Annotated in this window: 58 protein-coding genes (2 of these 58 only partly in view); 35 read left to right on the top strand and 23 right to left on the bottom strand. The window is 63.9% G+C overall.

Going from position 1 to position 55707, the window contains the following annotated elements; genetic code table 11:
* Nucleotides 1-911 carry the 5' portion of a deoxyribose-phosphate aldolase gene (gene deoC, locus ACR0BA_RS11805; protein ID WP_170439170.1) on the bottom strand. 88 nt of this gene lie to the left of the window's left edge, so 911 of the gene's 999 nt are visible here — the first part of the coding sequence; it begins with the start codon at nt 909-911; its stop codon lies off the left edge, out of view.
* Nucleotides 912-1108: 197 nt separating this feature from the next.
* On the opposite strand from deoC, the gene ACR0BA_RS11800 reads away from it, so the two are divergent.
* The 6 genes from ACR0BA_RS11800 (at nt 1109) to ACR0BA_RS11775 (ending at nt 8438) form a co-directional block, all read left to right on the top strand.
* A complete protein-coding gene (locus tag ACR0BA_RS11800) occupies nt 1109-2062 on the top strand; it encodes a metal ABC transporter solute-binding protein, Zn/Mn family (RefSeq protein WP_480728081.1) in 954 nt (317 codons plus the stop codon).
* 2 nt (nt 2063-2064) lie between these two features.
* Entirely contained in the window at nt 2065-2868 is an 804-nt protein-coding gene (locus tag ACR0BA_RS11795) for a metal ABC transporter ATP-binding protein (RefSeq protein ID WP_311201678.1), read from the top strand.
* Between the two features lie 3 nt (nt 2869-2871).
* Nucleotides 2872-4077 (top strand): metal ABC transporter permease, encoded by a 1206-nt coding sequence (locus ACR0BA_RS11790; RefSeq protein WP_480728079.1) that lies wholly within the window; start codon nt 2872-2874, stop codon nt 4075-4077.
* Entirely contained in the window at nt 4074-5003 is a 930-nt protein-coding gene (locus ACR0BA_RS11785; RefSeq protein ID WP_480728077.1) for a metal ABC transporter permease, read from the top strand. The genes ACR0BA_RS11790 and ACR0BA_RS11785 overlap by 4 nt, the downstream gene beginning before the upstream one ends.
* Nucleotides 5004-5285: 282 nt before the next feature.
* On the top strand, nt 5286-7142 hold the full coding sequence (gene mutL / locus ACR0BA_RS11780) for a DNA mismatch repair endonuclease MutL (RefSeq protein WP_480728075.1): 1857 nt from the start codon (nt 5286-5288) through the stop codon (nt 7140-7142).
* 57 nt (nt 7143-7199) lie between these two features.
* Entirely contained in the window at nt 7200-8438 is a 1239-nt protein-coding gene (locus tag ACR0BA_RS11775; protein ID WP_480728074.1) for a DNA recombination protein RmuC, read from the top strand.
* Between the two features lie 3 nt (nt 8439-8441).
* Here ACR0BA_RS11775 and ACR0BA_RS11770 read toward each other — a convergent pair whose 3' ends face one another.
* Genes ACR0BA_RS11770 through ACR0BA_RS11760 form a run of 3 tightly spaced genes read right to left on the bottom strand, consistent with a single transcriptional unit; the run spans nt 8442 to nt 10220 of the window.
* Nucleotides 8442-8846, bottom strand: coding sequence for a hypothetical protein (locus tag ACR0BA_RS11770; protein ID WP_480728072.1), 405 nt, complete (start codon nt 8844-8846; stop codon nt 8442-8444).
* A gap of 56 nt (nt 8847-8902) precedes the next feature.
* Entirely contained in the window at nt 8903-9553 is a 651-nt protein-coding gene (locus tag ACR0BA_RS11765; protein WP_260063665.1) for a ChrR family anti-sigma-E factor, read from the bottom strand.
* A 10-nt stretch (nt 9554-9563) separates the two neighbouring features.
* Nucleotides 9564-10220 carry a sigma-70 family RNA polymerase sigma factor gene (locus tag ACR0BA_RS11760; protein ID WP_174825133.1) on the bottom strand — a complete coding sequence of 219 codons (657 nt, stop codon included), beginning with the start codon at nt 10218-10220 and terminating at the stop codon, nt 9564-9566.
* Nucleotides 10221-10370: 150 nt separating this feature from the next.
* Between ACR0BA_RS11760 and ACR0BA_RS11755 the strand changes: the two genes are divergently transcribed.
* From ACR0BA_RS11755 to ACR0BA_RS11735, 5 genes are all read left to right on the top strand, one after another.
* Nucleotides 10371-11141, top strand: coding sequence for a DUF1365 domain-containing protein (locus ACR0BA_RS11755; protein WP_480728069.1), 771 nt, complete (start codon nt 10371-10373; stop codon nt 11139-11141).
* A gap of 87 nt (nt 11142-11228) precedes the next feature.
* A complete protein-coding gene (locus ACR0BA_RS11750; protein ID WP_093964170.1) occupies nt 11229-11546 on the top strand; it encodes a DUF3775 domain-containing protein in 318 nt (105 codons plus the stop codon).
* 91 nt (nt 11547-11637) lie between these two features.
* A complete protein-coding gene (locus ACR0BA_RS11745) occupies nt 11638-12711 on the top strand; it encodes a hypothetical protein (protein ID WP_480728068.1) in 1074 nt (357 codons plus the stop codon).
* Between the two features lie 121 nt (nt 12712-12832).
* A complete protein-coding gene (locus tag ACR0BA_RS11740; RefSeq protein ID WP_480728066.1) occupies nt 12833-13060 on the top strand; it encodes a DUF1127 domain-containing protein in 228 nt (75 codons plus the stop codon).
* A 50-nt stretch (nt 13061-13110) separates the two neighbouring features.
* On the top strand, nt 13111-13314 hold the full coding sequence (locus ACR0BA_RS11735; protein ID WP_093964173.1) for a DUF1127 domain-containing protein: 204 nt from the start codon (nt 13111-13113) through the stop codon (nt 13312-13314).
* An 81-nt stretch (nt 13315-13395) separates the two neighbouring features.
* Here the strand turns inward: ACR0BA_RS11735 and ACR0BA_RS11730 are convergent, their stop codons facing one another.
* From ACR0BA_RS11730 to ACR0BA_RS11715, 4 genes are read right to left on the bottom strand one after another with little or no spacing between them, the layout of a single operon-like run.
* Nucleotides 13396-14538, bottom strand: coding sequence for a saccharopine dehydrogenase family protein (locus ACR0BA_RS11730; protein ID WP_480728064.1), 1143 nt, complete (start codon nt 14536-14538; stop codon nt 13396-13398).
* Nucleotides 14539-14541: 3 nt separating this feature from the next.
* Nucleotides 14542-15597, bottom strand: a complete 1056-nt coding sequence (locus ACR0BA_RS11725; protein ID WP_480728062.1) for a saccharopine dehydrogenase — start codon at nt 15595-15597, stop codon at nt 14542-14544.
* Between the two features lie 14 nt (nt 15598-15611).
* Entirely contained in the window at nt 15612-16226 is a 615-nt protein-coding gene (locus ACR0BA_RS11720; protein ID WP_480728061.1) for a glutathione S-transferase family protein, read from the bottom strand.
* An 18-nt stretch (nt 16227-16244) separates the two neighbouring features.
* Entirely contained in the window at nt 16245-16895 is a 651-nt protein-coding gene (locus ACR0BA_RS11715) for a histidine phosphatase family protein (protein ID WP_170342072.1), read from the bottom strand.
* A 158-nt stretch (nt 16896-17053) separates the two neighbouring features.
* Here ACR0BA_RS11715 and ACR0BA_RS11710 point away from each other — a divergent pair, with 158 nt between their 5' ends.
* The 4 genes from ACR0BA_RS11710 (at nt 17054) to gcvP (ending at nt 23060) form a co-directional block, all read left to right on the top strand.
* Nucleotides 17054-18235 carry a hydantoinase/carbamoylase family amidase gene (locus ACR0BA_RS11710; RefSeq protein ID WP_480728059.1) on the top strand — a complete coding sequence of 394 codons (1182 nt, stop codon included), beginning with the start codon at nt 17054-17056 and terminating at the stop codon, nt 18233-18235.
* 316 nt (nt 18236-18551) lie between these two features.
* The gene (gcvT, locus tag ACR0BA_RS11705; RefSeq protein ID WP_480728057.1) at nt 18552-19646 is read left to right on the top strand and encodes a glycine cleavage system aminomethyltransferase GcvT; all 1095 of its coding nucleotides are present in this window, start codon (nt 18552-18554) and stop codon (nt 19644-19646) included.
* A gap of 18 nt (nt 19647-19664) precedes the next feature.
* Nucleotides 19665-20030, top strand: coding sequence for a glycine cleavage system protein GcvH (gene gcvH / locus ACR0BA_RS11700; RefSeq protein WP_093964179.1), 366 nt, complete (start codon nt 19665-19667; stop codon nt 20028-20030).
* Nucleotides 20031-20204: 174 nt separating this feature from the next.
* A complete protein-coding gene (gene gcvP / locus ACR0BA_RS11695) occupies nt 20205-23060 on the top strand; it encodes an aminomethyl-transferring glycine dehydrogenase (RefSeq protein ID WP_480728055.1) in 2856 nt (951 codons plus the stop codon).
* Nucleotides 23061-23099: 39 nt separating this feature from the next.
* Here the strand turns inward: gcvP and ACR0BA_RS11690 are convergent, their stop codons facing one another.
* Nucleotides 23100-24341: a cytochrome-c peroxidase gene (locus tag ACR0BA_RS11690; RefSeq protein WP_480728242.1), complete on the bottom strand. Its 1242-nt coding sequence runs from the start codon at nt 24339-24341 to the stop codon at nt 23100-23102.
* A gap of 45 nt (nt 24342-24386) precedes the next feature.
* Between ACR0BA_RS11690 and ACR0BA_RS11685 the strand changes: the two genes are divergently transcribed.
* Nucleotides 24387-24857, top strand: coding sequence for a tetratricopeptide repeat protein (locus tag ACR0BA_RS11685; RefSeq protein WP_170444186.1), 471 nt, complete (start codon nt 24387-24389; stop codon nt 24855-24857).
* Nucleotides 24858-24897: 40 nt separating this feature from the next.
* Here the strand turns inward: ACR0BA_RS11685 and ACR0BA_RS11680 are convergent, their stop codons facing one another.
* From ACR0BA_RS11680 to ACR0BA_RS11655, 6 genes are read right to left on the bottom strand one after another with little or no spacing between them, the layout of a single operon-like run.
* Nucleotides 24898-25959 (bottom strand): TRAP transporter substrate-binding protein, encoded by a 1062-nt coding sequence (locus ACR0BA_RS11680; protein WP_170341179.1) that lies wholly within the window; start codon nt 25957-25959, stop codon nt 24898-24900.
* A gap of 25 nt (nt 25960-25984) precedes the next feature.
* Complete coding sequence (locus tag ACR0BA_RS11675; RefSeq protein WP_093964183.1) at nt 25985-27274, bottom strand: TRAP transporter large permease; 1290 nt, start codon at nt 27272-27274, stop codon at nt 25985-25987.
* Complete coding sequence (locus ACR0BA_RS11670) at nt 27275-27862, bottom strand: TRAP transporter small permease (protein WP_480728053.1); 588 nt, start codon at nt 27860-27862, stop codon at nt 27275-27277.
* Between the two features lie 52 nt (nt 27863-27914).
* Nucleotides 27915-28433: a flavin reductase family protein gene (locus ACR0BA_RS11665; RefSeq protein WP_005980319.1), complete on the bottom strand. Its 519-nt coding sequence runs from the start codon at nt 28431-28433 to the stop codon at nt 27915-27917.
* Nucleotides 28430-29320 (bottom strand): aldo/keto reductase, encoded by an 891-nt coding sequence (locus tag ACR0BA_RS11660; RefSeq protein WP_480728052.1) that lies wholly within the window; start codon nt 29318-29320, stop codon nt 28430-28432. Before ACR0BA_RS11660 ends, ACR0BA_RS11665 begins: the two co-directional genes overlap by 4 nt.
* A complete protein-coding gene (locus ACR0BA_RS11655) occupies nt 29320-30474 on the bottom strand; it encodes an LLM class flavin-dependent oxidoreductase (protein WP_093964187.1) in 1155 nt (384 codons plus the stop codon). Before ACR0BA_RS11655 ends, ACR0BA_RS11660 begins: the two co-directional genes overlap by 1 nt.
* Before the next feature lie 104 nt (nt 30475-30578).
* Here ACR0BA_RS11655 and ACR0BA_RS11650 point away from each other — a divergent pair, with 104 nt between their 5' ends.
* From ACR0BA_RS11650 to ACR0BA_RS11630, 5 genes are all read left to right on the top strand, one after another.
* On the top strand, nt 30579-31289 hold the full coding sequence (locus ACR0BA_RS11650; protein ID WP_480728051.1) for a GntR family transcriptional regulator: 711 nt from the start codon (nt 30579-30581) through the stop codon (nt 31287-31289).
* Between the two features lie 13 nt (nt 31290-31302).
* A complete protein-coding gene (locus ACR0BA_RS11645; RefSeq protein ID WP_480728050.1) occupies nt 31303-32403 on the top strand; it encodes a Gfo/Idh/MocA family protein in 1101 nt (366 codons plus the stop codon).
* Between the two features lie 182 nt (nt 32404-32585).
* Nucleotides 32586-33740, top strand: coding sequence for a phosphoserine transaminase (locus tag ACR0BA_RS11640; RefSeq protein WP_480728049.1), 1155 nt, complete (start codon nt 32586-32588; stop codon nt 33738-33740).
* Between the two features lie 68 nt (nt 33741-33808).
* Nucleotides 33809-35404, top strand: a complete 1596-nt coding sequence (gene serA / locus ACR0BA_RS11635) for a phosphoglycerate dehydrogenase (protein WP_480728048.1) — start codon at nt 33809-33811, stop codon at nt 35402-35404.
* Nucleotides 35405-35511: 107 nt separating this feature from the next.
* The gene (locus ACR0BA_RS11630) at nt 35512-36240 is read left to right on the top strand and encodes a metallophosphoesterase family protein (RefSeq protein ID WP_480728047.1); all 729 of its coding nucleotides are present in this window, start codon (nt 35512-35514) and stop codon (nt 36238-36240) included.
* On the opposite strand, the gene ACR0BA_RS11625 is transcribed toward ACR0BA_RS11630, so the two are convergent.
* From ACR0BA_RS11625 to ACR0BA_RS11615, 3 genes are all read right to left on the bottom strand, one after another.
* A complete protein-coding gene (locus ACR0BA_RS11625; RefSeq protein ID WP_480728046.1) occupies nt 36241-37758 on the bottom strand; it encodes a malonate--CoA ligase in 1518 nt (505 codons plus the stop codon). It abuts the gene before it with no gap.
* Between the two features lie 77 nt (nt 37759-37835).
* A complete protein-coding gene (locus tag ACR0BA_RS11620; RefSeq protein ID WP_480728044.1) occupies nt 37836-38540 on the bottom strand; it encodes a GntR family transcriptional regulator in 705 nt (234 codons plus the stop codon).
* Between the two features lie 28 nt (nt 38541-38568).
* A complete protein-coding gene (locus tag ACR0BA_RS11615) occupies nt 38569-39930 on the bottom strand; it encodes a formimidoylglutamate deiminase (RefSeq protein WP_480728042.1) in 1362 nt (453 codons plus the stop codon).
* Nucleotides 39931-40011: 81 nt separating this feature from the next.
* Here ACR0BA_RS11615 and hutI point away from each other — a divergent pair, with 81 nt between their 5' ends.
* The 8 genes from hutI (at nt 40012) to ACR0BA_RS11575 (ending at nt 47342) form a co-directional block, all read left to right on the top strand.
* Nucleotides 40012-41220 carry an imidazolonepropionase gene (gene hutI, locus ACR0BA_RS11610; RefSeq protein ID WP_480728040.1) on the top strand — a complete coding sequence of 403 codons (1209 nt, stop codon included), beginning with the start codon at nt 40012-40014 and terminating at the stop codon, nt 41218-41220.
* A complete protein-coding gene (gene hutH / locus ACR0BA_RS11605; RefSeq protein ID WP_480728038.1) occupies nt 41217-42755 on the top strand; it encodes a histidine ammonia-lyase in 1539 nt (512 codons plus the stop codon). Before hutI ends, hutH begins: the two co-directional genes overlap by 4 nt.
* Nucleotides 42752-43567 carry an N-formylglutamate deformylase gene (gene hutG / locus ACR0BA_RS11600; protein WP_480728036.1) on the top strand — a complete coding sequence of 272 codons (816 nt, stop codon included), beginning with the start codon at nt 42752-42754 and terminating at the stop codon, nt 43565-43567. The genes hutH and hutG overlap by 4 nt, the downstream gene beginning before the upstream one ends.
* A complete protein-coding gene (gene hutU / locus ACR0BA_RS11595) occupies nt 43564-45246 on the top strand; it encodes a urocanate hydratase (RefSeq protein WP_480728034.1) in 1683 nt (560 codons plus the stop codon). The genes hutG and hutU overlap by 4 nt, the downstream gene beginning before the upstream one ends.
* Nucleotides 45247-45318: 72 nt before the next feature.
* The gene (gene serB, locus ACR0BA_RS11590; protein ID WP_480728032.1) at nt 45319-46197 is read left to right on the top strand and encodes a phosphoserine phosphatase SerB; all 879 of its coding nucleotides are present in this window, start codon (nt 45319-45321) and stop codon (nt 46195-46197) included.
* A gap of 50 nt (nt 46198-46247) precedes the next feature.
* Nucleotides 46248-46577 carry an ArsR/SmtB family transcription factor gene (locus ACR0BA_RS11585; RefSeq protein ID WP_480728031.1) on the top strand — a complete coding sequence of 110 codons (330 nt, stop codon included), beginning with the start codon at nt 46248-46250 and terminating at the stop codon, nt 46575-46577.
* Nucleotides 46565-47002 carry an SRPBCC family protein gene (locus tag ACR0BA_RS11580; RefSeq protein ID WP_170433916.1) on the top strand — a complete coding sequence of 146 codons (438 nt, stop codon included), beginning with the start codon at nt 46565-46567 and terminating at the stop codon, nt 47000-47002. Before ACR0BA_RS11585 ends, ACR0BA_RS11580 begins: the two co-directional genes overlap by 13 nt.
* A 19-nt stretch (nt 47003-47021) precedes the next feature.
* Nucleotides 47022-47342 (top strand): YciI family protein, encoded by a 321-nt coding sequence (locus ACR0BA_RS11575; protein WP_170419976.1) that lies wholly within the window; start codon nt 47022-47024, stop codon nt 47340-47342.
* A 3-nt stretch (nt 47343-47345) separates the two neighbouring features.
* Here ACR0BA_RS11575 and ACR0BA_RS11570 read toward each other — a convergent pair whose 3' ends face one another.
* Nucleotides 47346-48344, bottom strand: coding sequence for an asparaginase (locus ACR0BA_RS11570; protein ID WP_170510131.1), 999 nt, complete (start codon nt 48342-48344; stop codon nt 47346-47348).
* 179 nt (nt 48345-48523) lie between these two features.
* Here ACR0BA_RS11570 and ACR0BA_RS11565 point away from each other — a divergent pair, with 179 nt between their 5' ends.
* The 5 genes from ACR0BA_RS11565 (at nt 48524) to ACR0BA_RS11545 (ending at nt 51965) form a co-directional block, all read left to right on the top strand.
* A complete protein-coding gene (locus ACR0BA_RS11565) occupies nt 48524-49057 on the top strand; it encodes an invasion associated locus B family protein (protein ID WP_170342134.1) in 534 nt (177 codons plus the stop codon).
* Between the two features lie 161 nt (nt 49058-49218).
* Nucleotides 49219-49386 (top strand): hypothetical protein, encoded by a 168-nt coding sequence (locus tag ACR0BA_RS11560; RefSeq protein ID WP_170342136.1) that lies wholly within the window; start codon nt 49219-49221, stop codon nt 49384-49386.
* An 87-nt stretch (nt 49387-49473) separates the two neighbouring features.
* The gene (locus tag ACR0BA_RS11555) at nt 49474-49851 is read left to right on the top strand and encodes a lysozyme inhibitor LprI family protein (RefSeq protein ID WP_480728029.1); all 378 of its coding nucleotides are present in this window, start codon (nt 49474-49476) and stop codon (nt 49849-49851) included.
* An 89-nt stretch (nt 49852-49940) separates the two neighbouring features.
* Nucleotides 49941-51128: a dual-specificity RNA methyltransferase RlmN gene (rlmN, locus tag ACR0BA_RS11550; protein ID WP_170364829.1), complete on the top strand. Its 1188-nt coding sequence runs from the start codon at nt 49941-49943 to the stop codon at nt 51126-51128.
* Nucleotides 51129-51344: 216 nt separating this feature from the next.
* Nucleotides 51345-51965 carry a cytochrome P460 family protein gene (locus ACR0BA_RS11545; protein WP_480728028.1) on the top strand — a complete coding sequence of 207 codons (621 nt, stop codon included), beginning with the start codon at nt 51345-51347 and terminating at the stop codon, nt 51963-51965.
* On the opposite strand, the gene ACR0BA_RS11540 is transcribed toward ACR0BA_RS11545, so the two are convergent.
* The 3 genes from ACR0BA_RS11540 to ACR0BA_RS11530 form a co-directional block, all read right to left on the bottom strand.
* Complete coding sequence (locus ACR0BA_RS11540; protein ID WP_480728026.1) at nt 51947-53626, bottom strand: U32 family peptidase; 1680 nt, start codon at nt 53624-53626, stop codon at nt 51947-51949. The two genes, ACR0BA_RS11545 and ACR0BA_RS11540, sit on opposite strands and share 19 nt — an antisense overlap.
* Before the next feature lie 84 nt (nt 53627-53710).
* Nucleotides 53711-54055: a hypothetical protein gene (locus ACR0BA_RS11535; protein ID WP_480728024.1), complete on the bottom strand. Its 345-nt coding sequence runs from the start codon at nt 54053-54055 to the stop codon at nt 53711-53713.
* Nucleotides 54052-54981, bottom strand: coding sequence for a DnaJ C-terminal domain-containing protein (locus ACR0BA_RS11530; protein ID WP_170419979.1), 930 nt, complete (start codon nt 54979-54981; stop codon nt 54052-54054). The genes ACR0BA_RS11535 and ACR0BA_RS11530 overlap by 4 nt, the downstream gene beginning before the upstream one ends.
* A 179-nt stretch (nt 54982-55160) precedes the next feature.
* Here ACR0BA_RS11530 and ACR0BA_RS11525 point away from each other — a divergent pair, with 179 nt between their 5' ends.
* On the top strand, nt 55161-55544 hold the full coding sequence (locus ACR0BA_RS11525; RefSeq protein WP_093964407.1) for a hypothetical protein: 384 nt from the start codon (nt 55161-55163) through the stop codon (nt 55542-55544).
* Between the two features lie 3 nt (nt 55545-55547).
* On the opposite strand, the gene ACR0BA_RS11520 is transcribed toward ACR0BA_RS11525, so the two are convergent.
* Nucleotides 55548-55707 carry the 3' portion of a cystathionine gamma-lyase gene (locus ACR0BA_RS11520; RefSeq protein ID WP_480728022.1) on the bottom strand. The gene runs 947 nt beyond the window's last position, so 160 of the gene's 1107 nt are visible here — the last part of the coding sequence; its start codon lies off the right edge, out of view; the stop codon is at nt 55548-55550.

Genomic DNA, 55707 nt, shown 5'->3' with positions numbered 1-55707 from the left:
GCGCCGAACCGGAACAGGTCGGGTTGCAGCCAGCGGTCGCCCAGCTCATCCTTGATCAGCGACAGGTAGACCAGCGCATCCTTGGCCTTGGAAATCCCGCCCGCGGGCTTGTAGCCCACGCGATAGCCGGTGCGGTCGAAATAGTCACGGATCGCCCGGATCATCACCAGCGACACGGGCAGGGTGGCGTTGACGCTTTCCTTGCCGGTCGAGGTCTTGATGAAATCCGCCCCCGCCATCATGCAGACCAGCGAGGCGCGCGCCACGTTGCGCAGGCTGCCCAGCTCGCCGGTGGCGAGGATGGCCTTTACATGCGCATCGCCGCAGGCGGCGCGAAACGCCTTCATCTCGTCATAGAGCGCCTGCCAGTCGCCCTTCAGCACATGGCGGCGCGAGATCACGATGTCGATCTCCTCGGCCCCGGCCTTTACGCTTTCCTCGATCTCGGCCACGCGCAGGTGAAAGGGCGACAGACCCGCCGGAAAGCCGGTGGACACGGCCGCGACCGGAATGCCGGTGCCTGTCAGCGCATCCACCGCCGTTTCGATCATGTCGTGATAGACACAGACCGCGCCGGTGGTGATCGGCGGCATGTCCAGCGCCTTGAGCAGCGCAGGTGACACGGGCTGGCGGGCCTTGGCGCACAGGCGGCGCACGCGGCCCTCGGTATCATCGCCCGAAAGGGTGGTCAGGTCGATCATGGTGATTGCCTTCAGCAGCCACGCGGCCTGATGCTCTTTCTTGACCGACCGGCGCCCGGGCAGGGTCGCGGCGCGGCGTTCAATGGCCGAGGTGTTGGCCTGCACGGCGCGCACCCAGTCCAGGTCCAGATCCATGCCGGGATTTCTGGGCTCGGTCACTTGCGGCAGATGCGCGGTGCGCACGGGGCTTTCTGAGCTCTGCGTATCCATTGTCACGTCCTTTGGGAGGTTTGCGCCAAAATCGCACGGGAAACAGCCAAAGGAAAGGCAAACCGGACGCCTTTGGCCACTTTTTTGACCAATTGGACAAATCTGGCTTTTTCTTGCGAGTAATTCGCAACACGGTTGACTTAGTTGCGAATGGTTCGCATATTCATTCTCAACTGGTACTCGGAACGAGGTCACATATGATTCGCCGCAGTTTTCTTCTTGCCCTTGCTCTCGGTGCCTCGCTGCCCTTGGCGGCGTGGGCCGAGGCGCCGTTGAAGGTCGTGGCGACGACCGGAATGATTGCGGACGCCGTGCAGCAGGTTGGCGGTGATCAGGTCGAAGTCAAAGGGCTGATGGGGCCCGGAGTCGACCCGCACGGCTATCGCCAGACCCGCAGCGATATCGTTGCCGCGACAAGGGCCGACTTGGTCTTGTGGCACGGCTTGTATCTTGAGGCGCAGATGGAAGACTTCTTCCACGACCTCGGGCGCAAACGCAAAGTCGTTGCCGTGGCGGATGCCATCGACAAGCAGAAGCTGCGTGCGCATGCCGACTATGCCGACAAATACGATCCGCATGTGTGGATGAGCCCGGTCTTGTGGAAGGATGTCGTCGTCGAGGTGCAAAAGGCGCTGACCGACGTGCGGCCAGACTCCGCCGCTTATTTCGCCGCCAACGCCCAGCGTTTTCTGGCTGGAATCGACCAGTTGGACGCTTATGGGAAAAAGGTGCTGACCCAGGTACCCGAAGACAACCGGGTGCTGGTCACTGCCCATGACGCCTTTGCCTATTTCGGCGAGGAATTCGGGTTCGAAGTGTTGGGGATACAGGGTATCTCGACCCAGTCCGAGGCGGGGCTGAACCGGATCGGAGAATTGGTCAACACTTTGGTCGAGCGCAATCTGACCGCCGTCTTCGTTGAAAGCTCGGTCTCGGATCGGTCGATGCGGGCATTGATCGAGGGGGCGGCGGCGAAGGGTCATACCGTCTCGGTCGGGGGTGAGTTGTATTCGGACGCCATGGGCGAGCCGGGCACCTACGAGGGCACCTATATCGGGATGCTGGATCACAACATCACGGTCATTGCACGGGGCCTGGGTGCGGATGTGCCCGAACGCGGCATGTCCGGCAAGCTGTCGGCGGGGTTCTGACCATGTTGGAGCTTGCGGCTGGCAAATCGTCATCAAGCGGGGACCTGACGGTGCAGGACAGCCCGCTTGTGATCCGGGGGATGACGGTATCCTACGGTCAGAAACCGGCCATTTTCTCGGTAGACATGACGGTGCAACCCGGGGCCATGACGGCCATCATCGGACCGAACGGCGCTGGCAAATCGACGCTGCTCAAGGCGGCGCTGGGTATCGTCAAGCCGCTGTCGGGCCAGGTGCTGGTGTTCGGCAAGGCGTTAGACCGGCAGCGGGCCCGTATCGCCTATGTTCCGCAGCGCGCCAGCGTCGATTGGGATTTCCCGACGCGGGTCATCGACGTGGTCCTGATGGGCCTGTCGCGGGAACTGGGCTTGCTGGGCCGGGTCCGGATGCGACACATGGCCCACGCGATGGAGTGCCTGCATCGGGTCGGGATGCATGAGTTTGCGGATCGCCAGATCGGCCAGCTTTCGGGTGGTCAGCAGCAACGGGTGTTTCTGGCGCGCGCACTTGCTCAGGATGCCGATCTGTACCTGCTGGATGAACCGTTTGCCGGGGTCGATGCCGCCACCGAAAAAGCCATCATCTCGGTCCTCAAATCCCTAAAGGAAGCCGGCAAGACGGTGGTCGTGGTCCACCATGACCTTGCTACGGTCACGGATTATTTCGACCACGTGTTCCTGATCAATACCCGCAAGGTCGCCGAGGGCCCGGTGGAGCAGGCCTTTACCGCCGAGACTCTTCAGGCCGCCTACGGGGGGCGGCTTGCCACCGCCCAGATCAACCAGATCTCGGGCACTGCGGGCTGACACATGCTGTGGGACGCACTGACCCTGCAATTGGGGTACAACGCCACCTTGGTTGCCATCGGCGCCACGCTGCTTGGGTTTTCGGCTGGCGTGACAGGCACCTTCCTGTTTCTGCGCAAGCGGGCGCTGGTCAGTGACGCCATCAGCCACGCGACCCTTCCGGGCGTCTGCATCGCCTTCATGGTGCTGGTGGCGCTGGGCGGAACCGGGCGAAACCTGATCGGACTGCTGTCCGGCTCCGCGATTTCGGCCGCCGTGGGTCTGTTGTGCATGAACTGGCTGATCCGCCGCACCCGTCTGGCCGAGGACGCGGCGATCGGGGCGGTCCTGTCGGTCTTCTTCGGCTTTGGTATCGTTCTGCTGACAATCATCCAGACCATGGGGGTGGGCCGACAGGCTGGGCTTGAGGGGTTCTTGCTGGGCTCGACGGCCGGGATGCTGTGGTCTGACGCACTGATCATCGCGATCGGCGGCGCTGCAACGCTGCTGCTCGTCATGATCATCCGCCGCCCCATGATGATGGTGGCGTTCGATTCCGAATATGCGGCCGCCTTGGGGCTGCCAGTGCATCGCATCGACCTTGCGATGATGGGGCTTGTCATGGCGGTCACGGTTGTCGGGCTGAAGATCGTCGGATTGATCCTGATCGTGGCTTTGCTGATCATACCCGCCGTCACGGCGCGGTTCTGGTCGGACCGGTCCGACCATGTGGTGCTGTTGTCGGGGGTCATCGGCGGGTTGTCTGGCTATCTGGGTGCGGCGGTGTCCGCCTCGGCGCCCAACTTGCCGACCGGACCGATCATCGTCCTGTTCAGCTTTGGCTTTTTTGTCCTATCGCTGTTTCTGGCTCCGGTGCGCGGCGTATTGGCCGCGATCGTGCGGCATCTGCGGTTCCAGCGGCGGGTTCACATCCGACAGGGGTTGCTGGCGCTTGCTCAAGGCCAGAACATCTATGAGCCCTACACACTGCGCCTGCTGCGTCAGACCGGACTTGCCCGGCCCGACGGGGTGGCTACGGATGCCGGCAGAGCGCAGGCGGCCAAGGCGCTGCGCGACGAGAAACGCTGGGAAATCGTACGCGCCGACAATGCGCACGAGGCAGCCGCCGCCCTGTATGACGGGTTACGCGACATCGAAACGGTTCTGACCCGGGACCAGATCGACGACATCGACCGCCGCATTGGCGGACCACGGGAGGTTCGCCCATGAGCGGTGAAGAATTCGTTCCCCTGTCCCTGACGCCGCTGTTGATCGGGACCTTCGCGGCCATCGCCTGCGCATTGCCCGGAAACTTCCTTGTGCTCCGCAAACAGGCACTGATCGGCGACGCCATCAGCCATGTGGTTCTGCCCGGAATCGTCGTGGCCTTTCTTGTCACCGGCGCGATCTCGACCTGGCCGATGATGCTGGGCGCCGCGGGCGCGGCGGTTGTCGCCGTTGTGCTGATCGAGACCATCCGGAGGCTGGGCCAGATCGAACCGGGCGCTGCAATGGGCGTCGTGTTCACCACCATGTTCGCCGGAGGGGTGCTGTTGTTGGAGCAGACCGACACTTCGAGCGTTCATCTGGATGTCGAACACGCACTCTATGGCAGCCTGGAAAGCCTGATCTGGCTTGACGCGACTGGCTGGTCCTCGCTGCTGGATCCGGTCGCGCTGGCCGGCCTGCCACCCGAGCTTGCTCGGATCGCCCTGACCCTGGTGGGTGTCAGCCTGTTCGTCTGGCTGTTCTGGCGGCCGCTCAAGATCTCGACCTTCGACGAAGGCTTTGCCCGGACGATCGGAATTCGAACCGGGGCGCTGGGAATGGCGCTGGTGATTGCGGCGGCGATTGCAGCCGTGGCCGCGTTTGATGCCGTCGGCTCGATCATCGTGATCGCAATGTTCATCTGCCCGCCGGCCGCCGCCAGGATGATGACCGACCGGCTTGAGACCCAGATTGCCTGGAGTGTTGTCTTCGCCATCCTGTCCGCCGTGTCCGGCTATGTCCTGGCTGGATATGGCCCGCTGTGGTTGGGCGGATCGGACGCCGTCAGTGCGGCCGGGATGATCGCCACCATGTCCGGCCTGATTCTGGCTTTCGCGGCCGTGTTTGGCCCCTGCCGGATGCGCGCAGCGGCGCCGGGTCCGGGCTGATCCGGCGTGTTCCCGCCACCCGGTCCGGTCGGTGATCGGCCAAACTTTGCCCACCAAACGGGGCAAGCGAACCTTAAGCAGATTTGTCCAACGCACCGTGTTAGACACCGCGCCATTACACAGTTAATGACCACCACTCACCACGGATCGTCCGGGCAATCGTGAAACTTCTGGCAACCAATTCGGGTTGCGCATCTCGATTGGCCGGGCGATCCGACCCCCTATACCAAAGCAGCGTAAACCGGTGGCAGAATCGCGTGCGATTGTGCTAGGTCTAGCGGTATGGCGCAGGCAAACCCCAATATCAGCGAAAACCGCCCGGTAATCCGGCAACTCGACGAGGCCGCGATCAACCGCATCGCGGCCGGTGAAGTGGTCGAACGCCCCGCATCCGCCGTCAAGGAACTGGTGGAGAACGCCATCGACGCCGGGGCCACCCGGATCGGCATCGACATCGCCGACGGCGGCAAGACCTTGATTCGCGTCACCGACGACGGGTGCGGCATCGCGCCCGAGGATCTGCCGCTGGCCCTGTCGCGCCACGCGACCTCCAAGATCGACGGGTCGGACCTGCTCAACATCCACACCTTCGGGTTCCGCGGCGAGGCGTTGCCCTCGCTGGGCGCGGTGGGGCGTCTAACCATCACCAGCCGCGCGCCGGGGGCCGAGGCGGCCCAGATCCGCGTGGCGGGCGGCAAGATGGAGGGCGTCAAGCCCGCCGCCCTGCGCGCCGGCACCGTGGTCGAGCTGCGCGACCTGTTCTATGCCACGCCCGCGCGGCTGAAATTCATGCGCACCGACCGGGCCGAGGCGCAGGCGATCTCGGACACGGTCAAGCGGCTGGCCATGGCGGAACCCTCCATCACCTTCACCCTGCGCGATGTTTCGGGCGGGGGCGAGGGGCGCGTGGTGTTCCGTGCCGACCGCGAGAACGGAGACCTGTTCGACGCGCTGCACGCCCGGCTGGCCCGCATCCTGGGGCGCGAGTTTGCCGAGAATGCCTTGCAGATCGACGCCACCCGCGAGGGGATCCGCCTATATGGCTACGCCGCTCTGCCCACCTATTCGCGCGGCGCGGCAGTGGCGCAGTTCCTGTTCGTCAACGGCCGGCCGGTGCGTGACAAGATGCTGACCGGGGCCTTGCGGGCGGCCTATTTCGATTTCCTCAGTCGTGACCGGCACCCGGCGGCGGCGCTGTTCATCGACTGCGAGCCGACGCTGGTGGACGTGAACGTGCACCCCGCGAAATCCGAGGTGCGGTTCCGCGATCCCGGCGTGGCGCGCGGGCTGATCGTCTCCAGCCTGCGGCACGCGCTGGCCGAGGCGGGGCACCGCGCCTCGACCACCGTGGCCAACGCGACGCTTGGCGCGATGCGGCCCGAGCCGGCCCCGGCGGCGCCCGCGCGGGTCTATCAGATGGACCGGCCGTCACCCGCGGCGCGGGCCATGGCCTATCAGGCGCAGGCGCCCGGCTTTGCCGATCTGGCCAATGCCTACAGCGGCAGCGTGGTCGAGCCCGTGGCCGAAGCCGAGCAACCCGACCAGACCCCGCCCGAGCACCTACCCCTGGGGGCCGCGCGCGGGCAGGTGCATGAAAACTACATCATCGCCCAGACCGCCGACGGCATGGTGATCGTGGACCAGCACGCCGCGCATGAACGGCTGGTCTATGAGAAACTCAAGACACAGATGGCCGAGAACGGCGTGGCCGCGCAGGCGCTGCTGATCCCCGAGATCGTCGAACTGTCCGAGGGCGACTGCGCCCGCCTGCTCGCGGTGGCCGACGACCTGTCGCGCCTGGGCCTGACCATCGAGCCCTTCGGCGGGGGCGCGGTGGCGGTGCGCGAGACCCCAGCCATTCTGGGCGAGGTCAGCGCGCGGGCGATGATCCTCGACATTCTGGACGAGCTGGCCGATCAGGGCGAAAGCCAGACGGTGCAGGCGCGGATCGAGGCGATCCTCAGCCGGGTGGCCTGCCATGGCTCGGTCCGCTCGGGCCGCCGGATGCGCGCCGAAGAGATGAACGCCCTGCTGCGCGAGATGGAGGCCACGCCCCATTCCGGCCAGTGCAACCACGGGCGGCCGACTTACGTTGAGCTGAAGCTGAGCGATATCGAACGGTTGTTCGGCCGCAGTTGATCCGGCCGCCGATCGGCGGTAGAAAAGAAGAAACAAAACAAGAACGCACAGGTTGAGATGATCGAGATTGCAGGCACCCGATATTCGCTGGAAGACCCCATGGTGATGGCCGCCCTGATCGGGGCGGGCGTGGCTCTGTTGATCCTCGTCCTGCTGTTTCTGGCCCTGCGCGCGGCCAGCCGCTCGGCCCGGATGGCCGAGCCGCTGGCGCAGCAGCTGGCCTATCTGGGCCAGCATGTGCAGCAGTTGGGGCAGGGGCAGGAGCAATTGCGCGGCGGGTTGCAGCATGTCTCGGACACGCAGGCCAATGCGCAGGTGCAGGTGATCCAGACGGTCGAGGCGCGGCTGTCGGCGGTGCAGCAGCACATGAACGACCGGCTGGCCGAAAACGCCATGAAATCCGCCCGCGCGCTGGCCGAGATGCAGGAGCGGATGAAGGAAACCCTGCATGGGTCTTCGAAACAGACCGCGACCTCGCTGACCCAGTTGCAGGAACGGCTGGCCGCCATCGACAAGGCGCAGGACAACATCACCAAGCTTTCGGGCGACGTGCTGTCGCTGCAGGACATCCTGTCGAACAAGCAGACCCGCGGCGCCTTCGGCGAGATCCAGTTGAACGACATCGTGTCCAAGGCGCTGCCCTCGGACAGCTATGTGCTGCAGGCGACCCTGTCGAACGGCAGACGCGCCGACTGCCTGATCCGCCTGCCCAACCCGCCGGGGCCCATCGTGATCGACAGCAAGTTCCCGCTGGAGGCCTATGAGGCGCTGGTGGGCGCGGGCAATGACATGGAGTTGAAGGCGGCGGTGCAGATGTTCCGCAGCACGGTGCGCAAGCACATCACCGACATCTCGACGAAATACATTCTGGACGGTGAAACCGCAGACGGGGCGCTGATGTTCCTGCCCTCCGAGGCGGTCTATGCCGAGCTGCACGCCAAGTTCCCCGAACTGGTGCAGGAGAGTTTCTCGAAACGGGTCTGGATCGTCTCGCCGACCACCTGCATGGCCACGCTGAACACGATGCGCGCCATACTCAAGGACGCGCGGATGCGGGAACAGGCGGGCGCGATCCGCAAGGAACTGGGCCTGCTGCACAAGGATGTGGAGCGTCTGGGCGACCGGGTGGCCAATCTCGACCGGCATTTCGGGCAGGCGGCCAAGGATATCTCGGAAATCAAGATCAGCGCGGAAAAGGCCGGTCGCCGGGCGCAGCGGCTGGACAATTTCGATTTCGAGGAACTGGCCCCCGAGGACCGCGCCAACGTGGTGCCGCTGGGCAAGTCCGAGGGCTGAGACCTACTGGATCGACAGGTCCAGATTGTAGCCGACGGTCTTGCCGGTATCCCGGTCATTGCCCATCAAGTAGACGCGGATGGTATAATCCCCGTCCTCGGGCAGGGTGATGCGGGCTGTGTTGCCGTCGATCGAGCCGTTGTAGATCGCGACCCCGTCGCTGCCCGGCGGCATGATGTTGAAATAGACTACGCCGCTGCCGTTGGTATCGCTGACCTGAAGCTCGGCAAACAATTCCTGCCCGCCTTTCGCGCCCAGCACGTAATCGAAATATTCATTACCCGTGATAGTGCCGTTAACCATGGTGCCGAAGTTTCCAGCTTGGAACTTCACCTCGGCCGTCCTTTGGGCCAAGGCCGGCACGGCCACAACGGCAATGAACAGAGCTGCCAGAGCTTGTTTCAACATTCTGCATATCCTCCCGGTGATTCCCGGCTCCAAGCCTAGCACACCCGAGGGACCGTTCAGATTCGCAGGAAGGGCTGCACCAACCGTGGGATCAGGCTGTTGAACTTCAGCGGAGCGTCGGTCACCGCCAGGCAGATGCAATCCTCGGACATGTCGGCCACGGGCGTGTGTTCCAGGTCCTCGTCTGCAATCTCGACATCGCCGCGGGCGAAATGATCCACCTCGTCGGAAAACGCGCCTTGCAGAACCATGGTCAGTTCCATGCCCTTGTGGCCGTGGTCCGGTACTGCGGCACCGGCCGGAATGAACAACAGGCGCGCCGTAGCATCGCGCGAGGTTGGCAGAATGGCCTGCTTGACGCCCATGCCAATCGGCTTCCAGCGGATGCTGTGCACATCGCCGCCGACGTAATCCTGCAACGGTGCCGGCAGCACGTCACATTTCGCGCGCGCGGGCTTTGGGGTCGGCGCACCCTGCGCGATCAGAGCCATTGTCGATGACAGGGCATCCGCGGACAAAGGTGCGGCTTCGACCTGGTCCTCAAGCATGTGTCCGCCCACCGCGTCATAACTCTCAGCGCGGGCGCGACAATGGTCGCACAGGGACAGGTGGGTCGCGACCATCAGGTCGAACGCTTCGGGCAGTGTGCCCGAGGCGTAGGCCATCAGCAGGTCGTCCGTCAGGTGATGTTTGATCTCTTTGCTCATCTCTATCATCTCAGTTCATCGCGTGGCGCAAGCGGTCCAGCGCCAGCCTAATTCTCGATTTGATGGTGCCCAACGGAAGCCCGGTCTGCGAAGCGATCTCGCGATGGCTCAGGTCACCAAAATACGCCTTCTCGATCAGTTCCCGCTGTGCCTCGGGCAATTGCAGCAGGGCCGTTTTCAGTTGCGCCGTTTCCTGTTGCAGCGCGATTACGTCTTCCTGTTCGGGTTCCGCTTCGGGACCCCATGTCAGTTCTTCCGGTTCAGGACGCCGCTGTTTGCGAATGGCGTCGATGCGTTTGTTCCGCGCGATCGTAAAGACCCATGTCGCCACGGTAGCCCGTGACGGATCAAACAGATGCGCCTTGTGCCACAACGTGGCCATGACTTCCTGCGCGCATTCCTCGGCCAACGTCGCGTCCGAACCCGACCGGATCAGGAACGCTTTGACCCGAGGGGCAAAGTGCTGGAACAGCTCGGCAAACGCCGCCTGATCCTGCGACTGACGGATGCGTTGGACGTGGGACACCCACTCGCATCTTGCCGCGCCATTATTCTTCGTACCGTTCACCGACGATCCCTTGGTTCGTTTCGTGCCGCGCCCAGCCGGCCGCGCCGCCGGGGCGGTCGCGACATCGTCCGGAACAACGGTGTCCATCTCGGTAAACATAACTGTATTACGGTGCCGCACCCAAGTCGGATCACGCCTGCCCGAGATTTTTGATCCGGTCGCGCGTTTTTTTCGTATCATGATCATGGATGTTCGCTGAAAAACGCAGCCGATCCAGAATGTTGACCGCTAGAAAAGATCAGTCCGACCATGCCAGAAATCGACTTCGTTCCGGCCCATACCTTTCACGGAAGGAAAGGTGCCATCGAGAACGCCTTTCGCTACTCGGTCGACTACATTCTGCTGGATCCCGAACAGGCAGCGGAAACGCCCGCGTTGTTTTCGGTAGATAGACCCAACCTCACCGGCTGGCGGACCCGCGATCATGGAGGGGAGCCTGGCGATGGTCGGGGTGCCCCGTGGCTCCGCGACAGTCTGCGGGCGATGCAAATCCCCCAACCCGCGCAGGTTCTGTTGCTGACCCAACCCCGGGTGCTGGGCCACGTATTCAACCCGGTCAGTTTCTGGTTTTGCCTGAATGACGCAGGCGCACTGTTTGCCGTGGTGGCCGAGGTCACCAACACTCATGGAACGCGGCACAGCTATGTCTGCCACAAGCCGGGGTTTGACGTGGTCGCTCCTTCTGATCGGATATGCGCGACCAAAGTGATGCATGTCTCGCCGTTTCAAAAGATCGAGGGCACCTACACTTTCCGGTTCGACCTGCGCCCGGACCGGGTCGGGGTTTGGATCGACTACGGCCGCGACGGGGGCGGTTTGATTGCTACGCTCACGGGCGTCCGGCAACCTCTCACCAATGGCGCGATCCTTCGTTCGCTGCTGCGACGCCCGTTTGGCGCGCGGCGGGCGGTTGCATTGATCCACTGGCAGGCGCTGAAACTGTGGATCAAGAAGGCCACTTTCCGACCGTTCCGCACCGCACCGGTGCCATCTCACCCCGTCTCGCGCCCGCACGAGTGAAGATCTGTAGTTTGCGCAAGATCAAGGACGCAGGCGCGATGCAATGGTTGAGATGGACTCCAATTGCGGACAGAGGAGTTGAAACCAATGCTGGAAATCTCGCCAACCAAAGTCGCCCAGGTCGCCATGATGGGCCGCGAGCTGGATCGCGCCGAGGGCGAGCTGCGGGCTTTTATCGATCGCATGGACGAAGACGAGCAAGCCGAGTTGGTGGCGATCATGTGGATTGGGCGTGAAAGCTTTTTCCCGGACGACCTCAGCGAGGCGATCGCTACGGCCAAGGCCGAGGCTTCGACGCCATGCGCCGATTACCTGATCGGCACGCCGCATCTGTCGGATCACCTTGAGAACGGGTTGGACGCGTTGGGCATCTCGGCCGAAGATGTCGAGAACGACCTGATGTAGACTTGGTCGCCCGCACGGTGTTTCTGCGCTATGCTCCGGGCCAGAGGGCGCCGTGTATGGCGCAGCGCCCGGTCCACAGCAGGGGCGCCAGATGCCGCGCATGTTGAAGACGATATTGGTGTTGGCCCTTATGGCCGTGCCGGCGTGGCCGCAGCGTCCGGCGCTGTCCTGCACCGTTTGTCTGGCGCTTCCCGAAAACTCTCTGGCCGACCGGTTGTTGTCTGCTTCGGTCATCGTTCTGGCTGCACCCGCGCCCGCAGACCCTTTCCGCTATGCACCTGTCGGGTTGCTGAAAGGCAGTTGGGGCGAGGTTTCGGACCTCCCCCAGATACCGTTTCTGGTGGACAGCAGCACTCGAAATGCTCTGCGGGCTGATCCTGACCGGGTGGTCCTGATGATCTATGGCCCCGGCAGCCGGGACAAGGCCGGGCGCGCATTTGATCAATCCTGGACCAAGGGGTTTCTGATGACGCCGCAGCGGGCCGATTTTGTTGCCGAGGTACAGGCGCAAGGCCAAGGCTGGCGGTTGGACGGATCCCGATCCGCCGAGCGCGCCGCGTTTTTTGCCGCTTATCTGAATTCCGGGGACAGGTTGTTGCGGAATACCGCTCTCATCGAGCTCCACCGGGCACCCTATGCGGCTGTGCGCGACCTGCGCGATGCTGCTGCAACCCCGGATCTTCTGCGCGATTTGCGGAGTCTGAACCGCGTAGCCTATGCCCCGGCAACGATCCGGCTGCTGGGCCTGCAATCTGATCCGGCCGTGGCAAAGGCGGTGCGCGCGGTCTATCCAAAGGCGGTCGCCACCGGAGGGTTCAACCTGCGCGAATGGGCGCTTGCCGGTATCGAAATCGACGGCGACCAAGCCCTGAGCACGATCAAGGAGGCTCTGACCGCCAGCCCGCTTTCCCCAAAGGATCGGCAGGCAATCATCGCGGCGCTGATCGACGGCGGCGATGCGATGCCGGAACACCGCGGGAAGATCCTTGATATCTTTGTCGGTGAGATTGCGCGCGACCAAAACACTGCAGGGCAGATCGCCCTGGCCACGCGCGATTGGGGGGATGACACGCTTGCACCTGCGCTGCGGGCGCTTCTTGCTGACCCGCAGATCGACCCCGCCACCGCCTTCGCCATCCGGGTGGCCCTGCCATCCGGTCAGTGACCCCGCCCACCCTGACGTCAGGTTAACAAAGCTTAATCCGTTGGTCCGGAACCGTTAACGCGGCGTCCTTTTATCTGATGACAGTACTGCAATGCAGTTCGGTTTTCAGGAGGACAAACCAATGGCAAACGCACAAACCACACAGTCGAACCACAGCCTGTTTCATGACCTTTTTACAAAATACGCCGAGGCCAAGACCGAACGGTTTCGGAAGCAGATCTTTGCGAAGACGGTCCGTGACCTCGAACGCCTGAGCGACCAGCAGCTCCACGATATCGGCATCACCCGCTCAGACATCCCCCAAACGGCCTATCAGAGCGTCTATCAGCGCGCCGCGTTTACGCAGTAACCAGGGCCGCGCCCCAACAGGACACCGGCCAAACTGGGAGGAAACAGCCGATGCTCGACACAATGCAACCGACTCAACAACCCTGCCCATCCGCCAGCGCGCTGCTTCTGTTCGATCGCGCCATGCGCATCCGGGCGGTAAAGGATGACATCGTACGCGCGGCGCAACATCTGAGCGGTCTGGATGACCGGCAGCTGTCCGAGCTTGGCATCAACCGCAGCGATCTTGAGGAAACGATCGAGCGCTACATCTGAATCACAGGCGCCGATCCGACGGTTGGTGAAAACACCAGTAAAAAGCCATTCCGGTGCGTCCGGAATGGCTTTTTGGTTGGGTCAGCCCAGGTGGTCGACCACCTGCAGGTGCTGTGCCAGCTTGTCGATCTCGGCCATCCAGCCCTGAACCAGTTTCGGATCGCTGGGCGCGGCATGGACACCGGCGGGAATGGCGCGGTTCAGCACCGCTTCGACCGCCAGCGAGACCGGGATCGACACCAGACGCGCCATCGCGCTGCCGCGTGCGTCGCCCCAGGCGTCCATCACATAGGTCTTGTGCCAGACCGGTATGCCGTCCTTCTCGGCCTTCAGGCCGACGCAGAGCACGACGCGGTCGGGCTCGCCCTCCTCATAGGCGTTCTCGGCCCAGAACTGGTCGGACATTTCCTTGAGCCGGGCATCGCCCTCGGGGCCTTCCAGCGTTTCGATTTCGCGGAACACGTCCGACCACGCATCCGACCAGCCGTTCAGCCGCAGAGTACCGCGGACGAATTCCTTGACCGGCCAGTGCTCCTCGAAATGGTACTGCTGCATGAAGGGGATCGAGTCGCGGTTGGGATAGACCTCGAAGCTTTCGGGCGTGGGCAGCGGCGCGACATAGGTGCTGATCGCGTCCCAGGGCCGGGCCACGTCCAGCGGGGCATAGTCGCGGATCGACCGCGAGGGCGAGCGCAGCGCCTTGAGCACGCCCAGGGGCGACCAGCTGAACTTGTAGCGGAACGGGTTGGGGTTCTTGGGGATGCCGCCGCAGTAGGAAATGAAGCTGAGGTGGTTTTCCGGGTCGAAGGCGTCGGACGCGCGGTAGTCATCGACCAGCGCATGGGCCATCAGGTGGTCGATGCCGGGGTCCAGCCCGACCTCGTTGACCAGCGCGACGCCGGCTTCGCGGGCCTTGTCGTCCAGCGCGCGCATCTCGGGCGCGATATACGAGGACGAGACGAAATGCGCGCCCTTCGCGATCGCCAGTTCCGCCAGCGGCACGTGCCAGTCGCCCGGCAGCATCGAGACGATCACGTCGCCCTTTTCCAGCACCGCGCTCAGAGCATCAATGTCGAAGGCCCGGATGTCGTCGGTCAGGTCGCCGACCTCGGCGCGGGCCTTGTCGACGGTCCGGTTCCAGACGGTGACCTTGTGGCCGGCCTCGATCAGGCGGCGCAGGCCGGGGATGGCCGACAGGCCGGTGCCACACCAGTGAATCGCCATGGCTCAGATCCTTTCGATATGGGATTTGAAGGTGTCCTCGGCCCGCGCCCAAACGCCCGAGGTCAGGTCTGTCAGGGTCAGCAACGAGGGCAGAAGTTGCGCGGCGTAGTCTTCCGAGCTTTCGACCGGCAGCATCGAGGGCAGGTTGTCGATGGCCATCACGTCCAGCACCGGGTCGGTGGCCACGCGCAGGGCGGGTTCTTCCCACGTCGTGGCGCGGTCATAGACCGGCACCGGGTTGTAGTCGCTGTCGGGGTCGCAGGCCACATCGCCGATGGCGGTCAGCTTGCGCGGGGCATTCAGCGCCTCCCGCGGGACGAAGACCGGGGTGCCGGGGCGTGCGAAGATGCAGTTGAGGAAGATGTCGTGTTCTAGGATTTCCGGGAACGGTCCCCCTTGGGCGGTTTCGGCCATGTCCCATTTCGTCACGTCGACCCCCATCGCCTCGCACAGGTCGGACGCGCCGGTGCCGACGCGGCCCAACGCGCCGATCACGATGGCGCGGGGGCGGGGCGCGCCGGTGGCGTCCAGCTCGGCCAGCAGCTCGGCGTTCAGCGCGTCCTTGCCGGGATAGACACCGACGGGGCCGCAGATCTCGCCGCTCTGCTGCGCCGCCCAGGTCTTGAGCGTCACCGCCGCGCCCGCGTAGCCCGCCCAATAGCCGAAGGCCGCGACCCGCCGGCCGTTCTCGTCCACCAGGTATTCCAGGTCATACAGCGTGCCGCCGCCGGCCTTGAAGCGCTCCAGCAGCTTGCGGCCCGAATGCTGGCCTTTGAAGGCATGGCCGAACATGATGTGGCGATGCGGCAGCGGCGTGCCGTCCTCGGGCAGTTCCTTGAGGCCGAAGATGATCGCATCCAGCGGCGCATCCGGCCACGAGTTCTCCGGTGTGATTTCGCAGCCCGCCGCGCGGTAGCCGTCGATCGGGATGGCGCGGACATGGCTCTCCTCGACCGTCACGCGGATGCCGGCGGCGATCAGTTGTGCCGCGCCCTCGGGCGTCAGGCCCACCCGTTCCTCGTTCGGGCGTTGTTCAGCCCGGACCCAGAGATGTGTCATGCGATGTCCTTTTGTCAGAGCATTCCGGCGGCCCGTACCGCCTGAACCGAGGGTCGGGCCTCCATCGCCGCGCGGAAGGTCTGGATCTTGGGAAAGGCCGTGACATCGACTCCGTCACCTTCCAACCAGCTGCAAACCACGTAGAGATAGGCGTCGGCCAGCGAGAATGCCTCGCCCAAAACAAACGGGCCGCGCAGCCCGTTTGACGAGATGTAAGCGCAGGACTCGGTCATCGTCTGGGCCACTTTGCCCTTCATGTCCTGCCAGCTGGACTCCTGATCCGCCCAGCGGTGACCGCGCATCTTGTGCGCATGGTTCACATGCATGGTCGAGGCCAGATAATACATCACCTCGCGCATCCGCGCGGCCAAGACCGGATCGTCCGGAACAAGCCCGGCCTTCGGGGCCTTGGCTGCGATGTATTCAAGCAGAGCGCCGGTTTCCGTCAGAATGCCACCATCGACCACCAGAGCGGGAACGCGACCCTTGGGGTTGATCTGCTTGTAAGCCGCCGTCGTCTGCTCGCCCGCAGCGAAGTCCAGCTTGATCGCCTCATAGTCCAGACCGGCTTCCTCAAGCGCGATGACGACGGCGATCGAGATAGTGCGGGGTGCGTAGTAGATCTGCATCTGGGACCTCCGATCCGGTTACAGGTGGGTCTGGGCGAAATGCCGGTCCGGCGCTTCCAGATGCGGAACCGCGTTGAACAGAACCGGGCTCAGGTCCGCTCCGATCGGGTGCAGACGATGCAATGAGGTGTTCATGATGGCAAGGGCCACGCGCGCCATTGCCGGAATGTCCAGCCCCATCGCCTGCCGCACCACCATCGAGATCAACCCGCCCGAGGTTACCACGATGGCCGGCCCGTCGCCGTCATGGATTTCACGCAGAGCGTCCGAGACGCGAGTTTCAAACTGCTCGAAGGTTTCCGGCGCGTTCCGAATGTCGCCGTTGGCCCAGGCCTTGAAGGTCAGCGGCAGGTGCTGAACAAAGCCTTCGCGGTCCGTCGGGATCGTCACGCCGTGCTGTTCCTCGAACAATTGCGCAAGGGTGAAATACTCGATTTCATTCAGACGTGCATCGCGGACGGGTTCCGGCAGACCCATGCTTGCCGCCGTTTCCACATGCCGGGTCAGGGTGCCGCAAAACACCCGTGGATAATGGGCTTTGGTCTCGCGCAGATGGGCCCCAAGCCAGCGCGCCTGCTGATGCCCAAGCTCGCTGAGCTTGTCATAACTGTCTTCGTCCCGTGCGGTGGTGTTGGCCTGCCCGTGGCGTACCAATGTGATGTATGACATGTCGGTCCCTCTTGGCCCGAAGTCTTAGGGCAGCTTACCTGCGGGGGCCAGAGGTGTTCGGCCGGTTGCCGTCAAAAAACCGGGGCCGCCTGCAACCGGGCTTGCGGGCGGGCGGGCCGGCGATAGAGTTGCGGCAAGCGACAAGAAAGGACAGCGCAATGGCCGTGAATGCGCAGAGGTTTCTGGATGATCTGCACAAGCTGCGGGAATTCGGAGCTGCGGGGGTTGGAAAGGGCGTCGTGCGCCCGGCATATTCAGACGCGGACATTGCGGCGCGGCGATGGCTGGCTGACCGATTTCAGGAGGCCGGGCTGCAACCGCATTTTGATCCGGTCGGAAACCTGTTCGGTCTGGCGTCCGCGCCGTCGCTATTGATGGGATCGCATTCAGACAGCCAGCCCGAGGGCGGTTGGCTGGATGGCGCGCTGGGCGTGATCGCGGCGTTGGAGCTGGCTCGCTCCAGCCAGCGCCCGATCTCGGTGGTCAGCTTTCAGGATGAGGAAGGCCGGTTCGGCGTCACCACTGGATCAGCCATTTGGTCCGGCAAGTTGCCCCTTGCGCAGGCTGACGACCTGACCGACCACGCGGGCATACGGTTCGGTGACGCGCGCGCTCGGATGCAAAGTCTGATGCAGGATTTTGTGAACCCCGCCCAATTCACCGGGTTCATCGAAATGCATATCGAGCAGGGTCCGATTCTGGATGCCAACGCCGAGGCCATCGGTGTGGTCTCGGACATCGTGGGCATTCGCGACATGGTCATCGAGTTTTCCGGCCAGCAGAACCACGCCGGCACGACACCGATGCACCTGCGCCGAGACGCGTTCCAGGCTCTGACGATCTTCAATGGCCTGATCAACGAGCGGTTCCGCAACGTGGTGACCCCGCAGACGGTCTGGACGATCGGACACGTCGAATTGTCTCCGAATGCCTCTTCGATCGTTCCTGGCCGGGTCCGTTTCTCGATGCAGTGGCGCGATCAGGACACGGATCGTCTGGCCCGAATGGAAAGCATCGTTCGTACGACCGCCCAAGAGGTCAGTGAATCCATCGGGGGCGATGCGCAGTTCGGGCCAATGCTGGGCATCGAGCCGGTTGAAATGGATCCGACCCTCCGGCGGTCGCTGGAATACGGAGCCCAGACCGTCGCGCCCGGCAACTGGCGGGTCATGCCATCCGGGGCCTTGCACGATGCTTCGAACGTGGCAGCCTTGATGCCGGTCGGAATGCTGTTCGTGCCATCCATCAACGGCATCAGTCATGACTTCGCGGAGGATACCGCCGAGGCCGATCTGGTGACGGGGTTGAAGGCCTTGGAGGCGGCACTTGCCGATCGCTGAGGTACGGGGCCGCCGACCGTGAATATTGCAATTTCAGCTGTTGCGTAACGGAAAAAAGTTTCCTATACGACACAAAGCTGCAGCATGCAGATGTATACTCCTTGTCCATGAGCGATTTAGGCCGTGATGAATACCTGCGATCTGAAGTCGGACGGAACACCGCCAGCCGCGAAGTTGCCGGTACCGGAAAATGCATGTCGCCCAGCCAGAATTCCACTGACTCGATCCGGAAAGGCTGCCGTGGCATGCTATTCCCAGCCATGCGCTTTTGGATCCGGTCCATCGCGCCACTTTTGCCAAAAGAAAGAACACTGACATGCCTGGAATGAAGCGCACGCCGTTGTATGACCTTCATGTTGAGTTGGGAGGCAAGCTGGTTGACTTTGCGGGCTGGGAGATGCCCGTTCAGTATCCTTTGGGAATCATGGGCGAGCACAAGCAGTGCCGCGAGAAGGCGGCGCTGTTCGATGTGAGCCACATGGGTCAGGTGATACTGCGGGGCGAGAATGTGGGCGAGAAGCTCGAGGCGCTGTGCCCGCAGGCTTTTGCGACGCTGCCCGAGGGCAAGGCGCGCTATGGGTTCTTCACCAACGAGGACGGCGGGATCATGGATGATCTGATCGTGTCGAACGCGGGCGATCATTTCTTCGTGGTGGTGAACGCGGCGCTGCGTCATCAGGACATTCCGCACATGCGCGCGCACCTGGACGGGGTCGAGGTGACCGAGATCTTCGACCGCGCGCTGGTGGCGGTTCAGGGCCCGAAAGCCGAGGACGTGGTGGGCGCACTGTGCCCGGCGGCCCGCGATCTGAAGTTCATGGAAACCACCGTTGCCCCGATCGACGGAGTCGAATGCCGGATCTCGCGACTGGGTTACACGGGCGAGGACGGCTACGAGATCTCGATCCCCGAGGACAAGGCGATCGAGGTCACCCGCCCCCTGCTGGCGCATGAGGATTGCGAACCGGCGGGCCTGGGCGCGCGCGACAGCCTGCGGCTGGAGGCGGGTTTGTGCCTGTATGGCAATGACATCGACCAGAGCACCTCGCCGATCGAGGCCAACCTGGCCTGGGCGATCCAGAAGCGGCGCAAGGAAGAGGGCGGCTTTCCCGGCGCGGCCCGCATCCAGCGCGCACTGGCCGAAGGTCCCGCGCGCAAGCTGGTGGGGATCAAACCCGAAGGCCGCGCCCCGGCGCGACAGGGGGTCGAGGTGCAGGATCTTCAGGGCAACACGATCGGTCAGATCACCTCGGGCGGGTTCGGCCCGACAGTCGGCGGACCGGTTGCGATGGGTTACGTCGCCGCCGGCCACACCGAGCCGGGCGAGAAGGTGAATCTGATCATCCGGGGCAAGGCGCAGCCGGCGCGGATCGTGGCGCTGCCCTTCGTCAAACAGAATTACAAGCGTTGAAGTCAGGAGAGAGACAGCATGGCAACCTATTATTCCGAAGAACATGAATGGCTGACGGTCGAGGGCGACACGGCCACGCTGGGCATCACCAAGCACGCGGCCGAGCAGCTGGGCGAGGTGGTGTTCGTCGAGCAGCAGGACGTAGGTGAGGAATTCGCGAAGGACGGCGAGATCGGGGTGATCGAATCCGTCAAGGCGGCCTCCGAGATCTATGCCCCGGTCGATGGCGAAATTCTCGAGGTGAACGAGACGCTGGCCGACAACCCGGGCGCGCTGAACGAGGATCCCGAGGGCGAGGCGTGGATCTACAAGATCAAGATCACCGATGCCGCGCAGCTGGAAGATCTGATGGACGAGGCCGGCTACAAGGCGTTCATCGGCTAAACCCAAGCGGAGTCTCCGCATGGGGCTCCATCGTTTTGACTTGTGCCGCCGAATTTGGGCTCCGCCCGTTCGGGCCTGAAACTGTCCACCGGACAGTTCCCGGGACGGCCCTTACTCCCCGCCGGAGGCTTCCTCAGTCTCCGTCGGGCCTGACCTATCCATGGGAGCGCTGCAATGGCCTTCAAACTGACCGACTACGAAGCCTATGACTTTGCCAACCGTCGCCATATCGGTCCCAGCCCGACCGAGATGCGCGACATGCTGAAAGTGATTGGCTTCAAGACGCTGGACGATCTGATCGACGCCACCGTCCCCTCGGCGATCCGGCAGAAAGAGCCGCTGGACTGGGGCCCGGCGATGACGGAACGCGACGCGCTCTATCACATGAAGAAGGTGGCGGGAAAGAACAAGGTTCTGACCTCGCTGATCGGTCAGGGCTATTACGGCACCACCACCCCGGCGCCGATCCTGCGCAACATCCTGGAGAACCCGGCCTGGTACACCGCCTACACGCCCTATCAGCCCGAGATCAGCCAGGGCCGGCTCGAAGCGCTGCTGAACTTCCAGACCATGGTCAGCGACCTGACCGGGCTGGACGTGGCCAACGCCTCACTGTTGGACGAGGCGACCGCAGCGGCCGAAGCGATGGCGATGGCCAAGCGCGGCGGCCGGTCCAAGGCCAACAACGCGGCCTTCTTCGTGGACCGCAACTGCCACCCGCAGACCATCGCGGTGATCAAGACCCGGGCCGAACCCCTGGGCATCGACGTCACGGTTGCCGACCCTGACGAGCTGGACGCGGGCGCGGTCTTTGGCGCGATCTTCCAGTATCCGGGCACCTATGGCCATGTGCGCGACTTCACCAAGGAAATCGCGGCGCTGCATGAACACAACGCCATCGCCATCGTGGCCGCCGACATCCTGTCGCTGGCGCTGCTGAAATCGCCGGGCGAGATGGGCGCCGATATCGCCGTGGGCTCGACCCAGCGCTTCGGCGTGCCGATGGGCTATGGCGGGCCGCACGCCGCCTACATGGCCACCACAGACAAGCTCAAGCGGGCGATGCCGGGCCGGATCATCGGCGTCAGTATCGACAGCCGCGGCAACAAGGCCTATCGTCTGGCGCTGCAGACCCGCGAACAGCATATCCGCCGCGAGAAGGCCAATTCGAACGTTTGCACCGCGCAGGCGCTGCTGGCGGTGATCGCCTCGATGTATGCCGTGTACCACGGCCCCGACGGCATCAAGGCGATCGCGCAGTCGGTGCACCGCAAGACCTCGCGCCTGGCGGCCGGGCTGGAAGAGCACGGCTTCAAGGTCGAACCCGAGGTGTTCTTCGACACGATCACGGTCGAGGTCGGCCCGCTGCAGAAAACCGTTATGGAGGCGGCGGTGGCCCGCGGCGTCAACCTGCGCAAGGTAGGCGGGACCCGCGTCGGCATCAGCCTGGATGAACAGACCCGCGCCGAGACGATCGAGGCGGTCTGGGGTGCCTTCGGCATCGACAAGAAGGACGACAGTTCGAACAAGCAGTACCGCCTGCCGGACTATGCGCTGCGCGAGACGCCCTATCTGACCCACCCGATCTTCCACAAGAACCGGGCCGAAGCCGAGATGACCCGCTACATGCGCCGCCTGGCCGACCGCGACCTGGCGCTGGACCGGGCGATGATCCCGCTGGGCAGCTGCACCATGAAGCTGAACGCGACGATCGAGATGATCCCGGTCACCTGGCCCGAGTTCGCCAACATGCACCCCTTCGTGCCGGAAGATCAGGCGCAGGGCTATCACGAGATGATCGCCGACCTGAACGACAAGCTGTGCCAGATCACCGGCTATGACGCGATCAGCCAGCAGCCCAACTCGGGCGCGCAGGGCGAATATGCGGGCCTGCTGACGATCCGCAACTATCACATCGCCAACGGGCAGGGGCATCGCAATGTCTGCCTGATCCCGACCTCGGCGCATGGCACCAACCCGGCCTCGGCGCAGATGGTCGGCTGGCAGGTGGTGCCGGTGAAGGCGGACGCGAAGGGCAACATCGATCTGACCGACTTCCGCGAGAAGGCCGAGAAGCACTCGGACAACCTGGCCGGCTGCATGATCACTTACCCCTCGACCCATGGCGTGTTCGAGGAAACGGTGCAGGAGGTCTGCCGGATCACCCATGACCACGGCGGTCAGGTCTATATCGACGGGGCCAACATGAACGCCATGGTGGGCCTGTCGCGCCCCGGCGACATCGGCGGCGACGTCAGCCACCTGAACCTGCACAAGACCTTCTGCATCCCGCATGGCGGCGGAGGCCCCGGCATGGGCCCGATCGGCGTCAAGGCGCATCTGGCCGAGCACCTGCCGGGCCACCCGGAATATGGCACCGCCGTGGGTCCGGTTTCGGCTGCACCCTTCGGCTCGCCCTCGATCCTGCCGGTCAGCTGGGCCTATGTGCTGCTGATGGGCGGCGCGGGCCTGACCCAGGCGACCAAGGTGGCGATCCTGAACGCCAACTACATCGCCGCGCGCCTGCAGGAGGCCTATCCGATCCTCTACACCTCCGAGACCGGCCGGGTGGCGCATGAATGCATCCTTGACACCCGCCCGCTGGCCGAGGCCGGCAACATTACCGTCGACGACGTGGCCAAGCGGCTGATCGACAGCGGCTTCCACGCGCCGACCATGTCATGGCCGGTGGCCGGCACGCTGATGGTCGAGCCGACGGAATCCGAGCCCAAGGACGAGCTGGACCGCTTTTGCGACGCCATGCTGTCGATCCGCGCCGAGGCGCAGGATGTCATCGACGGCAAGATCGACCCCGAGAACAACCCGCTGAAGAACGCCCCCCACACGGTGCGCGACCTGGTGGGCGAGTGGGACCGACCCTACACCCGCGAACAGGCCTGCTTCCCGCCGGGTTCCATGGGCGTCGACAAATACTGGTCGCCCGTCAACCGCGTCGACAACGCGTACGGAGACCGGAACCTCGTATGCACATGCCCGCCGATGGACGCATACGAAGAAGCCGCCGAATAAAAACACTGAAACCCCCGCCCGATCCGGCGGGGGTTTTTCTCAGGGCTTGAAGCCCGCGGGCACGCCAAAGGGCGGCGTCTCCACGCTGGTCCCGGTCAGGGCGTGCAGGAACGCCACCAGCTGCGCGATTTCGCCGTCGCTCAGGTCAACTGGCGTGATGTCGAGCTTGGCGCGTTGGCGCGCCATCTCGAACCGGTCCTGCCAGACGATGAAATCGGCCTGTTCCAGCCACGGCACCTTGGGCAGCGCGGCAAGATTGGGCGTCCAGCGTGACAGGCTGGTTGCCGGGTCCAGGTGGTGGCGGATGATCCCTTCGAGGTCGGGAAAGGCGCCGTTGTGGCCGTAGGGTGCGGTCAGCGCCACGTTGCGCAGCATGGGCGTGCGGAACCGGTAGGCGTCCTCCAGCCGGTCGCTTTCGCCCATGCGGCCCACGTCGCGGGCATAGGCGTCCCATTGCCGGGTGCGGCCCGGGCCGAATGGCGGCAGGGCCAGTGCGTGGAATTTCTGATCCGACAGCAGCGGCCCCGAATGGCAGGTGGCGCACCGCGCCTTGCCGTAGAACAGCCGCATCCCGGCCTTCTGATCGGGGGTCAGGGCGGTCTCGTGCCCGGCGAGGTACTGGTCGAACGGGCTGTCGGTGCTGCGCCATTCGATGGCCATGAAAGCGGCCAGAGCGTTGGCGACATGGGTGATGGTGATGTCCTCGGTGCTGTCCACGTCGTCAAAGGCGGCCACCATCGCCGGGCCGTATTTCGGGTCGGTCAGCACCCGTTTGGCGATGATCGGCCAGCCCTTGTCGATCCGGTCATGCACGGCGCCGGTGACCTCGTTCTCGGCCACGTTCCCGGCCATTTCGAACTGAGCGGTCAGCGGAAACAGCGCCTGCGCGGCCAGCAGCGAGTTCAGCCCTTCTGGCAGCCATTCCTGCGCGGGCGAGTTGAACCCGTTGCCATAGACGTCCGACAGGCTGAGCCGCCCGTCATGGAACATCGTGTGGATGTCGTGCGCGCCCAGGTTCCACAGGCCCGGCGCGTTGCGCGGGATGCGCTTGCGGATGCGGTCCGTCCCGGTGCCGGGCGTGCGGTCGGGGCCTAGACCCTGGCCGCCCTCGCCGATGCCCAGCGACAGGCCGTCGGAGGTGCCGAAATCGGGGTGGTGGCAATGGGCGCAGGTGATGTTGCGGTTGCCCGACAGGATCGGGTCATAAAATAGCTGGTGACCGATCGCGGCCTGTTCCCTATCAAAGAACAGAAAGTCGTCATCGGTCAGGGGCGAGGGCAGGTCCTGCGCCCAGGCCGCCCCGCAAAACAGGAGACCCGCCGCACCATGCGCCAGCTTGTGCTTGCCCTTTGTCTTGCCGCCTCGCCCGTCTGGGCCGAACTGGAACAGGCCCGCGATCTGATGGAGGCGGGCGAGTTTGCCGCCGCGCGCGAACAGCTTCTGCCCGCGGCCCGGTCGGGCAACGCCGAGGCCGAGGAGCTGATCGGCGTGATGTACGGCCTTGGTCTTGGGGTCGAGCAGGACTATGAGCGCGCGTTCGAATGGTATCTGCGCGCCTCGATGAAGGGGCATCCGGGCGCGCAATCGGGTGTCGGGTGGTATTACGAGCTGGGTCTGGGCCTGCCTGCGCCCGATCTGGTGCGGGCCTACATGTGGTACACGCTCAGCGCCATCGGCGGCGACCCCGATGCGGCGATCAGCCTTGAAGAGGTGGTCAAGAAGATGACGCCCGAACAGATCGAAAAGGCCCATGTGCTGGTCAATGACTACAAGGGGTGGATGTACCCCTTTCGGTAAAGGCGGGCCGGGATGACGCGACACCCCGGCCCGAACCGTATCAGTTCAGGTCGGCGGCGCGTTCCGCGTTGATCTCGGCTTCGGCCTCGGCCACGGCCGCGGTCAGAGCGCCATAGATCTCGTCCCCGCGCGCGACGTTCTGCTGGAACCAGTCATAGACCGGGGTCGCGGCCTGCTTGAACGCTTCTTTTTCCTCGGGGGTCGGCACGTACAGGTCGCCGCCACCGGCCACGAAATCCTCGTATGCTTGGATCGACTTGCGCTTGGGCGAGGCAAAGGTGGCCTGCTGCAGCGCATAGAACCCATCGACGACGACACGGCGCAGATCTTCGGGCATTTCCTGGAACTTGGCGTTGTTCATCCACCACAGCGCGCCCATATAGGCGTGCCCGTCCAGCGTGACATATTGCAGGCCGGCATCGGGGAATTTCATGCCCATGATGTCGGTGATGCCGTTCTTCGAGCCGTCAACCACGCCGGTCTGGAAGCTGGTGAACAGTTCCGGCCACGGGATCGGAGTGGGCGAGGCGCCCAGGGCCTTGACCAGTTCCTGGGGCAGGTCTGCGACCACGGTGCGGATCTTCAGCCCGTCCATGTCGGACGGCTGGGTCACGCGGCGCTTGGTGTTGGCGAAGTTGCGCCAGCCGCCGGTGTTGCCGATGGTCATCAGACGGATCGCGCCGCCCGAATCCTCCAGCGCCATTTCGCGCATCTTGCGGGTGAAATCACCCGACAGGACCCGCTCGGCGATGCGGTCGTCGGCCATCAGATAGGGCAGGTCCAGTACCTGCACGTAAGGGAAGATGCCCGAGGCCCCGCCCGAGGTCGAGATGTAGATGTCGATGGTGCCGTCGGCCACGCCCTGCAGGCATTCGGCCCCGTTCGAGCACAGCTGCGTGCCGATGAACAGCTCGACCTCGATCGCGCCGTTCGAGGCGTTCTCGACGAAGTTCTTGAACACGACCAGGCCGTCATAGTCCTCGTCGTTTTCGTTCGAGTTGGCGGTGGCGCGCAGCGTGTAGTCGGCCGCCGAGGCCGCCAGCGCCGAGGCCGCCACCAGCGATGTGGCCAGTGCTGCGGTTTTGAAGAATGTTCTGAGCATGCGTTTCCTCCCTGTGGTACTCAGTCTAGTTTGCAAATCCCGTCAAACGCGGGATCGTCATGGATATTGCGGGGACATAGGTGATCAGGAAGATCACCGCGATTTCGACGGCCAGGAACGGCAGGATCGCCTTGGCGATGGTTTCCACCCGTTCGCGTGACACGGCGGCGGCCACGAACAGCACCAGCCCCATGGGCGGCGTGGCCAGGCCAACGGTCAGGTTGACGCTCATGATGATGGCGAAATGGATCGGGTCGACCCCCAGGCTGGTGAAGATCGGGCCCAGGATCGGCCCCAGGATGATGATCGCCGGGCCTGCATCCAGGAACATGCCCACGACGAATAGCAGCAGGTTGATCAGGAACAGCAGGATCAGCGGGTTTTCGGACAGTCCGAGGATCAGCGCGGCCAGTTGCTCGGGCGCATGGCTGAGGCTGACCACGGTCTTGAACGCCATCGCGGCCCCCACCAGCAGCAGCACCACGGCCGAGGTCATGCCCGCATTGCTGAGGACTTCGGGCACCTCTTTCAAGGTCAGCGTGCGCAGCACGAAAAACCCGATGATGAAGGCATAACCCACCGCAACGGCTGCGGCCTCGGTCGGGGTAAAGATGCCGCCCAGAATGCCGCCCAGGATGATCACCGGCGTCATCAGCGGGAAAAAGGCCTTGAGGCTGGCCTGACCGCGCTCGGGCCAGGTGTATTTGCGGCTGGCCACCGGGAAATCATACCGGTTGGCCATGACCTTGATCATCAGCATCAGGCCGATGCCCACCATGACGCCCGGCACGATGCCGGCCAGGAACAGGGCCGCGACGCTTTCGCCCATGACATAGGCATAGATGATCATGATCCCCGAGGGCGGGATGATCGGCCCGATGACCGAGCTGGCGGCGGTGATCGCGGCGGCGAACTTGCGGGTATAGCCCTGCTTCTCCATCGCCGGGATCAGCATCGAGCCCAGCGCCGAGGTATCGGCCACCGCCGAGCCCGACAGCCCCGCGAAGAGGATCGAGCTGAGCACGTTCACATGCGCCAGCCCGCCGCGCAGATGGCCCATCAGTGCCTGGCTGAACTCGACCAGCCGGATGGTGATGCCGCCGCGGTTCATCAGCTCACCGGCCAGCATGAAGAAGGGGATGGCCATCAGCGGAAAGCTGTCCATCCCGTTGTAGACGTTGCGATACAGCAAGGTGATGTCGTTGGTCTGGCCGTTCAGCCACAGCAGCAGGCCGGGTGCGGCCAGCAGCGCGAAAAAGACCGGCAGGCCGATCAGCAGAAACACCAGGAAGACGGGCAGGAACCAGACCAGCATCTATTCGGCCCCCACGGCGGCTTCGGGGATTTCGGGCAGCAGGTCGCCGCCGCCCAGCATGGTGATGATCGAGCGCAGGATCAGTTCGACGTTGACCGACAGCAGCAGGATCACGCCCACCAGCAGGGAGGCCATCATCCAGCTGCGCGGGATCCGGTACCATTCATCAAAGCCCAGCGAGGTGGGCAAATACAGCGCGGCGGTGGCGAAACGCCCGCCAAAACCGGTGACCTCGGACCAGCCGATGCGCACGGCGACCACCAGAACCGTCAGGCTGAGCAGCAGCAGAAACAGGTTCAGCAACTGGCCGGGTACGCGCGGCAGAAAGCGGACCAGCATGTCGATGGCCACGAACCCGCCGCGCCGGAATGCGGTGGGTGCCATCAGGCCCGTCATCCACAACATGCAGAACCGCGCGGCCTCGTCAGGCCAGGGCAGGGCGTTGCCCAGAACGTATCGGAAGAACACCTGAATCAGGATCGCGATCACCATGAAGGCGATCGCAACGACACCGACCGCGCGGCCCAGACGCAGCGCGGTTTCGTTCACGAATGCAATCGGCGCAAGCACCGACGTCAATCCGCCCATGCGGATCCTCCCTGTTCAGGCCGCGGGTTTTGCCCGCGACCGTGTCCCGCGCTTATTGGTGCGCGAATTGGCCGAGCTTGCCGGCGTAAAAGGTCAGCGCGTCTCCGTCCGCCATGCTGGCCCGCAAGACCTTGCCCACCACGATAACGTGATCGCCCGCATCGTGATACGCATGTTGTTCACATTCGAACCGCGCCAGGCATCCGCGCAGCAGCGGCGTGCCGTTTTCGCAGCGGTCGTGGTCGATGTCGCGCAGGGCAAAGGCGTCTTTCGAGCAGCCAAAGCACAGCTCGGCCTGGTCGGCCGACAGAACATGAACACTGAAATGCCTCGCCTTGTGAAAATAGGGGAACCGGCGCGAGTTCCGGTCGCCGGCCCACATCACCAAGGGCGGGTCCAGCGACAGCGAGGAAAAGCTGTTGGCCGTGATGCAGACCGGCCCGTCGGGGCTGTCGCAGGTCACGACGGTGACGCCGGTGGCGAACCGGCCGAAGGCGTCCCGCAGGGTGCGGGTGTCGTCCTTGTGCGGAATGAAGGTGCGCGCCATGTCGTTCGAAAATGCGTTCATCATGGTACCTCATGCCCCAGCGCCGCCTCGTAGAGGCGGAACCAGGCTTCACGATCCAGATTGACTTTCAGGGCGTCCGAGATGCGCTTGATGCGGTCCAGGCTGTTGGTGCCCAGAACCGGCAGGATGCCGGCCGGATGGGCCAGCAGGAAGGCGACGGCCACCGCGGCACGGTCGACTCCGAACTGCGCGCCGATCTCATCCGCGACCACACCCACCGGAGGATTGCCCGCCATCAGCGCCCCGCCGCCCAGCGGCGACCACGCCATCACCGGGTGGCCGTGCTGCTGGTGAAACGCCAGATCGCCATTGGTGAACGGGGCGATCGCGCCCAGAGAAATCTCGATCTGGTTGGTCACCAGCGGGGTCTTCATGGCCGATTGCAGCAGCTGCCAGTCCCAGGGTCGGAAATTCGACACGCCCACCGCGCGGACCTTGCCGCTGGCCACGACCTCGTCCAGCGCGGCGCCGGTTTCATGGTGGTCCATGAACGGGTCGGGGCGGTGGATCAGCAGCAGGTCGATATGCTCGATCGCCATTTCCCGCAGCGAGGTTTCGACCGATTTCAGGATATGCGCGCGCGAGGTGTCGTAGTATTTCACCTTGGCATCCGCATAACGCCCGCAGGGGGCGACGATGTCGCATTTGGTGACGATCTCCATCCGGTCGCGCAGGCCGGGATTGGCGCGCAGGGCGTTGCCCAGAACCGCCTCGGCGCCATAGTCGCCATAGATGTCGGCCTGATCGAAGCTGGTGATGCCCTGATCCAGACAGGCGTGGATCTTGGCTGCCACATGCGCGGCCGAGGTATCGCTGTCATCGCCCAGCCGCCACATGCCATAGACAAGGCGGCTCAGTTCCAGGGTGTCAGAAAGCTTGATACGTTGCATCAACGACGAACTCCGTTGCCCAGCGGCGTCGCCGGGGTGTCAGCAGGGACCCTTCCATAGGCTTCGGGAAGAGAGCAGGTTTTCAGATGTGGCATCACACGGGTGCCGAAATGGCGGGCCTCGTCCATATGCGGATAGCCCGAGAAGATGAAGGCGCGGATGCCCATCTTCTGATACTCTTCGATCTTCGACAGCACCTGGTCGGTCGACCCCACCAGCGCCGCGCCGCAGCCTGACCGCGCCCGGCCGACGCCCGTCCACAGGCCCGGCTCGACATAGCCGTATTTGTCGGCCAGCTCGCGGTTCCTGGCCTGATGCGAAACACCGAGCGAGGTGGCGTCCAGCGCCCGTTCGCGGATTGCGCGGCCGTATTCGTCATCCAGTTTCGACACGATATAGTCGGCATATTCCTTGGCCTCGGCCTCGGTGTCGCGCACGATCATGTGCACCCGCAGGCCATAGTCCAGCGTGCGTCCGTATTCGTCGGCCACCGCGTGTACGGCCTTCATCCGCTCGGCCAGTTGGTCTTTGGTTTCGGGCCACATCAGATAGACGTCGCAATGTTGCCCGCACAGCTTCAGTGCATCGGGCGAATAGCCCCCGAAATACAGCAGCGGCCCGCCGGTCTGATAGGGTTTGGCCGGATCGGTCGTCAGGCCCGAGAAATTGTAGACCTGACCCTGGTAATTGATCTCATCCTGCGTCCAGGCCTGTTTCAGAATCTCGACCACCTCGCGCGAGCGCTGGTAGCGATAGCTGCTTTCGGCCTTTTCCCCAGGAAAATCCGACGAGATGATGTTGACCGTCAGCCGCCCCTTCAGCATGTGATCCAGCGTCGCGATGGTGCGTGCCAGCATGATCGGCTGCATCTCGCCGCAGCGCACGGCGGCCAGCAGGTTGATCTTTTCTGTGATCGGCGCGCAGCCGGCCACGAAACTCAGCGTGTCCTGCCCCACCTGATACGAGGACGGGCACAGGATGTTGCGAAAGCCCTGCGCCTCGGCCTCTTTCACGATGCCCGAGCAATGTTCCCAGCTGGAGCGCAGATCGCCGTCGGGCACGCCGAGAAACTGATAATCGTCCGAGCACAGCGCCGCGAACCACGAAACCTCGGCCGCATCCAGATCGGGGGATGTGATGGGGACGATCGTCATCTGATTCTCTCTCCTGCCGGGCTCAACTTTTCTCTTGCGTAGCAACCACATTGATGTAGATCAATAGTGTATCAATTTTTTCTGCGACCAAGTGAAGCGCCCGCGTGTCCCCATCGACCAGAAACCCCAACGCCCTGCCGATCTATGTGCAGATCGCCGAGCTGCTGATCCGCGACATCGCCGCCGGCCGGCTGATCGACGGCGAGCGTCTGCCGCCCGAGCGGGACATGGCGGCGCAGTTGAACGTCTCGGTCGGGACGTTGCGAAAATCGCTCGCCGAGCTGGAAAAAAAGGGGATGCTCGAGCGGATCCAGGGCTCGGGCAACTATGTGCGCGAGACCGGGACCCAGAACAGCGTCTATGCCATGTTCCGGCTGGAACTGCCCGAGGGCGGCGGCCTGCCGCGCGCCGACATTCTGTCGGTCGATCACCTGGACAAGCCCGCCGACCTGCCCGATTTCGGCACCTCGCGGCGCGGGTCGCGCGTGCGGCGGATGCGCTATCTGAATGACACAATCATCGCGGTCGAGGAGATCTGGCTGGACGAATCAGCCGGTCTGATCGACCGGCGGCTGCTGTCGGACTCGCTCTATCGCTATTACCAGCAGCAGCTTGGGTTCTGGATCACCCGCGCCGAGGATCGGGTTTCGGTCGGCCGGCTGCCCGACTGGACCCCTGCGAACTTCACCCGGCCGGCGGGCGAGACCGTCGGCTATATCGAGCGGTTCAGCTGGTCGGAACGGCCTGAACCCGTCGAGTTTTCGAAAACCTGGTTCGACCCGGACCGGGCAACTTACGTCCAACGACTGAAATGACGAGGAAACGCGCATGACCCGGACCATCAATTACGGGCTGATCGGATGTGGCATGATGGGGCAGGAGCACCTGCACAACATCGCCCTGCTGGAGGGCACGCAAGTGGCCGCCATTTTCGAGCCCGACCCCGGGATGGCGCGCGCCGCGCAGGCGATTGCGCCGGGGGCCAGGATGGTGCCGTCGCTGCAGGACCTGCTGGCGGTCGAAGACCTGGACTGCCTGGTGATCGCCAGCCCCAACCATCTGCATGTGGATCAGATCGCCCAGATCGCCGAAACGCGTCCCTTGCCTCTGTTGGTGGAAAAGCCGCTGTTCACCAACCCCGACGATGCGGCCCGTCTGGCCGAGATCGAGCGCAGCTATCCCTGTCCGATCTGGGTGGCGATGGAATATCGCTATATGCCGCCCATCGCGGCCCTGATCGCCGAGGCGCAGGACACCAGCGGCGGGGTCAAGATGCTGAGCATCCGCGAACACCGCTTTCCGTTCCTGGAAAAGGTCGGCAACTGGAACCGGTTCAACCGCAACACGGGCGGCACCTTCGTCGAGAAATGCTGTCATTTCTTCGACCTGATGCGCCTGATCCTGCAATCCGATCCTGTACGCGTCAGCGCCAGCGGCGGGCAGGCCGTGAACCATCTGGACGAAACCTATGACGGCGAGACGCCCGACATCCTCGACCACGGCTATGTCATCGTCGATTTCGCCTCGGGCGCGCGGGCGATGCTGGAGCTGTGTATGTTCGCCGAAGGTGCGCAGTATCAGGAGGAAATCTCGGTCGTCGGCCCCAAGGCCAAGATCGAGGCGCTGGTCCCTGGGCCGGGCCGGTTCTGGCCCGAACATCTGGGCGCGCCGCCGGTGCCGCAGCTGATCGTCAGCCCGCGCGACCCCAAGGGCCCTGTCGCCCGCGACATTCCCGTCGACCCGCGCCTGCTGGCGGCGGGCGACCACAACGGCTCGACCTTCTATCAGCACCAGGGCTTTCTGGCGCTGGTGCGCGGTGAGCGCGACGCCCCGGATGTCAGCCTGACCGACGGCATGTGGGCAGTACGCATGGGTCTGGCGGCGCAGCAATCGCTGGCCACGGGCGAAACCGTCCGGCTGGATCGCTGAGGTCTTTCTGCGGGTGCAAAATGCGCCGATCGGAAACCTGTGTTCCGATTTGGCGTCACCGCCCGTGTCGTTTTTGATATTCAAAGCGTCTTTTCCGCTTGCCCGCCCAACCGCGGCCCCCTAGGTCTGGCCGCGGGACACCCCTCCCCAACGAGGGGCGTATATCTGGAAGGGTAACACCAATGACCATCGAACGACCGGCAGCGCGGCCGGCCAATCCGCGTTTTTCCTCGGGCCCCTGCGCCAAACCCCCTACATTCGAGCTGAACAAGCTGGCTGGTGTCGCGCTGGGCAGATCGCACCGCGCCGCCGTCGGCAAGGACAAGCTGAAGGCCGCCATCGAAGGCACGCGCGAGCTGCTGGGCATTCCGGCCGACTATCGCATCGGGATCGTTCCGGCCTCGGATACCGGCGCGGTGGAAATGGCGCTGTGGTCGCTTCTGGGCGAACGCAAGGTCGAGATGCTGGCCTGGGAAAGCTTTGGCGCGGGTTGGGTTACCGACGTGGTCAAACAGCTGAAGATCGACGCCGAGGTGAAAACCGCCGATTACGGACAGATCGTCGATCTGGCGTCCATCGATTTCAACAATGACGTGGTCTTTACCTGGAACGGGACCACCTCGGGCGTGCGGGTTCCGAATGGCGACTGGATCGCCGATGACCGCGCCGGCCTGACCATCTGCGACGCCACCAGCGCCGCTTTCGCGATGGACCTGCCCTGGGACAAGCTGGATGTCACCACCTTCAGCTGGCAGAAGGTTCTGGGTGGCGAGGCCGCACATGGCATGCTGATCCTCAGCCCCCGCGCGGTCGAACGGCTGGAAAGCTATACCCCCGCGTGGCCGCTGCCGAAGATCTTCCGTCTGACCAAGGGCGGCAAGCTGATCGAGGGCATCTTCCAGGGTGCCACCATCAACACGCCGTCGATGCTGGCGGTCGAGGATTACCTGTTCGCGCTGGACTGGGCGCGCTCGGTCGGCGGGCTGCAGGGCCTGATCGCCCGCGCCGATGCCAATGCGCAGGCGATCTTTGACTTCTGCGACCAGAACGACTGGATCGACAACCTGGCCGAGGACCCGGCCACCCGGTCGAACACCAGCGTTTGCCTGAAGTTCACCGATCCGCGCATTCGCGACGGCGCAAGCTTTGCCAAGGCGGTCGCCAAGCGGCTGGAGGCCGAGAACGTGGCGCTGGACATCGGCGCCTATCGCGACGCGCCGGCCGGGCTGCGCATCTGGTGCGGCGGCACGGTCGAAACGTCCGACATCCAGGCGATGCTGCCCTGGCTGAAATGGGCGTTCGAGGCCGAGATCGCAGCCCAGGCCGAAGCCGCCTGACCCCTTCCCCCGACAAGATCCGGGCCGCGTCCGGCCCGGAGCCATCATCCCATTCAAGGACCACGCACATGGCCCCCAAAGTACTCGTATCCGACAAGCTCAGCGAAACCGCGGTTCAGATCTTCCGCGACCGCGGCATCGACGTGGATTTCATGCCCGACGTGGGCAAGGACAAGGAAAAGCTGGCCGAGATCATCGGCAACTATGACGGCTTGGCCATCCGCTCGGCCACCAAAGTCACCGAGAAGATTCTGGAAAAGGCCGACAAGCTGAAAGTGATCGGCCGCGCCGGTATCGGAACCGACAATATCGACAAGGACGCGGCCTCGAAAAAGGGCGTGATCGTGATGAACACGCCCTTCGGCAACATGATCACCACTGCCGAGCATGCCATCGCGATGATGTTCGCCGTGGCGCGCCAGATCCCCGAGGCCAATGCCAGCACCCATGCGGGCAACTGGGAAAAGTCCAAGTTCATGGGGGTCGAACTGACCAACAAGACGTTGGGCGTGATCGGCGCCGGCAATATCGGCGGCATCGTCTGCGACCGGGCGCAGGGGCTGAAGATGAAGGTCATCGCCTATGATCCCTATCTGGGCCAGGAGAAGGCCGACAAGATGGGCGTGGAAAAGGTCGAGCTGGACGAGCTGCTGGCGCGGGCCGATTTCATCACCCTGCACGTGCCGCTGACGGACCAGACCCGCAACATCCTCAGCCGCGAGAACCTGGCCAAGACCAAGAAGGGCGTGCGCATCATCAACTGCGCCCGCGGCGGTCTGGTCGACGAAGAGGCGCTGGCCGAACTGATCAAATCCGGCCATGTCGCCGGCGCGGGGTTCGACGTGTTCAGCGAGGAACCGGCCAAGGAAAACCCGCTGTTCGGCCTGCCCAACGTGGTCTGCACCCCGCATCTGGGCGCGGCGACCACCGAAGCGCAGGAAAACGTGGCGCTGCAGGTGGCCGAGCAGATCTCGAACTATCTGCTGACCGGCGCGGTGGAAAATGCGCTGAACATGCCCAGCGTCACCGCCGAAGAGGCCAAGGTCATGGGACCGTGGATCAAGCTGGCCGGCCATCTGGGCAGCTTCATCGGCCAGATGACCGACGAGCCGATCAAGGCGATCAACATCCTGTATGACGGCGTTGCGGCGCAGATGAACCTGGCCGCGCTGAACTGCGCGGTGGTGGCGGGGATCATGAAACGCTCGAACCCTGAGGTGAATATGGTCTCGGCTCCGGTCGTGGCCAAAGAGCGCGGCGTCAAGATCTCGACCACCAACCAGGACAAGTCGGGCGCCTTCGAGGGCTATATCAAGGTGACCGTGGTGACCGACAAGCGCGAACGCTCGATCGGGGGCACCGTGTTCAGCGACGGCAAGCCGCGCTTCATCCAGATCAAGGGCATCAACATCGATGCCGAAGTCGGTGCGCATATGCTGTACACCACCAACGAGGACGTGCCGGGCATCATCGGCACCTTGGGTAAGACCATGGGCGAGCATGGCGTGAACATCGCCAACTTTACCCTGGGCCGCGCCCAGGCGGGGGGCGAGGCGATCGCGCTGCTGTATGTTGACGAGCCGGTTCCGGCAGAAGCCCGCGCCAAGCTGGCCGAAACCGGGCTGTTCACCCAGATCAAGCCGCTGGAGTTCGACGTGGTTTGATCCGGCAAGACCCGGATGAAAGCGATTGACGCCTGCACCCGCCCGGTGCAGGCGTTGTCGTTGCAAAGGCCCGCAAATCCAACCCCGCCTGGAACGGAGACATGGACATGACCGCGCCCACCTACGCCATCGGTGATCTGCACGGCCAGACGGCCGAGTTCGACCGCGCCCTGTCCCTGATCGAACAGGATGGCGGGCGCGATGCGCGGCTCGTGTTTCTGGGCGACTACGTCGATCGCGGCCCCGACAGCAAGGGCCTGCTGGACCGGCTGATTGCCGGGCGCGACGCCGGGCGGAACTGGGTCACGCTGCTGGGCAACCATGACCGGATGTTCGCGTGGTTCCTGCAGGATGAGCCGCGCCATGATCCGCATCTTCTGGTCGGCTACCACTGGCTGCACGAGCGGTTGGGCGGCACCGAAACCCTGCGCAGCTATGGTGTGGAATTCGAAGACCGCACCCGCCTTCAGGATGTGCATCGCGCGGCCTTTGCGGCAGTGCCGGCCGCGCACAAGGCATTTCTGCGCGATCTGGTGCGGATGCACCAGACCCCCGAGCTGGCCTTTGTCCATGCCGGCATCCGGCCGGGCGTGCCGCTGAGCGCGCAGGCCGAGGACGATCTGGTCTGGATCCGTCAGAGCTTTCACGCCTGCGAAACCCCGCACCCCAAGCTGATCGTGCATGGCCACACGGTCGTGGACCGCCCCACCCATTACGGAAACCGCATCAATCTGGACAGCGGCGCGGGCTATGGCCGCCAAACCGGGGTTGCCGTGTTCGAGGGGCGCGACTGCTGGCTGCTGACTGAAGCCGGACGCGTGCCGCTGCGCCCCTGATCAGCCGCCCGCGAACATGTCCTTGTAGGCCTCGCGCAGGGCGTTTTTCTGCACCTTGCCCATGGTATTGCGCGGCAGTTCGTCCAGCAGGATCAGCCTGCGGGGATGTTTGAAACGGGCGAGGCTTTGGCTCAACGCCTCCATGATCGCATCCAGATCCGGTGCCGCGCCGGCCTCGGGCACCAGGATGCCCAGCACGGTCTCCCCGAAATCCGGGTGCGGCACGCCGATCACCGCGCTTTCCAGCACGCCGGGCTGGTCATCCAGAACCAGCTCGATTTCCTTGGGATAGATGTTGTAGCCGCCCGAAATGATCAGGTCCTTGCCGCGCCCGACGATATGCACATAGCCATCCGCGTCGATGCGGCCCAGATCACCGGTGATGAAGAACCCGTCCTCGCGCAGCTCGGCGGCGGTTTTCTCGGGCATCTGCCAATAACCCTTGAACACGTTCGGGCCGCGCACTTCGATCATGCCGATCTCGCCCTGCGGCAGCGGATCGCCCGTTTCGGGGTCGGTGATCTTCAACTCGACCCCCGGCAGCGGAAAGCCCACGGTTCCGGCCCGACGCTCGCCGTCATAGGGGTTCGAGGTGTTCATGTTGGTCTCGGTCATGCCATAGCGTTCAAGGATGCGGTGACTGGTGCGTTGCTCGAACCGCGTGTGGGTTTCGGCCAGTAGCGGCGCCGAGCCGGAAATGAACAGCCGCATGTGCCGGGTCAGATCTCCGGTGAACCGGTTGTCGTCCAGAAGCCGGGTGTAGAAGGTCGGCACCCCCATCATCGAGGTGGCCTTGGGCATCAGGCGCAGGATGTCGTCAAGATCGAAGCGCGGTAGAAAGATCATCGATCCACCGGCCGACAGCATGACATTGGTGGCCACGAACAGGCCGTGGGTGTGAAAGATCGGCAGCGCGTGCAGCAACACGTCGTCCGCTTTGAAGCGCCACTGCTGCACCAGCGTTTCGGCGTTCGACAGCAGGTTCGCCTGCGTCAGCATGGCACCCTTGGACCGCCCGGTGGTGCCCGATGTGTAAAGGAAAGCTGCGAGGTCATCCTCGGTCCTGTGCGCGGGTTCGAAGGCTGGCAACATCCCAAGCGCGCGCCGCATCAGGCTGCAGGAACCGTCCGCGTTCAGAGTTTCGAGCATCGCATTCTGCGCTTGGGCAATCGGCTCGATATCGGCTTGTGATTTGGCATCCGCGACAACCATCCGAGCACCGCTGTTTTCGATGAAATACCGCAGCTCGTCTGTCGTATAGGCGGTATTCAGCGGCAGAAATATCAGCCCGGCCTGAACGCAGGCTGCATAAAGCGCCAGCGCCTCGGGCGATTTCGCGACCTGCACCGCAACGCGGTCATCCGGTTCCAGTCCGCAGGCCGTCAAAGCGTTGGCGATCCGGGCCGCCATGTCCAGGAAATCGGCATGTGAGAGAACGCGTCCGTCCGGCAGATGCAGGAACGGCGTTGTCTTACCCGCGTGAATGCCGAAAAGTCGATCGTATAGCGGGTTGCTCATCCCGTTCTCCGTGTTGCCGTTGCTCGGTCAAGGCGAACCTGTACCGGAATCGGGCCGCGGTAAAGGCCCGGACAGCCTCAGAACCGGGTGGTCATCCGGTAACCGGCCGCGAAATACATCTTGGCGAAGGTAACTGGGCTGCCTTGCAACCAGGTGATACGTTCCGCGGTAAAGACCGGCTCGCCAACCGTTACGTCCAGAAATCCGGCCAGTTCGGCATCGGCGCGGCTTGCCAGAAAAGACAGCTCGACATTGGTGAAGGGGACCGTCTGAATCAGCCATTCATTGGGTCCCAGCGTCGAGAAATCAGCCTGTTCGACAGCCGGAACGCTGGCCGTAACGATCCAGCGATCCTCGAACTGAAACGGGGTGTTGTCCGAAAAATGCATGCACCGCACATGCATCACCCGTTGATCCGAACCCAGCGCCAGCCGCGCGGCCAGCCATTCGGGCGCCTGTTCGGCTTGGGCTGAAACAAGTGCATAGCGGTAGGTGCCGCCCAGAGCCTCGACCTCTTCCCGGACCAACGGGATGGTGAACCGGGCCTGTCTCTGCGGCGCGCTCAGCACCCGCGTACCGGCCTTCCGGCGACGTTCCAGGAAACCTTCCTCGGCCAGTTCGCGCAGTGCCCGATTGACCGTTGTACGCGTGCATGAAAACTCAACCGCAAGGTCCTGCTCGTTGGGCAGCAACATGTCCGGCAGCCACTGGCCCGAGCGGATGCGGTCAAGCACAGTCTGCTTGATTTCCTTGTAGCCGGTCGTGTCAGCGGTCTGGGTCATCTTGATCTCAACTCAGTTCTTTGCCGGTTCAGACGTCAGTCAACAGGTCTGCAATCGCGGCTTTGTAGTCTCTGATTATCGTCTCGCGCGCAATATGCCTGCCATCCCGCACCATATGACGGCCTGCCGACCACAGATCCGTTACCAGATCATCGGGTGCGGCAAAGCACAAGCCGTCCAGAAGCTGATGATCCGCCAGCGCGCAAAGCGTTGGGTGCGACCGGTCAAGCGCCACCAGGTCGGCCAGTTTGCCGACCGCGATCTCTCCGGCATTGCGGCCCAGAGCCTGCGCCCCGCCTTGTGCCGCGCCGGTGTACAACGCATGTCCCACGGAACCGTTGGCTGCCGCCAGAACCGCGCGGGATCGGTCGCGAAGGCGCTGGGAATATTCCAGACTGCGCAACTCTTCTGGCAGAGAAATCCGCACGTTGGAGTCTGATCCGACACCGAACCGTCCTCCAGCGTCAAGGTAGGGCACTCCGTTGAAGATCCCGTCGCCCAGATTGGCTTCTGTGATCGGACACAGGCCGGCCACGGCCTCCGAACGCGCCAGAGCGCGTGTTTCGGCGTCGTTCATCTGGGTGGCATGGATCAGACACCAGCGTGAATCGACTTTGGCATTGTCCAGAAGCCAGGCGACCGGGCGTTGGCCCAAAGCGGATTGCACGTCCTCGACCTCTTTCACCTGTTCGGCGATATGGATATGAACCGGACCCTCCGGAACCTGCGCCAGCAGCAGGGCCAAGTCCTTGGGTGAGGTGGCGCGCAACGAGTGCGGCGCGATGCCGACCACCGTGTCCGCGGCAAGATCTGCGGCAGCCGACCGGCACTCGTGATACAGGTCCATGAACCGGTCCACGTCATTGCCGAACCGCAGTTGGCCGCCAGACAGGGGCTCTTGGCGGACGCCGCCGTAGGAATAGAGAACCGGCAAATGGGTCAGACCGATTCCCGTCCGCAAAGCTGCTACGAGGATACGCTGGCTCAGCTCGGAAAGCTGGTCGTAGGGCGCTCCGCCGGGCTGGTGATGCACATAGTGGAATTCCCCGACTGCGGCATATCCGGCCTCCTGCATCTCAAGGAACACCAGCGCGGCGATGGCCTCCATCTGCTCGGGCGTCAACCTGTCGAGAAAGCGGTACATCAGATTTCGCCAGGACCAGAAGCTTTCCCGCCCGGCTGCGCGAAACTCGGTCATACCTGCCATAGCGCGCTGAAACGCGTGGCTGTGCAGGTTCGACAAGGCTGGCAGCAGGACATCAACGCAGGTGTCGGCCGACTGCGGACGCGCACCGGTCTCCAATCCCGTGATGACACCATTCGCAGTTTCGACCCTCAGGTTCGAAACCCAGTGAGAGCCTAACAAGGCGGCTTTGGCGTGGATATGCATCGGCGTTTCTTTTTGTGTAGACTTTAAGTTTTTACACGTATACGAAAAATTGAAACCCGAGGGGAGTCCAAAAGAATCGCGATGACCAGAAATTCGGTGATTTGTTGTCGGCGGATCGCAACCATGACGGATGGGGTTGCGTCCTATGGCTTGGTCGAAGACGCGGCGATTGCTGTTTCGTCGGGCCGGATCCAATGGATCGGGCGGCACCGAGATCTGCCGCCGGATCACGCCGACTGGCCGATCGTCGATTTTGCAGATCGGTTGATCACTCCGGGCCTGATCGATCCGCACACGCATGCGATTTTCGGGGGCAACCGGGCGGTTGAGTTCGAAATGCGGCTGAACGGCGCAACCTACGAGGAGATTGCGCGCGCCGGCGGGGGAATTCTGTCGACGGTCACCGCCACACGCGCCGCCAGTATGCAGGACCTGATCCAAGAGGCACTGCCTCGCATAGACGCCCTGTTGGCCGAGGGTGTGACCTGCATTGAAATCAAGTCCGGCTATGGACTGGATCAGGACACCGAGCTGCGCATGTTGCGCGCGGCCCGGGAAACTGCAAAGCAGCGCCCGGTGCGGGTCCGGACCAGCTTTCTGGGCGCTCATGCAGTGCCGCCCGAATTTACGGGGCGCGCGGACGCCTATATCGACACGGTCTGCATCCCGACCCTGCGCGCAGCCCATGCCGAGGGGCTGGTCGACGCAGTCGACGGGTTCTGCGAAGGCATCGCCTTTGACACCGTGCAGATCGCCCGGGTGTTCGACGCCGCGCGCGACTTGGGGCTGCCGGTCAAGCTACATGCCGAGCAATTGTCGAACTTGGGCGGGGCCCGGCTGGCGGCGTCTTTCGGCGCCTTGTCAGCCGATCACGTCGAATATGTGGATGCCGCCGGCGTGGCGGCCATGGCCGAGGCCGGAACGACCGCGGTTCTGCTGCCCGGCGCGTTCTACACGTTGCGGGAAACGCAGGCCCCGCCGATCGACCTGTTCCGCAAGGCCGGGGTGCCGATGGCCCTTGCGACCGATTGCAACCCGGGGTCCTCGCCGCTGACTTCGCTGCTGCTGACGATGAACATGGGCTGCACCCTGTTTGGCATGACCCCGGCCGAGGCGCTGGCCGGGGTCACCCGCAACGCCGCCCGCGCGCTTGGGCTGAGTGATGCCGGCACGATAGCGCCGGGGCAGCGGGCGGATCTGGCCGTGTGGGACGTCTCTCACCCGGCCGAGCTGGCCTATCGGATCGGGTTCAACCCGCTGCACGCGCGCATTTTCGGAGGGGAGGCATGAGTAGTCTGACCTTGGTTCCGGGGCAGGTCTCGCTGGCCCAACTGGCGGAGATCTACTGGACCGAAACGCCGGTGGTTCTGGATCATTGCTGTCGCCCGGCTGTTGAGGCCGCCGCCGCCCGCATCGCGGAGGCCGCCGCCGGTGACCAGCCCGTCTATGGCGTGAATACCGGTTTCGGCAAGCTGGCCAGCCTCAAGATCGCGGCCAAGGACACCTCGGCGCTGCAGCGCAACCTGATCCTCAGCCATTGCTGCGGGGTCGGCCCGGCGGTGCCGCGGCGGTTGGCGCGGCTGATGATGGCGCTCAAGCTGTTGTCCTTCGGGCGCGGCGCGTCCGGTGTGCGGTGGGCGCTGGTGGACCTGCTGCAACAGATGCTGATCCGTGGCGTGACCCCGGTGATTCCGGCGCAGGGCTCGGTGGGGGCCTCGGGTGATCTGGCGCCCCTGGCGCACATGACGGCGGTGGTCATCGGCGAGGGCGAAGCCGAGTTGGACGGTACGGTCATGCCGGGCGCCGAGGCATTGAAAAAGGTTGGGTTAGAGCCTGTTCAACTGGGGCCGAAAGAGGGCCTGGCCTTCATCAACGGCACCCAGTTCTCGACGGCCTACGCCTTGGCGGGCCTGTTCGAAGGCTGGCGCGCGGCGCAGAACGCGCTGGTCGTATCGGCCGTATCGACCGATGCCATCATGGGCTCCACCGCGCCGCTGCAGCCCGAGATCCATGCCCTGCGCGGTCATCGCGGCCAGATCGAGGCCGCCAACGCCATGCGCGCCGTGCTGCAGGGTTCGGAAATCCGCGAAAGCCATCGCGAGGGCGACAGCCGCGTGCAGGACCCGTATTGCATTCGCTGCCAGCCGCAGGTCACCGGTGCCGCGATGGACGTGATCCGGCAGGCTGCCGCGACTTTGCAGACCGAGGCCAACGCGGCCACTGACAACCCGCTGGTGCTGTCCGATCCCGACATGATCGTCTCGGGCGGCAATTTTCACGCCGAACCGGTCGGATTTGCCGCCGACATGATCGCGCTGGCCCTGTCCGAAATCGGTGCCATCGCGCAACGCCGGATCGCACTGATGGTGGATCCGACGCTCAGCTTTGATCTGCCGCCATTCCTGACCCCCGATCCGGGCTTGAATTCCGGATTCATGATCGCCGAGGTCACGACCGCCGCGCTGATGAGCGAGAACAAACATCTGGCCAATCCGTGCGTTACCGACAGCACGCCCACCTCGGCCAACCAGGAAGATCACGTCTCGATGGCCGCCCACGGGGCGCGGCGTCTGACGCGCATGGTGGAAAACCTGAACCACATTCTGGGGATCGAACTGCTCTGTGCCGCCCAGGGCGTCGAGTTCCGCGCCCCGCTGGTCACCAGCGCGCCCTTGCAGCGGGTGATTGCGCGGCTGCGCGCCGATATCCCGCCTTTGGCCGAGGACCGGTACCTGGCCCCGGAACTGGAGCGGGCCAAGGATCTTGTGGCCAGCGGCGCGATCCTCGAGGCGCTGGGCGTACCGCTGCCGGAGGTGATGGCATGACCGTGGTCGAGGTGCAGCGGGGGCAGGGCCCGATCGTGCTGGGCCAACCGCATGGCGGAACCTTCGTGCCCGAGGAGATACAAGCGCGCCTGAACCAGACCGGCCGGGCGTTGGCCGACACGGATTGGCACATAAACAGGCTCTATGAAGGGCTTTTTGGCGATGTGACGGTGGTTCAGTCCCGCGTGCACCGCTATGTGATCGACGCCAATCGTGACCCCGCAGGTCAGTCGCTCTATCCGGGGCAGAACACGACGACCCTGGTGCCGCTGACCGATTTTGACGGGCAACCCATCTGGCTCGAAGGGCAGGAGCCGTCGGAGGATGAAATCGAGGAGAGGCGCGAGAAGTTCCACGCCCCCTACCACGCCGCGATGCAGGAAGAGTTGCAGCGGGTGCGGGCCAGGCATGGCGTGGCGATCCTGTTCGACTGCCACTCGATCCGGTCGCGGATCCCCTTCCTGTTCGACGGAGAGTTGCCGGTGTTCAACACGGGCACCAATGACGGCACCACTTGCGCACCCGAGGTCGCGCAGGCGGTGGACGCCGTGGCTCAGGCGTCCGGCTGTACCGCGGTGCTGAACGGCCGGTTCAAGGGCGGTTGGACCACCCGGCACTATGGCCGCCCGGACAAGGGCATACATGCGATCCAGACGGAGATCGCCCAACGCGCCTATATGGACGAGACGCCGACCTGGGCCTGGCGCGCGGACCGGGCCGAACGCCTGCGCCCGCACCTGAAAGAGATGCTTGACCGCCTGCGCGCCCTGGCCCTGTCGGGCGCGCTGGCCGAAAAAGGAGCCCCGAAATGAGTGACCCGCGCAAGAACACCCGTGACGTTTTTCCGCCGACCGGGCCGGAGCTGAATGCCAAAAGCTGGCTGACCGAGGCCCCGTTGCGGATGCTGATGAACAATCTGCACCCCGACGTGGCCGAAAATCCGCACGAATTGGTGGTCTATGGCGGCATCGGTCGCGCAGCGCGGACCTGGAAGGATTTCGACACTATCGTGGCCAGTTTGAAGGATCTCGAGACCGACGAGACCCTGATCGTGCAGTCCGGCAAGCCGGTGGCGATCATCCGCACTCACAAGGACGCGCCGCGGGTTCTGATCGCCAATTCCAACCTCGTGCCGCATTGGGCGACCTGGGACCATTTCAACGAATTGGATCGGAAGGGCCTGGTGATGTACGGCCAGATGACGGCCGGGTCGTGGATCTATATCGGTACGCAGGGCATCGTTCAGGGCACCTATGAAACCTTCGCCGAGGCCGGGCGCCAGCACTATGGCGGCGACCTGACCGGCCGATGGATCCTGACCGGGGGGCTGGGCGGCATGGGCGGAGCACAGCCCCTCGCGGCAGTCTTCGCCGGGGCCTGCTGTCTGGCGGTGGAATGCAACCCCGACAGCATCGATTTCCGGCTGCGCACCAAATACCTGGATGAAAAGGCCGAAACTCTGGACGAGGCGCTCGCCATGATCGACCGCTGGGCCAAGGCGGGCGAGGCGAAGTCCGTGGGTCTGCTGGGCAATGCGGCCGAGATCTTTCCCGAGATCTACCGCCGCATGGCCGCCGGCGGGATGCGTCCCGACATCGTAACCGACCAGACCAGCGCCCATGATCCGATCAACGGGTATCTGCCCTTGGGCTGGACCTTGGCGCAATGGCGCGAAAAGCGGGAAACAGACCCTAAAGCAGTGGAAAAGGCCGCACGCGCCTCGATGAAGCAGCATGTCGCGGCGATGGTCGATTTCTGGAACGCGGGCGTGCCGACGCTGGACTATGGCAACAACATACGGCAGGTGGCGCAGGACGAGGGGCTTGAGAACGCCTTTGCCTTTCCCGGTTTCGTCCCGGCCTATATCCGCCCGCTGTTCTGCCGTGGCATCGGCCCGTTCCGCTGGTGCGCGCTGTCGGGCGACCCCGAGGATATCTACAAGACCGACGCCAAGATGAAGGAGCTGTTCCCCGAGAACGAGCATCTGCATCGTTGGCTGGATATGGCGCAGGATCGGATCGCGTTTCAGGGCCTGCCCGCGCGGATTTGCTGGATCGGGCTGGGCGATCGGCACCGGGCCGGACTGGCCTTCAACCAGATGGTCGCGAACGGAGAACTGAGCGCACCGGTCGTCATCGGCCGGGATCATCTGGACAGCGGCTCGGTCGCCAGCCCCAACCGCGAGACCGAGGCGATGCTGGACGGCTCCGACGCCGTGTCGGACTGGCCGCTGCTGAACGCGTTGATCAACACCGCCAGCGGCGCGACCTGGGTGTCGTTGCATCACGGCGGCGGGGTCGGCATGGGCTTCAGCCAGCATGCGGGCGTGGTGATCTGCGCCGACGGCACCGAGGACGCCGCGCGGCGGCTGGAGCGGGTGTTGTGGAACGACCCGGCCTCGGGCGTGTGGCGTCATGCGGATGCGGGGTATGACATCGCCAAGGACTGCGCCCGCGAACACGGGCTGCGCCTGCCGGGCATTCTGGGCTAGCGGCGCGGAATTGGCCTCTGGCGGAAATGCTGCACCTGCGATATGCGCAGGGCAGGCTGCCGGAGGATCAAGATGTACGTTGCCACCCTGTTGACCAACCCCAAGACGCCGTCGCTGGACGGGGCGCTGATCGACTCGCTGCGCAATGCCTGGGGCGGGGGCGACATCCAGTGGCTGAGCCCCGACGAGGCGGCCGAATTTGCCCTGCCGGCGGTTCCGGCCAACCGTTGGGATGTCTGGGCCGACCTGCAGAAATTGGACGTCGATCTGGTGGTGCAGCCGGCCGAGGGCCGCCGCAAGAAGATGCTGCTGGCCGATATGGACAGCACGATGATCCAGCAGGAATGCATCGACGAACTGGCCGACGAGGCCGGGGTAGGCGAGCGGGTCAAGGACATCACCGCCCGCGCCATGAATGGCGAGCTGGATTTCGAAGGCGCGCTGACCGAGCGGGTGGGCCTGCTGAAGGGGCTGGACGTGTCGGTGATCGACCGGGTGCTGAACCAGCGCATCACCCTGATGCCGGGCGGCCGCGAACTGGTGGCGACGATGCGGGCCAATGGTGGCTATGCCGCGCTGGTCTCGGGCGGGTTCACGGCGTTCACGGCCCGCGTGGCCGAGCTGCTGGGTTTTGACGAGAACCGCGCCAACACGCTACTGGCGGAGGACGGCAAGCTGACCGGTGACGTGCAGCGCCCGATCCTGGGCCGTCAGGCCAAGGTCGAGGCGCTGGAGCAGATATCGGCCCGGCTGGGTATTTCCGAGGCCGAAGTGATCGCCGTGGGCGACGGGGCGAATGACCTGGGCATGCTGGAGCGCGCCGGAACAGGCGTGGCCCTGCACGCCAAGCCCTCGGTCGCCGCGCAATGCGACGTGCGCATCAACCATGGCGACCTGACCGCGCTGCTGTACCTGCAGGGATATGCCCGATCGGACTTTGCGCGGGGCTGATCCGACGGTTTCGGGTTCCCATTGTTTAACATTCGTGTTAATCAATAGCTATGAACACGCTGCTCGATGCCTTTTCGGCCCTGTCCGACCCGACCCGATTCACGATCGTTGAACAACTGATGGATCACGGCGAACTGCCTGCCGGAGACCTAGCCCAGGGCAAGGGCATGTCCGGCGCGGCCATTTCCCGGCACCTGAAGGTGCTGCGGCAGGCCGGGCTGGTGAACCAGTGCGTGAACGGCACCCAGCGCATCTATTCGATCCGCCCCGAGGGGCTGCGGGCGATTGCCGAATGGACCATCTCGAAACGCCAGTTCTGGGAGGCCAGCCTGAACCGCCTGGGCGACATTCTGCAGGAGGACCCCTCATGGCCGACCTGAAGCTGGTGCGTGACTTTCCGGTCAGCGCCGAAACCCTGTTCGCCTGGATCAGCGACGGAACCAGATTGTTGCAGTGGTGGGGGCCCGAAGGGGTCGAGGTGCCGGAGCACGATCTGGATTTCTCGCGCCTTGGGCCGTGGTATTCGGTCATGGTCAATGGTGACGGGCAGCGGTTCAAGGTGTCCGGGCATGTGACCCATGTGGACCCGCCGAACTCGGTCGGGTTCACCTGGGGCTGGCATGACGACCAGGACCAGCGCGGCGCCGAGAGCCATGTAAAGCTGGCGGTCGAGCCGACCGACACCGGAGCGCGCCTGATCCTGGATCACCGCGATCTGGGCGATGACGACGTCTCGGCCAATCATGAAAGCGGCTGGACCTCGTCGCTGCGCAAGCTGGAAGCCCGGCTTGCCAACCCCGTCTGACCAAAAGGGAGACCAGAAAATGCCTCAGTACCTGTTTGTCTATCACGGCGGCACCACGCCGACCGACCCGGCCGAGATCGAAGCCACCATGGCCGCCTGGGGCGCGTGGTTCCAGAACATGGGGCCGGCGCTGGAAATCCCCGGCAACCCGGTGGGCCAGTCCCATACCGTCAGCGCCGATGGCGTGGCCGGCAATGGCGGGCCGAACCCGGCCTCGGGCTTTACAGTGGTTAAGGCCGACAGCGTCGAAGCCGCCACCGAGATGGCCAAGGGCTGCCCCATGGTGGTCAACGGCTCGGGCTCGGTCGAGGTGGCCGAGATCCACGAGATCGAGATGTGACCCTCAGCCGGGGAAACCTGGCGCGGGGCGGATCACGCCGCATTCCAGCCCGCGGCGGCTGTATTGCGTGGCGTTCATGAATTTGCGCGTGGCCGGGTGATCGGCCTCGAGCACGCCGAGGCTGACGAGAATGGCGGCGATGGCACACTCGCTGGCGCGGGTGGCGCCATCGGTGATCTTCAGCGCCACACCCATCTTCTTTTCCGGGATGATCGCGACGAACACGGCCTCGGCCCCGGTCTTGATCGCGGCACGGCCGTTCATCGCCCGCATCAGTTCGGTGCAGGCGCGGGTTTCGCCCGCCACCAGCTCGGGGTGGGCGACCATCGCCCGGGTCAATTGCAGGGCCGCGTCGCTGGCCCGGTCCGACCGGTCGCCGGCCGAGGCAAACCACGCCATCGACCGCGCCAGCCCCACCAGCGAAGTGGCGAAATTGGGCGCCGAGCAACCGTCGATCCCGTAACAGGGGCTGTCCTCGCCCGTGGTCTCTTCGAAAGCCGATAGGCAGGCCTGCTGCACGGGGTGGTCGATCTCGATATATTCCGGGCCTGCGCCCATGTGTCGGGCCAGGGTCAGGAACCCGCAATGCTTGCCCGAGCAGTTGTTGTGGATCTGGCAGGGGGTGTCGTCGGCCAGGATCAGGCCGTCGCGCGCGGCCATGTCGGCCGGCTCCTGCGGGCCGCAGCGCAGATCGGGCTCGGACAGGCCCAGGTGATCCAGCCAAGCGGTCACGCGCTCGGTATGGATCGCCGCGCCGTTGTGCGAGGCGCAGGCCAGCGCCAGATGCTCGGAGCCAAGTCCGTATTTGGCCGCCGCGCCTGAGGTGATCAGCGGCAGCGCCTGGATCATCTTGGCTGACGACCGCGGATAGATCACTGCGTTCGGATCGCCCCAGCTGCGCACGATCTGGCCGCTGTCGTCGCAGATCACCGCATGGCCCAGATGAAGGCTCTCCAACAGCGGTCCGCGCCACAGTTCGGTCATCGGTACTGGCTGCGTCATGTCGTCCCTCCGGAATGTGCGCAAAATTCTGCCAATCGCCCTTTCGCCTGTGGCGAAACCTGCGTTAGTGTGTGTATGTCGGCAATCATCCGGATGCGCAACTGCAACAGACGGACCGTCAGGGTTCGCGGCCTTCCGGGATGGAGTTGAGGTGTGGGTCGAGCCAGGAGGCTGAACGAATGAAAACAATGCTCGCCCGCGTATGCGCGGGCCTTTGTGTGGCAGGGATGGCCACGACAGCGATCGCCCAGCAGGCGACCAGTACGAACCGTGTGTCCGCTCAGACTGATTGGAGCGTGTTCGTCGAAGACGATCCGACCGAGTGCTGGAGCGTATCCGCCCCCAAGGAGACCGTGAATACCCGCGGTGGCCGTGTGGTATCGGTGCGTCGCAGCGACATTCTGCTGTTCGTGTTTTATCGCCCCAACGCCGAGGTCAAAGGCCAGGTGACATTCACCGGAGGCTACCCATTCGCGCCCGGGTCCACGGTGAATCTGGAAATCGACGGGTCCGAGTTCGAACTGTTCACCGAGGGCGAGTGGGCGTGGCCCGCCAGCGCCGCGGATGATGCCAAGATCGTCACGGCGATGAAGCGCGGGACCGAGGCCGTGTTGACCGCACGGTCCGAACGCGGCACCCAGACCAAGGACACGTTCTCGTTGCTGGGCTTTACCGCAGCCATCGAAGACGCCGAGAAGCGCTGCACCAAGTAACTGCCCAACCCGTCCAGATCTCGTGCCCCGCCAAAATGGCGGGGTTTTGCGTTTTTGTGCATCCGTTTACGCAACGTCGGTGCCAAAACTTGATCCGCATCAAGGCTGACGGACTCGATTTCTGAACCAATCGGTTCAGACAACGAAGAAGGAGTCCAGACATGTCGACCAAACCCCTTATTGCGGTTCTGATTGTTGCAGCGGCAACTCTGAGCGCGTGCGAGAAATCCACCGAAACCTATCCGGTCACGGGCGAGCAATGCGGCCCGAATGATCCGGTCAAGACACTGGATGCCGAGGACTGCTACATCCCGCCAGCAGGGGTGTGATCGCCCGCTGCATCTAAATCGTGCCCAAGCCTGACCGCTGTGCTAAGCTCTGTCTGAAACCGTGGGTGGACAGGCGAGGAGACGGACATGCGTTGGGTTTGGGCAGCAATTCTTTTTCCGGCATCGGCATTTGCAGACCCTGCGCTGGAATGCGCCGATGCCGGATCTCAGGTCGAGATCGGGACATGCGTCGGTCGGGCCGAGACCAATGTCGAGGCCGCTTTGGTCGCGGCGTTTGGGTTCGCAGTCGATGCGGCGAAGGAACTGGACGAAGTGACGGGTCGGGCTGTTGCTTTGCCAGCGCTTGAAACTTCTCAAGAGGCCTGGAAGACTTATCGCGATGCGCAGTGCGAAGCAGTTGGCGCGTCTTTTGGTGGTGGATCCGGAACGGGCATTGCGATCACCTCGTGCCGGGTCGAGTTGGGGCGGGCCCGTGTCACCGAACTGTTGCGGTTCCTCGACTGACATTCGGACAGGTTCGCACGAATCCTTTTGATCTTTGGCGGCGTTCCTATATAGAGGCGCATCCCAAGCCAGAACGCCCGAGAACCGCCATGTCCGCCAAAGCGCCGATCACCCAGGATGTCATGACCATTCCCCGCAAATTGCCCGAGGGAACGATCAACCTTGTCGGTCTGACCCGCGACCGGCTGCGCGAGGTTCTGATCGAACATGGAACGCCTGAAAAGCAGGCCAAAATGCGGGTGAACCAGATCTGGCAGTGGATCTATCAATGGGGCGTGCGCGACTTTGACCAGATGACCAATCTGGCCAAGGCCTATCGCGCGCAGCTGGCCGAGAATTTCGTGATCGAAATCCCCGAGGTGGTTACCCGCCAGGTCTCGGAGGATGGTACCCGCAAGTACCTGGTGCGCATTGCCGGAGGGCACGAGGTCGAGGTCGTCTACATCCCCGAAGAGGATCGCGGCACGCTGTGCATCTCGTCGCAGGTGGGCTGCACGCTGACCTGTTCGTTCTGCCACACCGGAACGCAGAAGCTGGTGCGCAACCTGACTGCGGCCGAGATCATCGGTCAGGTGATGATGGCGCGTGACGATCTGGACGAATGGCCGACCCCGGGCGCGCCCAAGAACGAAACGCGCCTGCTGTCCAACATCGTGCTGATGGGCATGGGCGAGCCACTGTACAATTTCGAGAACGTCCGCGACGCGATGAAGATCGCGATGGATCCCGAGGGCATTTCCCTGTCGCGCCGGCGGATCACCCTGTCGACCTCGGGCGTGGTACCCGAAATCGCACGCACGGCGGAAGAGATCGGCTGCCTGCTGGCGATCTCGTTCCACGCCACCACGGACGAGGTGCGCGACGTTCTGGTCCCGATCAACAAGCGTTGGAACATCGAGGAACTGCTGCAGGCGCTGGCCAGCTATCCCAACGCGTCGAATTCGGAGCGGATCACCTTTGAATACGTGATGCTGGACGGCGTGAACGACAGCGACGAGGACGCACATCGCCTGATCGACCACATCAAGCGCCATAACATTCCGGCCAAGATCAACCTGATCCCGTTCAACGAATGGCCCGGTGCGCCATACAAGCGCAGCTCGAACAACCGGATCCGGGCCTTTGCCAACATCATCTATCAGGCCGGGTATGCCTCGCCCATCCGCAAGACGCGGGGCGAGGACATCATGGCCGCCTGCGGCCAGCTGAAATCGGCCACCGAGCGCGCCCGCAAATCGCGCCGCCAGATCGAGGCCGAGGCCGGGCTGAAAGGTTGATCTGACGCCCGCGGGTTCGCGGGCAAATGGTGTGTGATTCTACGGCCGGATTTGGTAGTCTTGATCCATGAGAGGTGCGCGGTTGCGCGCACGTAAAATCTGCGCACAAGACGGTGAGTTGGACAGTCCGGTTCTGGTGCGTTTCGTCCAGTCCGCTCATATTTGTCGGGGAAATCTGCGGAATTCAGGCAAGCCTTGAACAGGGTGGGCCAATACATGAACGCACTGACGAAACTGTCCACGATCTGCATGACCGCCGTATTGGTGGCATCGGGCGCCGCCATTGCATGGGCGCAATCCAACGGGACCGAGGCGCATCTGGCGATCGAGAACCCGGCGGAGCTGAGCAAAGAGGCCGCGCGGCAGCACTATCGTGCCCTCAGGAAACAGATGGATCGCGGCTATGCCACCGCGCATCTGGATCAACTGATGAACTATCAGAACTGGCCGCTGTTCAACGACGCGCCGTACCTGTCGGCCACGCATGGGCAACGCTACGTCAACAGCTATGCCAACCGGATGGCCCACAATTACGGCACGTTGCAACCGTGGGATAAGCTGCCCGTGGGCTCGGTCCTGGCCAAGGACAGCATGACCGTCACGGATGAGGGCAGGGTACATCCCGGCGCTCTTTTCGTGATGGAGAAATTGCCCGAAGGCACCAGCCCCGACACCGCCGACTGGCGCTATGTCATGGTGATGCCCGACGGGTCGCTGTTTGGCGACACGATGGGGGATCGCGCGGGGGCGGTTGCCTATTGCCATGACTGCCACGAAGCGGTGGCCGACCGCGACTATACGTTCTTCGTGCCCGAGGATTACCGCGTCGGCAACTGATCGCGGGCCGCGTCACCGGGCAGCTTCAGGGCGGCGGCCTCGCGCCGGCTGAGCTGCTCTCCCTGCTTGCGTTTCGACAGAACCTCGCGCGCCAGGGCGTATTTGTCATCCTGCCAGAAGATCAGGCAGCCGTTGCAGCCTTTGCCGCAGCAGCCCTCGGTGCCTACGCGGTTGGTCTTGAACCGGCGCGCGGTGCCGTCCTGACCGATCTTCTCCACCAGCTCGTCCCGGCGGCGGGCATAGGCGGCGGGATTGTCGCGCCCCGAGGTTTCCAACCCCTGCACCAGCTTGTCAAAACGGATGCGGCTCCAATGTTCGTCGGTCAGAGCGCGCTCCTTGCGCAGGACCGAATATACCGGGAAACGGGCGCGCAGGTCGTCGGGGTCTTCGTGATCGAACAGGGAAAACGGCAGGCGGATCACGGTTTTCGTGCTGCCATGCACCACGTCCAGCTTGGCGCCGTCACTGGCGCGTTCGAATTCGTAGACGCGCAGCAGGACCGTCTCGCGCGAGATGGGCGAGACGAAATCCAGCACGTCCCCGGGTTCAAGCTTGTTCTTCACCTCGACCAGGAAGGCATCCTCGGTCACGTCGGTCACCAGTCCGGCATATTCCCATTGGGCGATGGTCGCGGTGTGCTCGTAATCATGCGCGTAATTGGTCAGCCGCCCTTCGTGAAAGGCCAGCGTGTAGCCGCGGTTCCCCACGGTCTCCAACTCGCGCATGTACGGCTTCGGGTCCCAGTTCTCGGGGTCGGCATAGTAATCGTCGATGGCCATGCGATAGGCGCGCGCGACGATGGCGGCGTAGTATTCCGACTTGCCGCGCCCCTCGACCTTGAGGCTGTCGACGCCGATCTTCAGGTATTCGTCAAGCTTGGGCATGATGCACAGATCGCGCGAATTGAGGATGTACGAGCCGCGATCATCCTCTTCGATCGGCATCAGTTCACCCGGGCGGCAGCCTTCTTCCAGCAGGAATTCGAACAGGTCGGCGTTTTCCTCGGTGATCCGCAGTTCCTGATGGGTGCTGTCCTTCAGGCGCAGCTTCAGCGCATAGTTCCAGCGGCAGGAATTGGCGCAGTTGCCCTGGTTGGCGCCGCGTTCCGCCATGAAATTCGACAGCAGGCAGCGGCCCGAATAGGTCATGCACATGGCGCCGTGCACGAAAGCCTCGAGCCGGATGTCGGGGCATTTCTCGCGAATCTCCACCAGTTCGGGATACGAGACCTCGCGCGCCAGCACCACCAGTTCGGCGCCCTGATCCTGCCAGAACTTCACCGACAGCCACGAACAGATATTGGCCTGGGTCGAGATATGCAGCGGCAGTTCGGGCGCGCGGTCGCGCACGTACTGGAACACGCCGGGGTCGGCGATGATCAACCCGTCGGGCCGCACCTTGCGGACCGTGTCGATGTATTCGTCCAGCTTGGGGATGTCCTTGTTGTGCGAGAACAGGTTCAGCGTCAGGTAGGCGCGGCGGCCATGCGCGTGGCAGAACTCGACCCCTTCAATCACCTCGTCCAGCGAAAACTCGGACTTGGTGCGCAGAGACATGTCGGGCGTGCCCAGATACACCGCATCCGCCCCGTACAGGACGGCCAGTTTCAGCTTGCGCAGATTGCCCGCAGGCATCAGCAATTCCGACTTGGTCCGTGTCATCGCAGCACCCGGTTCTGAATCGATGGCGCCTTCTAAGGCAAAACCACCGAGTCCAGAAGGGCAAACCCGCCTTGCACGCAGGCCCTAGCTGCGGCGGAACCGCGCTGTTCCGATCCGTTCGACCAGCTTGCTGCGCACCGGGTCGGGCTGGGCGTCGATGGCGCGCAGCACTTCGCGCAGTTCGGCCCGCAGGCCGTGCATCTGGTCGATCAGCGACAGCACCATCGACAGGGCGTCGGGCTCCATCTCGTACTGGTTGTCCAGCTCGCAGGCCAGTTGCAGGCGCGCCATGTCCAGCCGCTCGTAGACAAGCCCCTGGTCGGACTGGCGCGGGATCACGATCCGGGCGGACAGGAATCGGGACAACCGCTCGGACGTCAGGTTCTGGACGGCTTCGATCAGTTCGGCTTCGGTCAGAGAACGGGTCATGCCGGCATTCCTTTCCGCGGGTCATAGCTGTGCGACTTGCGCCAGTTCTGCATGAACTGCTTCAGCTCGTCATCGATCTTGTCGGGCATCACCACGCTCAGCTCGATCAGCTGGTCGCCGCGTTTGTCCGAGCCGCGTTTCCTGACGCCCTTGCCGCGCAGGCGCAGGGTCTTGCCGCTGCTTGTGCCCTCGGGCACGGTCACGTTCACGCGGCCGTCGATCGTGGGCGCGGGGACCTTGCCGCCCAGAACGGCCTCGTCGATGGTGATCGGCAGGGTGATGCGGATGTCGTCGCCCTCGCGCTCGAACACCGGGTGTTCGGCCACGCGGATCGTGACCAGCGCGTCGCCCGGCGGCCCCTCGCCATAGCCCGGCGCGCCCTTGCCACGCAGGCGGATGGTCTGGCCGTCGGTGATGCCGGCGGGGATCTTCACCTCGATCCGGTCGCCACTGGGCAGGGTCAGCTTTTGCGTGGCGCCAAAGACCGCGTCCAGGAAACTGATCTGCAGGCTGTAGTTCACGTTGTGACCGGGCGCATGAAACTCGCGCGCACGCCCCCCGCTGAAGCCACCGTTGCCACGGTTGCCGAAGAACTGGGCGAAGATGTCGGACATGTCGTCGTCCTCGACCCCGCCGCCCGCGCGATAGGGGTTGCCCGCGGTTTCCGCATATTCGCGGTAGTATTGCTGCTGCGGGCGTTCTTGGCCCGAAGCGTCGATCTCGCCCCGGTCGAATTTTGCCCGGGTTTCGGGGTCTTTCAAAAGGTCATAGGCTGCGGCGGCGGCCTTGAACTTGGCCTCGGCCTTGGCGTCCCCGGGCTTGAGGTCCGGGTGGCAGTCCTTGGCGATGCGCCGGTAGGCTTTCTTGATTTCGGCGGCACTGGCGTCTTTCGAGACGCCCAACACCGAATATGGATTGTCGCTCATATATCTCTCGTTTCTGATGGGTTTCGCCAGTGGACGTTGTTGGCAGTTAACCTTTCAGATTGTGTCGTGTCATGGAATTTCAACAGGACCGAACGCCGAGCGGTTTGAATTTTCTCGAAAAATTCCGGCATCCTGATAATATCCGCATGTTTCGAACTGTTGCGGATGGAGTCAAACGCATGTCACGCAGAATCAAGTCGGCCCTGGCCCTGTTGGCGGGCAATGCCATCGGTCTGTTGCTGGCCAGCCTGTTGCTGACCGGCTTTTCGATCAAACCGGTGTCCTTCATCGTGGTAGTGATCGTGTTCACCCTGGTTCAGGTCGTGGCCGAGCCATTGATCCTAAAGATCGGGGAAAAGAACGTGCCGGCGCTGAAGGGCGGCATCGCGCTGGTGGTCACCTTCGTGGGCCTTCTGATCACCGATCTGGTCGCCGCAGGGCTGACGGTGGGCGGCATCTCGAACCTGCTTGCGGCGACGCTTCTGGTTTGGCTGGGCGCCTTGATTGCGGGGGTTCTGCTGCCGATCTACGTCTTTACCGAACTGCGCGAGCCCAAGAAATAAGGCTCAGGCCAGCGCATTCAGGCTGTCATTTAGGGCCTGCCACAGCTCGTCCACCGGCTCGCACCCGACCGAAAGTCGCACGAATCCGGGATCGACCTGATCCCCCCAACGCGCGCGCCGCTCGGCCGAGCTGTGCACGCCACCAAAGGACGTGGCCGGGCGC

This window comes from Ruegeria sp. CI5 (assembly GCF_056536885.1).
The sequence above is the reverse complement of the archived record's forward strand: the minus strand, read 5'-3'. Positions and strand labels throughout refer to the sequence as shown.

Coding starts and splice junctions, on each gene's coding strand:
- gcvH (WP_093964179.1), top strand. CDS start 19,665: ATGGCAACCTATTATTCCGAAGAACATGAATGGCTGACGGTCGAGGGC.
- ACR0BA_RS11800 (WP_480728081.1), top strand. CDS start 1,109: ATGATTCGCCGCAGTTTTCTTCTTGCCCTTGCTCTCGGTGCCTCGCTG.
- ACR0BA_RS11710 (WP_480728059.1), top strand. CDS start 17,054: ATGGCCGTGAATGCGCAGAGGTTTCTGGATGATCTGCACAAGCTGCGG.
- ACR0BA_RS11660 (WP_480728052.1), bottom strand. CDS start 29,320: ATGCAACGTATCAAGCTTTCTGACACCCTGGAACTGAGCCGCCTTGTC.
- ACR0BA_RS11755 (WP_480728069.1), top strand. CDS start 10,371: ATGCCAGAAATCGACTTCGTTCCGGCCCATACCTTTCACGGAAGGAAA.
- ACR0BA_RS11670 (WP_480728053.1), bottom strand. CDS start 27,862: ATGGGCGGATTGACGTCGGTGCTTGCGCCGATTGCATTCGTGAACGAA.
- ACR0BA_RS11775 (WP_480728074.1), top strand. CDS start 7,200: ATGATCGAGATTGCAGGCACCCGATATTCGCTGGAAGACCCCATGGTG.
- ACR0BA_RS11580 (WP_170433916.1), top strand. CDS start 46,565: ATGGCCGACCTGAAGCTGGTGCGTGACTTTCCGGTCAGCGCCGAAACC.
- ACR0BA_RS11655 (WP_093964187.1), bottom strand. CDS start 30,474: ATGACGATCGTCCCCATCACATCCCCCGATCTGGATGCGGCCGAGGTT.
- ACR0BA_RS11735 (WP_093964173.1), top strand. CDS start 13,111: ATGCTCGACACAATGCAACCGACTCAACAACCCTGCCCATCCGCCAGC.
- gcvT (WP_480728057.1), top strand. CDS start 18,552: ATGCCTGGAATGAAGCGCACGCCGTTGTATGACCTTCATGTTGAGTTG.
- ACR0BA_RS11675 (WP_093964183.1), bottom strand. CDS start 27,274: ATGCTGGTCTGGTTCCTGCCCGTCTTCCTGGTGTTTCTGCTGATCGGC.
- ACR0BA_RS11565 (WP_170342134.1), top strand. CDS start 48,524: ATGAAAACAATGCTCGCCCGCGTATGCGCGGGCCTTTGTGTGGCAGGG.
- ACR0BA_RS11765 (WP_260063665.1), bottom strand. CDS start 9,553: ATGAGCAAAGAGATCAAACATCACCTGACGGACGACCTGCTGATGGCC.
- ACR0BA_RS11750 (WP_093964170.1), top strand. CDS start 11,229: ATGCTGGAAATCTCGCCAACCAAAGTCGCCCAGGTCGCCATGATGGGC.
- ACR0BA_RS11625 (WP_480728046.1), bottom strand. CDS start 37,758: ATGAGCAACCCGCTATACGATCGACTTTTCGGCATTCACGCGGGTAAG.
- ACR0BA_RS11795 (WP_311201678.1), top strand. CDS start 2,065: ATGTTGGAGCTTGCGGCTGGCAAATCGTCATCAAGCGGGGACCTGACG.
- ACR0BA_RS11530 (WP_170419979.1), bottom strand. CDS start 54,981: ATGAGCGACAATCCATATTCGGTGTTGGGCGTCTCGAAAGACGCCAGT.
- serA (WP_480728048.1), top strand. CDS start 33,809: ATGGCCCCCAAAGTACTCGTATCCGACAAGCTCAGCGAAACCGCGGTT.
- ACR0BA_RS11540 (WP_480728026.1), bottom strand. CDS start 53,626: ATGACACGGACCAAGTCGGAATTGCTGATGCCTGCGGGCAATCTGCGC.
- ACR0BA_RS11560 (WP_170342136.1), top strand. CDS start 49,219: ATGTCGACCAAACCCCTTATTGCGGTTCTGATTGTTGCAGCGGCAACT.
- hutG (WP_480728036.1), top strand. CDS start 42,752: ATGACCGTGGTCGAGGTGCAGCGGGGGCAGGGCCCGATCGTGCTGGGC.
- ACR0BA_RS11740 (WP_480728066.1), top strand. CDS start 12,833: ATGGCAAACGCACAAACCACACAGTCGAACCACAGCCTGTTTCATGAC.
- ACR0BA_RS11725 (WP_480728062.1), bottom strand. CDS start 15,597: ATGACACATCTCTGGGTCCGGGCTGAACAACGCCCGAACGAGGAACGG.
- hutU (WP_480728034.1), top strand. CDS start 43,564: ATGAGTGACCCGCGCAAGAACACCCGTGACGTTTTTCCGCCGACCGGG.
- ACR0BA_RS11745 (WP_480728068.1), top strand. CDS start 11,638: ATGCCGCGCATGTTGAAGACGATATTGGTGTTGGCCCTTATGGCCGTG.
- serB (WP_480728032.1), top strand. CDS start 45,319: ATGTACGTTGCCACCCTGTTGACCAACCCCAAGACGCCGTCGCTGGAC.
- ACR0BA_RS11615 (WP_480728042.1), bottom strand. CDS start 39,930: ATGCATATCCACGCCAAAGCCGCCTTGTTAGGCTCTCACTGGGTTTCG.
- ACR0BA_RS11760 (WP_174825133.1), bottom strand. CDS start 10,220: ATGTTTACCGAGATGGACACCGTTGTTCCGGACGATGTCGCGACCGCC.
- ACR0BA_RS11770 (WP_480728072.1), bottom strand. CDS start 8,846: ATGTTGAAACAAGCTCTGGCAGCTCTGTTCATTGCCGTTGTGGCCGTG.
- ACR0BA_RS11585 (WP_480728031.1), top strand. CDS start 46,248: ATGAACACGCTGCTCGATGCCTTTTCGGCCCTGTCCGACCCGACCCGA.
- ACR0BA_RS11665 (WP_005980319.1), bottom strand. CDS start 28,433: ATGATGAACGCATTTTCGAACGACATGGCGCGCACCTTCATTCCGCAC.
- ACR0BA_RS11720 (WP_480728061.1), bottom strand. CDS start 16,226: ATGCAGATCTACTACGCACCCCGCACTATCTCGATCGCCGTCGTCATC.
- ACR0BA_RS11545 (WP_480728028.1), top strand. CDS start 51,345: ATGAACGCACTGACGAAACTGTCCACGATCTGCATGACCGCCGTATTG.
- ACR0BA_RS11525 (WP_093964407.1), top strand. CDS start 55,161: ATGTCACGCAGAATCAAGTCGGCCCTGGCCCTGTTGGCGGGCAATGCC.
- ACR0BA_RS11640 (WP_480728049.1), top strand. CDS start 32,586: ATGACCATCGAACGACCGGCAGCGCGGCCGGCCAATCCGCGTTTTTCC.
- ACR0BA_RS11645 (WP_480728050.1), top strand. CDS start 31,303: ATGACCCGGACCATCAATTACGGGCTGATCGGATGTGGCATGATGGGG.
- ACR0BA_RS11555 (WP_480728029.1), top strand. CDS start 49,474: ATGCGTTGGGTTTGGGCAGCAATTCTTTTTCCGGCATCGGCATTTGCA.
- hutI (WP_480728040.1), top strand. CDS start 40,012: ATGACCAGAAATTCGGTGATTTGTTGTCGGCGGATCGCAACCATGACG.
- ACR0BA_RS11685 (WP_170444186.1), top strand. CDS start 24,387: ATGCGCCAGCTTGTGCTTGCCCTTTGTCTTGCCGCCTCGCCCGTCTGG.
- ACR0BA_RS11785 (WP_480728077.1), top strand. CDS start 4,074: ATGAGCGGTGAAGAATTCGTTCCCCTGTCCCTGACGCCGCTGTTGATC.
- ACR0BA_RS11730 (WP_480728064.1), bottom strand. CDS start 14,538: ATGGCGATTCACTGGTGTGGCACCGGCCTGTCGGCCATCCCCGGCCTG.
- ACR0BA_RS11535 (WP_480728024.1), bottom strand. CDS start 54,055: ATGACCCGTTCTCTGACCGAAGCCGAACTGATCGAAGCCGTCCAGAAC.
- ACR0BA_RS11790 (WP_480728079.1), top strand. CDS start 2,872: ATGCTGTGGGACGCACTGACCCTGCAATTGGGGTACAACGCCACCTTG.
- ACR0BA_RS11680 (WP_170341179.1), bottom strand. CDS start 25,959: ATGCTCAGAACATTCTTCAAAACCGCAGCACTGGCCACATCGCTGGTG.
- ACR0BA_RS11715 (WP_170342072.1), bottom strand. CDS start 16,895: ATGTCATACATCACATTGGTACGCCACGGGCAGGCCAACACCACCGCA.
- mutL (WP_480728075.1), top strand. CDS start 5,286: ATGGCGCAGGCAAACCCCAATATCAGCGAAAACCGCCCGGTAATCCGG.
- rlmN (WP_170364829.1), top strand. CDS start 49,941: ATGTCCGCCAAAGCGCCGATCACCCAGGATGTCATGACCATTCCCCGC.
- ACR0BA_RS11630 (WP_480728047.1), top strand. CDS start 35,512: ATGACCGCGCCCACCTACGCCATCGGTGATCTGCACGGCCAGACGGCC.
- ACR0BA_RS11570 (WP_170510131.1), bottom strand. CDS start 48,344: ATGACGCAGCCAGTACCGATGACCGAACTGTGGCGCGGACCGCTGTTG.
- hutH (WP_480728038.1), top strand. CDS start 41,217: ATGAGTAGTCTGACCTTGGTTCCGGGGCAGGTCTCGCTGGCCCAACTG.
- gcvP (WP_480728055.1), top strand. CDS start 20,205: ATGGCCTTCAAACTGACCGACTACGAAGCCTATGACTTTGCCAACCGT.
- ACR0BA_RS11575 (WP_170419976.1), top strand. CDS start 47,022: ATGCCTCAGTACCTGTTTGTCTATCACGGCGGCACCACGCCGACCGAC.
- ACR0BA_RS11620 (WP_480728044.1), bottom strand. CDS start 38,540: ATGACCCAGACCGCTGACACGACCGGCTACAAGGAAATCAAGCAGACT.